Source organism: Paracoccus sp. PARArs4, from assembly GCF_947311865.1.
Lineage (GTDB): Bacteria > Pseudomonadota > Alphaproteobacteria > Rhodobacterales > Rhodobacteraceae > Paracoccus > Paracoccus zeaxanthinifaciens.
In genome coordinates this window covers 1-54,903 of record NZ_CAMZMW010000018.1, presented here as the reverse complement: position 1 = coordinate 54,903, position 54,903 = coordinate 1, and the positions used below count along the sequence as shown (strand labels likewise).

Sequence of the window (54,903 nt, the reverse complement as noted above, 5' to 3'; positions counted from 1 at the left end):
GGCGTGCGATGCAGACACCGGTAATTGTTCCTACCAAGCCAAAGGCGATGGCGAAGCCACCCGCATATTGAACCCTGTCCAGCCGGGTACCCCCAAGTGCGCGGGCACGCCGAAATCCACGGACCCCGCCAATCAAGGCCGCAATGATCGTCAGCATCGGATTTGTTGCAGCTCCTGTTGGTTCATGTCTTCTCTCGTCATCGATATGCGCGTTTTGCGACCTAAAGCAGCTAGAGGTTCAAGGCAAAATGCTTCCTGATCACGGTCTTGTTAGGGCACTAACCAACCTGACGTAATACTCGCTGAACCTGGGACTTTTGCGCGCCAAAGCCAATTTCAGACGTCCCTGGCCGGTCCCTGACCGGCATCGTCCATCGTAGGGTGGTTCGTGACACACAGCGAATGATCGCCCAAGACCTCGATGACCCGGCAATCGGATATCCGGTCACCTGCGCATTGGACCACCATGCGCTCAAGTTCGGTCTTCAGGGCTGTCAGGCGGGCCAAGCGGCTTTCGACTTCGGCAAGCTGCGCCTTGGCGATGGCGTCGGCTGCGGCGCAGGGCTGATCAGGATCATCCGACAGACTGAGAAGGTCGCGGATGGCCTCAAGGGAAAAGCCAAGCTCGCGGGCGTGTCGGATGAACGCTAGCCGCTCATGGGCCTTGTGGGTATAGAGCCGCTGATTTCCGGCGCTGCGCTCGGCTTCGGGCAGCAGGCCGATTTGCTCATAGTAGCGGATCGTCGGCACCTTGACCCCTGTCGACGTTCCCAGCTTTCCGATCGTCAGCATAATATTCTCCTTGAACCTATAGCTGCTAGAGGAAGTAAACCTCCGAATCGATGATGGCAACGGCCCTGCTTTCTGCAGAGGAGAGAATGATGACGATCACGAATGAACCCGGCATGACCCTGTGCGACTGGACGGTGTCCGGAATGGATTGCGCCTCCTGCGCGACCAAGGTGCGCGGCGCGGTGTCCCGCTTGCCTGGCGTCAGGGATGTGGAGATCGGCATCATGTCCGAACGCCTGCGCCTGACCGTTGATGAACGCCTGACCGACACGGACAAGATCGAGAAAACCGTGCGTGCCCTTGGATACGGCATTCAGACCCGTGCGCCAGGAAAGAAGGATTTCGTGATCCCGGGGAATGCGCCGGAGAGCCATCATGGCCACAGTCACGCCGATCACCCCGCTGTGGCCAAGACCGACCACTCCGGCCACGGCAGTCCCGGTCACGTCCATGACGACCCTGCCGACCGCGGCAAGGCATGGTACCAGACTGGCAAGGGCAGGCTGGTCATCCTGACCGGGCTCTTGTTGGCGGCGGCTTGGGCGATGGAGCTGATCGCCCCGCAGATCGGGAGCTGGGCCTTCGTGGCGGCCTGCCTTATCGGTGTCGCCCCCGTCGCGCGTCGGGCTTTTGTCGCTGCCCGGTTGGGTCAGATCTTCACGATCGAGGGATTGATGACCATCGCTGCATTGGGCGCGCTGTTCATCAATGCCGCCGAAGAGGCTGCCTTGGTGGTCTTTCTCTTTGCCGTAGGCGAGGTCCTGGAGGGTGTTGCGGCAGGCAAAGCAAGAGACGGCATCCGGGCCTTGGCGAACCTGGTCCCGAAAACGGCGCTCTTGGAGGTGGACGGCGTGACCCGGGAGGTTGCCGCGTCTAGCCTGACGATCGGTCAGACGGTACTGGTCCGTCCCGGCGACCGGATCCCCGCAGACGGAGAGATTTCAGACGGCACGTCCGGGATCGATGAAAGCCCGGTGACCGGAGAGAGCATTCCCCGGACCCGCGGCCCGGGTGACGGTGTTTTTGCCGGCTCGATCAACACGGAAGCTGCCTTGCGGGTGACCGTGACGAAGGCAGCCGAGGACAACACCATTTCCCGGATCATCCGCCTGGTTGAGGAAGCGGAAGAGGCCCGTGCGCCCACGGAGCGTTTCATCGACCGGTTCAGCCGGTGGTACATGCCTGCCATCGTTGCGGTCGCGGCTCTTGTCATTGTGATCCCGCCGCTGATGTTTGGTCAGTCATGGGATACCTGGATTTATCGTGGACTGGCACTTCTGCTGATCGGCTGCCCTTGTGCGCTGGTCATCTCTGTTCCGGCCTCGATCGCATCGAGCCTGTCAACCGGCGCGCGCCGGGGAATGCTGATGAAGGGCGGCGCGGTAATCGAGGCCGCGGCCAAGGTTTCCCATGTCGCCTTTGACAAGACCGGGACCCTGACCCACGGACGTCCGCAGGTCACCGACCTGGTGACGTTCGGAACCACGACTGAGGCGCAGTTGCTGGAGGTCGCCGCAGGCGTCGAGAGCGGATCGAGCCATCCCCTCGCCGTGGCGATTCTGGACAGGGCCAAGACGGCGGGAGTCACTCCCCTGCCCGCCCGCGATGCGCGCGCCCTGACCGGACGAGGGGTCGAGGCGACCGTGGGAGATGCCCTGGCATGGGTGAGTTCACCCCGGCATGCTTCGGAGAACGATGGCCTGGATGATCTTGGCCTGCGTCAGGCGACCATCTTCGAGGATGAGGGCAAGACCGCCGTCGCCGTCTATCGCAAAGGCGTCCCGCTCGGTCTCATCGCCATGCGTGACGAGCTGCGGCCCGATGCGGCGGAGGCTGTGCGCCAGCTGGCCGAAATGGGCATCTCCTCGGTCATGCTGACCGGCGACAACCCCCGCACTGCTGCCGCCATCGCCGAAGGGCTTAACGTCCGGTTCGAGGCCGAGATGATGCCCGAAGACAAGCTGGCCGCCATTCGCGACATGAACGCTCAAGGTGGCGTCATGATGATCGGGGATGGCATCAATGACGCCCCTGCCCTGAAACAGGCCAGCATCGGTGTCGCGATGGGTTCCGGCACGGATGTCGCATTGGAGACGGCCGATGCGGCCATCCTGCGCGACAGGGTGACCGACATTCCGGCCCAGATCCGGCTAGCGCGGGCCACGATGGCCAATATCCGTCAGAACGTCAGTATCGCCCTTGGGCTGAAAGCTATTTTTCTGGTCACCACCGTTTTTGGCATGACCGGTCTGTGGATCGCGATCCTGGCTGACACGGGCGCGACGGTTCTGGTGACTCTGAACGCCCTGCGCCTTCTGCGCTACAATCCCGAACAGAAGCGCTGAGGCGATGTTGACTGGAATGGGCAGTGCAGCGCTGGCTCTTCTTGGCGCCTATCTGGCCCTGTTCTTTTTGGGGTCTGCGATCAATGCCCGGGAGGCGCATCGTCCGGTCTGGTTGTTCCGTCACGCCACGGGCGGCGACCGTCTTGCAGCGCTAGGCTTCCGCGCTGCGTTCGCTCTGGCCCTCCTTGGGTCGTTGGCATGGCGTCTCATGCCGAGCATGGGCGATCTTGACCCCCTGCGGTCCTTCCAAAATCCTGTGTGGATCGGTCTGGCGGGACTGCTCATGGCCAGCCTGGGTGCGATGCTGGCATTCGCGGCCCAGATGTCGATGGCTGCGTCATGGCGGATCGGTGTGGCCGAGGGCGCGACCGGCGCACTTGTCACGGGCGGATTGTTTGGTTTCAGCCGCAACCCGGTTTTTGTGGGTCAGCTCATGTTGCTGCTCGGAACCGCTCTGGCAGTGCCCTCCATCCCGACAATTTTTGGGATCCTGCTATTCGCAGGCTCGGCGCTTGTTCAGGTCCGCTCAGAAGAACGTGAATTGCGGCGGACGCTTGGCCCTGCATACGACACCTATTGCCAGTCCGTTCCACGCTGGATCGGCATCCGGGAAAGGTCACTGCAATGAAGACGCTCCTGATCCTGGCGATGATCGCCGCTACTGCTGTTGCCGATCAGATCACCAAGCTCGCGGTCCTGCGCAGCTTGTCTCCCGGGGAGGTTCATGCCGTCTCTCCCGGCTTCAATCTGACGCTTGGTTTCAACGAAGGGGCGAGTTTCGGCATGATGTCGGACCTTATGGCAGGTCGTCCCTTGTTGATGGTTGCCCTGACAGGCGCTCTGGCGATCATCTTTGCGGGAATGGCCTTCCGGGCGGACACGAAGCGCGAATGCACAGGCCTCGCGCTGATCGTGGGTGGCGCTGTGGGCAATATCATCGACCGCCTGCGGCAAGGTGCCGTGACCGATTTTCTGGATGTCTACTGGCGTGATTGGCACTGGCCGACCTTTAACGGGGCCGACATCGCGATCAGCCTCGGCGCCTTGCTTGTGCTGACAGCCATGCTCCGTCCCTCCCGCTCGAAGGAACTCTCTTTTGACCGCACCTGACCCCCGGGGCCTGTCCCGGAACGATATCGCAATATCAACCGCTTTTCTGGTCGCACTCGTGGCTACGCTTGGCGCGCTGTTCATCGGCGAGATACTGGGCCAGATGCCCTGCACCCTGTGCTGGTATCAGAGGATCGCCATGTTTCCGTTAGTGCCTGTCCTAGCAATCTCGCTGTGGCGCGGTGACGGTTTGGCACGTCTCTACGGATTGCCGCTGGCGCTGGCCGGACTGGTCCTTTCCGGCTGGCATTCGGGACTTTACGCGGGACTGATCCCGCAGAGCATCGCGCCTTGCACCAAGGATGGCCCGTCCTGCACCGACCAGGCGCAGACGATCCTGAGCCTGCCCATCCCCTATCTTGCATTTGCCGCATTTGCAGCCGTTCTGGCCTGCCTCATCTTGTCGAAAGGAAAACGCCCATGAACCGCCGCACCGTACTCATCGGAACATCTGCCATCGGGATTGCCGCCTTTGCCGGCGGCGCGCTCGTGCTGACGCGCAATCGTCAGGCCGAAGCGGACGCTCTGGCCGCTGCTGCCCCGGCTGTGGAAACAGACATGCTGGTCCGCGGTCACGCGCCCAGCTTTGGACCAGAAGACGCCCCGGTCACGCTGGTCGAGTTCTTTGATCCATCTTGTGAGGCTTGCCGCGCCTTTCATCCGGTCGTTCAGGACATCCGCGAGCGGTTTCCCGATCAGGTCCGCATCGTGATGCGCTATGCGGTGTTTCACGACGGGTCCGACGAGGCGGTCCGCATCCTGGAGACTGCGCGCATGCAGGACAAGTTCGAGCCTGTCCTCGATGCGCTGTTGGAACGGCAGCCGGAATGGGCTGTCCATGGCGCACCGCGAATGGACCTTGCATGGCAAATTGCGGCTGCGGCCGGTCTGGATATGGAAAAGGCGCAGACAGCCCGTCTGTCCCCCGATATCGTCGGCATCCTCAATCAGGATGCAGCCGATATCGGGGCGATCGGCATACGCCAGACACCGACCTTCTTTCTCAATGGTCGTCAGATGACGGATATCAGCATGGACAGCCTGCTCGCGGATGTGCGCAGTGCCGTGGAGGCATCCTGACCGGGCGGCCTAAGCCCGATCGGCGTAGGCCGCGAACAAGGCCAGTGTGCGCTCACTGACGTGATGCTCGATCCCTTCGGCATCTCGTTCCGCCGTTTCGGCATCCAAGCCGAGGCGGATCAGGAACCGCAGCACAATGGCATGGCGGCGGCGGCATTCCAGTGCCAGTCGTCGTCCCTCTTCTGTCAGAAAGACGGACCTGTATCGCTCGCGGGTGATCAGCCCCTCACGGGCCAAGCGATCCAGGGCCTTGGTGACCGTCGGCGCGCGCACCCCCAATCGTGCCGCGATATCTACCGGCCGGGCTTCACCCTGTTCATGGATCAGCTCTGCGATCAGTTCGACGTAGTCTTCGGCCAACTCGTTGCGCCGGGCAGCACGGACGCCATGAAAGGCCTCTGCCCGATTGTCCGGGTGCACAGTATCGCTGGCGGTTGCGGTGGCATGATTGTCTGCGGTCATCTCGCAAGTGTCGCACTTATCGATTGACGGGTAAAGCCAACGGGTAGATTGTTAGCCGCAGCTAACTTTTCCTCTCGAAGAAGGTCGCGCTGAATGTCTCGTTCTGCCTGGCGCCATGAGCGCGACACCCCGTCCCTATCCGAGGTCTTCCGTACGATCGCCGTGGGCGGCGGCACGACCCGCTTCCGGCGCTTTTTGTCGTTTATCGGTCCCGGCTATCTGGTCGCCGTCGGATATATGGACCCCGGCAACTGGGCGACCTCGTTGGCGGGCGGCGCCGCATTTGGCTACACGCTGCTGTTCGTAGCCCTCCTGTCGAACATCATGGCGATCCTGCTGCAATCGCTTTGCGCCCGCCTTGCGGTCGCCTCGGGGCGCGATCTGGCGCAAGCGTGCCGCGATGCCTATCCCCGGTGGGTGTCGATCCCACTGTGGATCTTTGCCGAACTGGCCATCATCGCCACCGATCTGGCCGAGGTCATCGGCACCGCCATCGGCCTAAATCTCCTCTTCGGCATCCCCCTCGAAATCGGGATATTCATCACCGCTGCTGACGTGTTCCTGATCCTGTGGCTTCAGAACAAGGGCTTCCGGTGGGTCGAGGCCTTCATCATCGCTTTGCTGGGAACGATCACTGTCTGCTTCGGGGTGCTGATCGCGCAGGCCGACCCCGAATGGGGTGCGGTGATCGCGGGCTTTGCACCAAGCCGGGAGATCATCGGCAATCCCGACATGCTGTATCTGGCGCTTGGCATCATCGGGGCCACCGTGATGCCGCATAACCTCTATCTGCATTCCGGGATCGTGCAGACGCGTGCCTACGGGCTGGACCTGCCCTCCAAACGGGAGGCCCTGCGATTGGCAACCTGGGATTCGACCATTGCGCTGATGTTCGCGCTGCTGATCAATTGCGCGATCCTCATCCTGGCCGCCGCTGCCTTTTATACGGTTGGGGAAAACAACGTGACCGAGATCGACAAGGCGCACCTGCTTCTGGAGCCGCTTCTGGGATCGTCCATCGCTCCGGTCCTGTTTGGAATTGCACTGCTGTGTTCGGGTCTCAACTCGACCGTGACCGCCACAATGGCCGGTCAGATCGTCATGGAGGGTTTTGTCCGGCTGAAGCTGCAACCCTGGCTACGGCGCCTGATCACCCGGGGGTTCGCAATCCTGCCCGCGACCGTGGTGATCCTGATCTACGGCACAGAGGGTACAGGACAATTGCTGATCCTTAGTCAGGTCGTGCTGTCCTTCCAGCTGCCCTTTGCGATCGTGCCCCTGGTGATGTTTACCGCTAGCCGCGCCAAGATGGGGCCGATGGTATCCCCGCGCTGGCTGACCGGCCTGTGCGCCCTGATCGCCGTCACCATCATCGTGCTGAACGTGAACCTGTTGGCGACAATTCTGGGCTGACTTTGGTGTCACCAATGCGTGACGGCAGGCTTTCTCGCTTGAAGCTCATGTGGCTAGAGGCTTTAGGCCTCGGGAAACGATCACGGATGCGGGCAACATGCGGCTGACCACGCTTCAAAAATTTCTCTGGGCGGCTGTTGCCGTGGCGCTGGTGGCTGTTGGCGCGGCCTTTCTGCTCGTCGACCGCAGCCCCGAACCGATCGCTCAGGCGGCGTTTCGTCCGACCTTCAGCCTACCCGACGCGGGAGGACGCCTGCGCACCCCGGCCGATTTCGAGGGCAAGCATCTTCTGGTATTTTTCGGGTTCACGAACTGCCCTGATATCTGCCCGACCACCTTGGCCGAGGTGGCTCAGGTCATGGACGATCTGGGTGATCAGGCAGGCGAGGTGCAGCCGCTGTTCATTTCGATCGACCCCGAGCGCGACCGGGAGATGGGTCTTGCCGAGTATACCGAGGCGTTTCATCCCTCAATCCTGGGCCTTGCCGGAGATGCGGCACAAACCCGCGCTGCGGCGGACAGTTTTCGCATCTATTACGAGCGTGAAGCCAATTTGGAGGCTCTTGATGGGTATGCCATGTCCCACAGCCCTGGCCTTTACCTGATCAGCCCCGAGGGGGACTGGCTTGGCCAGTTCACCTACGGCACGCCCGCATCCGAAATCGTCGCCGACCTTCAAGCCAGATTGTGACCCACATGAAATGCATCTTCGCCACCCTCGCCCTGATCGCCGCCGCGGGCCCTGCCCTGGCCTGCGAAACCGTAACGGTCGGTCCCCTGGAGGTCTCTCGGGCATGGTCCCGTGCCTCCATTGGCACAGCGCGGCCCGGCGTGGTCTATCTGACCATCCGAAATTCCGGCACGGCAGATGATGCACTGATGTCCATCACCACACCTGCGGCAGATATGCCCATGCTGCACCAGACAGTCATGACCGACGGTGTCGCGTCGATGCCCCATGCGATGGAGGTTCCGGTCCCCGCAGGGGGCCAGGTCGCGCTGGAACCGGGGGGTTATCACGCCATGCTGATGGATTTGACCCAAGTTCTGGAAGAGGGCGAGACCTTTCCCGTGACCCTGACGTTTCGCGATGCCGGCGAGGTGACCATTCCCGTCACCGTCCAGAATATCGGCGCAAGCGAGCCGACCTGCCTCTCGCCTGACGAATGAGGTCTGCGACCCTGCTGCGCGGCAGCGCCATGGCTGCAGCTGCAGTCCTGTTCATGCTCGCACTCGGCTGGTGGCAGACCCAAGACAGGGATCAGCAGGCCGCAAGCGTCCTCCCACTGCCAATTGACCGCATGTCCTTTTCCCTGACGGATCAGTCAGGCGACACGGTTCGGCCCCAGGATTGGCTCGGCCGTCCGACGATGGTGTTCTTCGGCTTTACCTGGTGCCCCGACATCTGCCCAACCACGTTGAGCGATATCTCGATCTGGCTGGAAGAGATCGGTCCCGAGGCCGACCGGATGAACACGGTGCTGATTTCGGTCGATCCCGAACGCGATACGCCTGAAGTTCTTGGCGATTACCTGTCGAACTTCGATCCGCGGATTGATGGCCTGACCGGTCCCCTGCCCCAGATTGAGCAGGCCGTCGCCGGGTTTCGAGCGTCATTCAGGAAAGTGCCCCGGGATGGTGGTGATTACACGATGGATCACACGGCGGGTGTGTTCCTGTTCGATGCTGATGGACGCTTTGTCAGCATCATCGATTATCATGAGGACTCCCGCTATGCGGTGCCGAAGATCCGCCGCGCGTTGGAATAGCAGGATCTCGCATTGGATAGATCGGATATGGGTCCCTGTCCCGATAAATTCTGAATGTTTTTAGATTTGCGCTTGGTCAGAATACGGACAGCAATGACATCGACAACAGCCTTGGAGATGAAACATGCCACATGGGGAGGGTCACACGCATCTCGATGCCTCCAGCGGCGATCGCCGCGTATCGCTGGCGATCTGGGCCAATGCCCTCCTGACAGTTGCTCAGATCATCGGCGGCCTTCTGTCGGGCAGCCTGGCACTGATTGCCGATGCGCTTCACAACTTCTCGGACATGGCGTCGCTGGTCATCGCCTTCGCCGCTCGCAAGATCGCCCGCCGTCCGGCAGATCCTGCCATGACCTTCGGGTATGGCAGGATCGAAATCGTCGCCGCCTTGATCAACTACACGACGCTGATCCTGATCGGGGTCTACCTGCTCTACGAAGGCGGCATGCGGTTGATCGACCCGCCGCAGGTTGCTGGTTGGACCGTCGTGATCCTCGGTGGCGTGGCGCTGGTCATCGATACGCTGACGGCCTTTTTGACCTGGTCGATGCAAAAAGGCAGCGTCAACATTCGCGCACTGTTTCTGCATAACCTGTCCGACGCTCTTGCATCAGTTGCAGTCATAGTCGGTGGCACATTGATCCTGCTCTACGACCTGCGGTGGGTCGATCCGGCCATCACGATCGGGATTGCTCTTTATATTCTTTATCTGGCGGCGACCGAAATTGGCGATCCGATCCGGACGCTGATGCTGGGCAGCCCCCCGGACATGGATGGAGATGCCGTTGTCCGCACACTTCGCGAAACAGAGGGCGTCCAGGATGTCCACCATGTCCATCTCTGGCAGATGCAGGAACACGATGCTGCGCTCGACTGCCACGTGATCCTGACCGACCAGGGATGGCGCAGCATCGAGGCTGTGAAGGCAGCGATCAAACACCGCCTGAGTGAGCAGTTTGCCATCTCGCATTCGACCCTCGAGTTCGAAAGGCCAGATCACGCGCATCAGGGCGCTCAGCTGTTTGGACATGAGAAAGGTGACTTGTCGTCGTGACCATGACGATCTGATGCTGAAGGATGCCAAAGGCCCTCGCTGAATGAACGGGCTATAGTCTCTTCGCGTCGGTGCTGTTCTACAGCTGTGAAACAGTTTGCCCAAGAGATGTGACTATAGCTAGAACCGTAATTGCCGATCCCGAAGACAGCCTGCGAGTGTCAAGCAAAAACGCCATTTTGACCTTTTGCCCGACCAAAAGGTCATACTGCTTTCTCAGGCGGGCAAACGCATTCACAAGCGGCAGTTCCAAAGCTGTAACGCGGATCACTGAATGCCCGCCTCTCCTGCACCTATCTCACAGTGTTCAAAAACGATCCTTTTTGAACATGGGGCAGGGAGGTCATTGATCCATCGAGCAAAGTTTGTTGCGAAGATGCCTTTGCCCGACGTTTGACGATGCGATCGAACTGCATCTGCGCCGCAGCTTCACTGCCAAAGATCTCACGGCCCTCATCCAGCAAATGCGCCGCAGCCTGCTCCCACGCCTCGCACTCTAGATCCGATTCGTCGTAGCCGTTCTGCCAATCGCGATTGCGAGCCGATTTTACACGGGCGGCTTTGCCTTCCTCTTCGCGTTGGCGCTGCAGGAAGGCCGCCACTTCGCCCTGACTGGCAGTTCTGATCTGAATGGGCCGGGTCAGAGATATGGGCGAAAGTTGGTGACGCCTGCTCAGGCGGCGACTTGAAGTTGGCGGAGGCCGTCGCGGAACTCAACCCCTTGGATGATTTCCGGCAGGCGGTTCTGGCCATCGAGTTTGCGCCATTTCCGCTGCGCTGACATCATCAGCTTGAAGGCCATGGCCAGCCCGGTCTTGCGGCTGAGACATCCCTTGGTGCGCTTCGTGCGGTGGCGGACGGTGGCAAAGGTGCTTTCGATCGGATTCGAGGTTCGGATGTGTTTCCAGTGTTCGGCCGGGAAGTCATAGAAGGTCAACAACTCCGCGCGATCCTTGACCAGCTTGGCAACGGCCTTGTCGTATTTTACCCCGTAGGTATCGACGAAAAAGTCGAAGGCGGCGCTGGCCTCGGCCTTGGTTTCCGCCTGCCAGATGTCGTGCAGATGGCCCTTGGCTTTCTCCTGCAGTGATTTCGGCAGCGCGTTTAGAACGTTCATTGTCTTGTGAACCCAACAGCGTTGTTCCCGCGTGGTCGCGAAGACCTCTCGCAACGCGGTCCAGAACCCGAGGGCGCCGTCGCCGATGGCCAGTTTCGGATCCTGCTTCAGGCCCCGGCGCCTGAGATCCAGCAAGAGCTCCCGCCAGCTTTCCGTGCTTTCGCGGAAGCCGTCGGTCATCGCCAAGAGTTCCTTGCGGCCATATTCATCGGCCCCGACGATCACCAGGACGCATTGCTTTTCCTCAGCCATGCGCGGTTTGAAATAGACCCCGTCGGCCCAGATGTAGAGGAAGCGCCGGTTGCCCAGGTCGCGTTTCTGCCAGGCCTCGTAGTCGTTCCACCAATCCGCCTTCAGCCGCGAGATCGTTTTGGCCGACAGCCCGTTGGCGTTCGGGCCCAGAAGAGCCGCCAGCGCCTCGCTGAAATCACCGGTGCTGACGCCCTTGAGGTAAAGCCAAGGCAGCAGCTCCTCGACTGATTTCGCCTTGCGCAGATATCGCGGCAGGATGCTGGGCGTGAAGCTGATCTTCTCCTCGCCCGGCTTGCGATCCCGCACCCGTGGAACCCTCACCGGCACGGGGCCGATCCCGGTCATCACCTCGCGCTCAGGGAGGTGCCCATGGCGCACCAAACGAGATGTCCCATTCTCAAGCTTCTCGTCCGCAAACGCGGCCATCAACGCCGCCAGTTCCGCGTGGATAGCCTGCTCGATCACCTTCCGCGCGCCGTCACGGATGATCTCGGTGAACGGGTCGGCGCTGAATCCGGATGGATCGGGCAGCTGCTTGATGGTAGTCAATGACATGTGGCGTATCCTTTTCTCTGCTGAGAACTGACGGCGTCTTGAACACCGCCTTGATATGCCACCCTTCAGGCCATCACCAACTTTCGCCCGTTACTCGCCGGGTCATGACTCGTTCTCCTTTCAGCTGGAGTTTACCAGGTTCGCATTGAACGATGGAAACATTACGTGAACAAATCTCGCTTTTCTGCTAGAAACCGTGGCATGAAGTCCTCTGCTCTTATTGTCCTCAGCTTCCTGGCGCTGTCGATCGTCACCATCGACCCGGCGGAGCGATTTCCCGACTACGTTCCGTGGCTGGTCCCTATCCTGGCCCCGGAGAAGATCGCAGGTCCGGTCACACATGTGCGCGACGGCGACACGATCGAAGTCGGAGGACATGCCATTCGCTTTGGATCGCTCGATTGCGCCGAGCTGGGCACGCCGGCCGGACAGCGCGCAAAGATCGAGATGCAACGCCTGGTCGAAGGGGCCCATCTTGTCTGTCGGACCGATGGGCGGCGCAGTCATGACCGATGGATCGGCAGTTGCAACCTGCCGGATGGCAGGGATCTTGCCGACATCATGATTACGCGGAACATATGCCGCCGCTATTGGTAAGGTGCCGAAACCGGCTGCGAGACAATCAGGATCGAGCGCCGGTCCGGCATCGACTGGAAAGTCACTTCGGGTCAGCATCCGGTGCAACTTCTTCCGTCAGTCCCATCTCGTCGGCCCGTTTCCAGAACGCTTCGTGCTGTGCGGAAACCTCTCGCGCACGGTCAAAGGCATCCTGCCGCGCGGCGTCGAGGCAAGCGATGTATGGCCCGACTTCCGAAAAATACCGCTCGAAATCTTCTGCCACCAGGTCGCCATATTCCCCGAAAGCTGCGTCGTCGGCCGGCACGAAGGGTTCTTCCGGCGGGATGCAGAGCGGTGCCTGCGCAAATGCCGGGTGAATGAATATTAGCAAGATCGCAGCGGCCGCCAATTCGGGTTTCATGATCCGTGCCCTGCCCTTTGTCGTTCGCTGAGCCCGATCAGGCTGCGGATCAGGTGTAACTCGCCCCGGCGATAGCGGTCGGTCATGGCCCGCAAATAACCGCCGGGCTTGAAAATAATGTTCCCCGGCTCTGATTTACGAGCATCGAGGATCAGGATCGACAGCATGGCGCTATCCTCGCCCATCACCTCGCGGGCCGTGTTCCAGGCGTCGGGGCTGATCCCGAGTTCAGGCACCCGCCGCTCGGCAGCCCAGACAAAATCATAGAAACGCAGGTATTCAGGCTCCGCGCGTCCACACAGGTAGAGCTGCATTTCCGGTGACGCGAGATTGAAGAGCCTCTGTGGTCCAAGCCGGGCGATAAATTCGCTCTTGAACGCTTCTCTGCCGGCCCCATTATTTTTTTCATTGCAGTTCGGACCGCCGTTAGGCGGGACGATATGGATTTTATCTTGCGCGGGCTTGCCCGCGCTCTGCATATCGACGGGCTCGTTACAGGATACTGATGATTCTTTGGTTGTATCTTGTATATAAGGTCGCTCATTTTCGAGCGGCCCACCGCTTGTTTTTTCCCTTTTTTCCAGAAGATCGAGCCCGGCTCTGCACAGCTGGTCCGCCTCATCTACATGCGCCGCAAGTGTTGCAAGGTCCATCCGGTGAAGCCGGTCCGCCGAGGGCCACGCTGCCACCTCCTGCCGGATTGCGGCAGCTTCGGAACAGTACGGGCTGATTTCGGACAGGCGCTCCAGCGTGTGCTTTAGATAGCGCTTGGCCGTGCTGCGTTGGCCTCGCAGAAAGATGGCCCGCTGTCGCTCTGCGGTCAGCTGGTCGTCCAGGGCCATCAATTCGTCGGCGCGCGCAATCGCTGCGCCGAAATAAAGACCGGTTCCTGCCGCCCGCGACCGACTGCCATTGGCCCCGGTGCGTCGCTCGATCAGACCGGTGCGTTCCAGCTCAGCGGTGATTGCGCGGGTCCGCGGTTGGGACAGGCCAAGCATCTTCGCGACCTCGCCGGCTTCCGCGTAGATGAAAGGTGTCCTGTCCTGACTGGTCCAGTCGCTCGGTCGTGTCATTGCTGCCAGGCGCACAAAGGCATGCGCCGCTGCCGGCCCCACGCCAAGGCGCGGCGCCACGCGTTCGACCATGATCGCGAAGTTGTCGCGCTGCATATTGCCCGGCAGCGCCGGGTGTCTGTCTTCGGAGTCGCGGTAGGCCCGCGTAGCGGCGGGATGCGCCGCCTTCTGGAATGCCATCTCTGTCCTCATGTTTTTTGAGGCACAGGTTCCGCAGGCAATAGCTCTGTGTTCGCACAGATGCGTTTTTGCTCTTGATTTTCAGGGCTGGGAAAGTAACTATGCTCGTAAGCGTTAGAGCAATGCAGGTCGCCAAACCTGTGTTACATTCCAAAGCCCCCTCGTGCGGTTCCCGTGCGGGGGGTTTTCTTTTGGGGAAACTATCTGATTCTGCTCATGCTCCTCTTTGGGGCTTTAACTGCGAAGCCTACGACAAGTGGGGTCGCGCGGCAATTATTGTATGAGAACATCGTGATTGCTCAAGGATCAGTAGTCGATCCATTCGTAGTTCGCCGTCCCTGCGTGATCGTGGTACTGCATCAGCACAGCGCGGAAGTTGCCACGATCGCCTGCAAGAGTGTTTCCTGTGTGAGCAATAGCTTGGCTTTCCACCCACCCTGGCACTAATGAAACCGACACGCTTTGGTTTTGGAAACTACCAGCATCATCGTAGAACTGACGCATCGCAGACGCAGAGACCTCGCGCCCATCGCTCGTGTTGTATGATGATTTCGACACAAGCCAGACTTCAATCCCAGCACGATAGGCGCGGACTTCGGCCGGGAGATCGCTTGGGATGGAAGAAACGCCAGATGACCCGCCCATAGGGCAATTCCAGATCTGTAGCGGAGGCTCGACCGGCCACGGGGTGATACGTCTGATCACCTCTGCTCGCGCTGCTGAGCATTCAGCCGACGCAGGGAAGCCTCCAGGAAGGCACAGAAGGATCGCGCAGTCGATAGGGTAAGCCTCGGCGGCCGACGCCATAGCTATAGGAAGGTGGCCAGCAAGCAAACTGAAGATAGATCGTCGCAGCAAGCGTTTGGAAAACATAATACCTATCCGCAAAGCGTTTAGGTATTATGACTACTATGCCTTTGCATCTGAGGCAATGGCCGATTGTGCATATGCCTTAGGTCTCACTGCAGCAGAAGGATCGAAGCTAAAATTGGCAGGAACCGAGATCTGCGAGATTTCGCCCGTGTTCCAGCGGTATTGTGCTCGAACGCCGGTGCCCTCAGGACATGCCTGGGTCAGAATGGCTTCGCGTCTTGTCGTATGATCACTGTGCCTCATCGTGCTATCCCATCAAACTTAAGTGTCCAGAGCCAGTCGGAATCTAAAGGTATATCTGCGCTCTCGGTACGCGCTTTGTCTTCGCTGGCACGTAATGTCACGATATGATACGAAGCGGGGCGAAATCAGACGAAATTCGGATCCGTATAGCATTGATAAAAAACGGAAAATATTTTTCTCTTCCTGACGATAGTGATGAAGATTTCAAGTCGCTCTTCATGCGCGTTGCGGCAGCTGGCATCGGCCGCCCCGTCGATAACGATGGGTGCCCGCAAGGGCCGTGGACACCGGAGTTGCTGGCTGAGGCGATTTCACAGATTGGCCCTAACCGTAACGGGGTCGAGCTTCGGACAGTTCAGCTCTGGTTCAAGGACAATGAGAAGGGGATAAGCACAACTAATATCCGGTGGCTTGCTAGGGTTCTTGGTTGCAATGACCCGGAAGGAGCGAGCGCGTGGCAAGCCGCATTGATAAAGTCGCAAGCCCGCCTGACTACCCGTCGCCAGGCCCGTCAACTGCAGGATCCAGAGAGCAAAGCGGAACGCGACGAACCGTCAGAGGACAACAGCTCTATAATGATCCACCAGGGTGATCCCCCCCGAGAGGGGCTCAGCCTCGCTCGCATCTCGGAGGCAATCTTCAGTCACGGATCCCCTCTCAACTTGCCGGCCTCGGTTTTTGCCGGTGCTATCGCACTGCAATTCATCTCCTACTTCCTGTCGCTCCACAGCATCACTTACGTTCGCAGTGATGGTATCATCAAGCAGGTTGGGTTCCTTTGGGCACCAAACTGGACCTTCGTTTTCCTGATTTTAATGCCCATCTTTTTCGCTTTTGTGGCCGATCAGGTGACAACTTGGAAGAACGAGAACCGCGCCGAACTGCAATCCCAAGGTGACGTCCCCGATGGCTGGATGCGTCGGGTCGAGGCATCATCATATACCTATTGGGTCGCTTTCATCCTCAGTCTCGGTTTCGCGGGAGTCTTTCAGTGGGTAAGTGTTCGTCTGCGTCCGGTCCTGGACGGTGCCGGCGCGATTGCTATAGATTGGGGATCTTTGGCTTTCGTTCAGCCGGACAAATATGGGTTCGTCAATCAAGCCTTGTTCACTGGCGCTGCGTATCTTTACATGAGCTTGTGTTTCTACCTGTTTATCGCGGGCCTCATCCTGCTGTGCAATTTGGTCGATGACTTCACACATATTTGCAGGACTCTAGAAAAGCAGCCCAAAGCAGTACCTTTGAAAAAAGTACAGGCTGCGGGTTCGAGTATCATTCGAGGGATAGTCCGTGCATCGCTCTCCGGGCTTCTAGTCGCAATGTGCATGAAGCTGCAGAGTCTGTATGTCGTCACGGCCGCCCCGAACATCTGGCAATGGCTCACCTCGGATGCCCGGTCGGTTATGACCAGCCTCGGAGCCCAAGTGGACTGGGGCGACTACAGTATGCCAACCCATTTCACGAGCCTCTTGGTGGCTCTATTGGCGGTTGCGGTCTATCTCTACGCTGTCATCCGCATTGGCTTAAGCGCGCCTTTTCATGTGCCTTTGGCGAGACCCACGACCGCGATACTGTTTCTTGCCCTCGCCTACCTGCTAGTAGGCGTCGCGGCTGGCTTCTCGATCTTGTTGGCATTCGCGATCGTGGTCGCCGTTTATGGTTTTTTCGATCCTAACTTCAGCGGTCATTACAAGCGACGAGAGGATCGTTTGCATGTATTTTAAGTTGCTGGACCGGTGGGACGAGCGCTGCGGGCAACGCAGTGATGTTGGAAAAAAAAGGTTGGAGCTGAACCTCCGCCGAGACCTAGCGTTTCCAGAGACCGAGAGTGTGACCACTTTAGCCGAGTTTGGCGCAATAGCCGCTAGGGCCGTCGAGGATTCGTCCTCTTTCTATCGCTTGGATGATGGGGCCGCAGCGACGAGCTGGGAAGGCGGCTGGATCAGCTTCTCATCGAGAGTTTTCACCGAGACCTCCGAAAACAACACGGTTTGGGCCAAAGTTACGGAAGCCAGGTCATCCGATCATGCACTGGTCGTCTTCCATCACTGGAATGCCACCTCCCGCAACCCCCAACTTGCCCGATTTTTTGCGTGGCATGGCCTCACGGTTGTTGAGATTGCCATGCCATACCACCTTGAACGTAACCGCCCAGGCTCTACGCACGCCGATTACATGCTAAGCGCAAATCTTGGCCGCACAATCCGGTCCATGCGCCAAGCCGTGTTAGACGGACGGCAGCTAATCACCATTTTGCAGCGGCGCGGATACAAAAAATTTTCTGTCCTTGGCATCAGCTTGGGGTCTTGGGTAGCTGGCCTTATCGCGGCCCACGATCCCAAGGTCACGAAAGCCGCCTTGTTTCTCACTGCTGGCAGCCTAGCCGATATGGTATGGACTGGCAGTGCCACGCGCCACATTCGCGCGAGCCTCGAAGGCGAAATTGATCTATGCGAACTTCGCCGCGCTTGGGCGCCCATCAGCCTTGAAAGTTACGTGGATAAACTGGCCCGCCCCAGTCTTGAGCTTCAGTTACTCTTAGCAAAGCGAGACAGGGTTGTACTGCCCGCCTTGTCAGAGAGTCTGGTCTCCGAACTGGACCTCTCTGGCGCGCGGCAGAGGGTTACTCGGCTGAACTGTGGGCACTACTCTCTCACCCTACCGCCTTACATGATCAAGGCAGGGTTAGACACCGCGCGATTTCTGATCCGTTAAGCGGAAGATACCAAGACAGCACCCACCAGGAGAATGCCCTCCCCTGAAACGGCACAGTTGAGGTTGCCGCCGCTTGAAAACGACTGAGCATTAAACGTAACAACGACAAAGCATCTGTAGGCGATATTTATCATTTCACCTACTTGCAAAGCGAATACTTATTTTGATAGTCTGTCGCAGACGCGGCAGACAACGTTGTGGAGCGCGTCGCATGACCAACCAAATACAGGTTAGCAACGAGGTGCTTACCCTTGAGATGTGCAGAGAGAGGTTGCTGGAAGGCTGGGAGCTGCACGTTGTCTGTGCTGAAGATCCCGTTCCCGCGCAGAATACGGTCCGAGGATCATGGTATCTGGTCGCAGTCGAGCCAGAAACCGGTCGCTTCGGCGTCGTGGTCACTCAGCGAGACTTGTACAGGGAGCGACGTCGGGCTGAGCAGTCCGGCACAGCTCTCGATCCATCAGATTACGCATACAAGGAAATCAAGACTACTACCGGCCTCTTCAATGCCCAAACAGATTTGGGCATTACTGCAACCGTCATTCCTGGCTCGAAGGGCGTCACCATGGTTGCTCAACTGCCCCCAAAAGACGAATAGCCATGATCCTGAATTTTTGGGGGGCCATTCCGGCACCCTAGGGCCTCTATCCCGCCGCAGCCTCATTGCATTTATGTTGGCGACACCCTTTGCGGCGGGCGCTGATGTTCTCTCCGATAGTCGCGGCTTCGTTCTAAACGCTGGCGCGGCTCGCGATGTCTTCTCGCGCCCCGAAGACGATCCTACTTACTCCCGAACGCCAAAAGACGAACCAGCGCTGATCCGGTCAATGCTGGTTGCCACGGATGCGCCAGCGTCGATCCGAGACATGGTGACAGCTGCCGCCGCCCGGTATGCGTCCCACCCTGCGATCCGTGCAGCTGGCTTCTCGCCCCGGCACTGGGACGCCTACTTCCACTCGATGATCCAGGTCGAAAGCGGGTTCAAGGTCACAGCCTATTCCTCGGCCGGCGCGATGGGGCTTGCGCAACTCATGCCTGGAACCGCCCGCTTTCTCGGCGTCGATCCGCGCGATCCGGTCCAGAACCTCGATGGCGGGGCGCGCTATCTGCTGATGCAACTCGGCGCTTTCGGCACGCCCGAACTCGCACTGGCGGCCTACAACGCCGGCCCCGGTGCGGTCCGCAAGTATCGCGGAATTCCGCCCTACCGGGAAACCCGGAACCATGTCCGCAAGGTCATGGCGATCTATCGCAACCGTTTGACATAAAGGAATTACCCCATGCTGAACTTCAGGCAAAAGCTCGTCGCCGCCGTGATCTGGTGCACGGCGGGAATGCAGGCCCATGCCCAGGAGGTCGATCTTTCCGGGTTCGAGGATACCGGCGAAAGCATCATCGAGCAGCTCAGGGACAACAACCTCGCCCTGACCGCCGTTGTCCTCATCCTGCTGATCATCGGCTTCCTGGCGATCTTCACCAAGTTCATCGACTGGAAATGGATCGGCGTGACGGTCGTCGGGCTGTTCTTCATCTTCGGCGGTGACAACCTGGCCGAGTCGATCATCGCGATCTTCCGTGGCTCCGGCACCTGATGCGGGAAAACGTGTATATCCAGGGGCTCAACCGGCAGGCCAGATTCTTTGGTCTGCCTCTGCCCTTGGCCGGGCTGGCCTTCATTCCGCCGTTCCTCACGTTCATCTTCCTCGACAGCCTTTGGTATCTCTGGGCGATCCCCCTTCTCTGGGCGGCTCTCTGGGCCGCCTCGGTCATCAATCCACATTTCGGGCGCTTCATCGCGGTCGTGACCTCGCGCACGCCTGAGCGGCTTCTGCGCGCCAGTTCTGGATCACGGTATGAATGATATTATCCCCAGTCCGATCCGGGCACTGTTCGGTGGCGCCCGCGACCTCGAAGACATGCTTCCCTATCTCTTCGAGGAAAATAACCATGCCATCGCCACGCGCAGCGGGGCACTGGTCTCGGTCGTGAAAATTGCGGGCGTCAATCCGTTCACGGCAAGCGAAAGCGAACTGGCCCATATCAACGACCGTCTGGCCGAGTTGGTGGACAAGTCCGGAAACAATTTCAGTTTCCACTTCCACAAGATCAGGTCGGCCTATCACGACTTCGACTATCAGCCGAAAGCCTTCGCCGAACCCGGCTTCGGTGAGGAACTGGACCGTGCCTGGCGCGCGAACATCACGTCGGCGGGCCTCTGCGTCCCGGTGTTGTTCCTCTCGGTGATCGAGCGCAAATCTATGGCGGAACGGATGCCTATCTTCGGCGGCTTTCTCAGTCGTGGGCGTCACGATACCCTGCCCGAGCGCCTGTCCGATCTTGCAGAACTCGCCCAAAGCGTGGCCGAGACCCTGGGCGACGGCTCAGAGCTTCTGGCGATAGACGACGGCACGCTGACCGGGTTTCTGCGCGCCATTTCCACGGGCATCTATGCGCCGCTGGCCCGGTCCGAGACCGGCACCATCGTGGACGATATCCGCACGCCCATCGAGATCTACGACCGGGCCGTGGAAATCGGCGACGACTTCGAAACGCGATACGCCTCGGTGATCAGCGTGGCGAACCTCTCGCCCCAGACCCATGGCGGCATTCTCGACACGCTCTATACAGATCCCGATATCCTGATCTCCTGCACCTACCAGCCGCTTCTGCCCGACCTGATCTCGGCCAAGGCGACAACCCGGCTTGAGCAGACGCTTGAGGAAAGCGCCGGCGGCAAGATCGCCGCGCAGCTTCAGGAAGCAGCCGAGGATCTGCAAATGGGCCAGATGGGCTTTGGCGACAGCCAGACCATCGTCACTGTCTATGCCGCAACCCCCGATGCTCTCAAACGCAAGGTGACCGCGGTCACGGCCATCCTGCGCTCGAAGAAGCTCAAGATCGTCGTCGAAAAGCAGGGGCTGGCCGCTGCATGGTTCGCGCGGTTTCCGGGCAATCACGAGTTCCAGAAACGCCCGCTGACCATCTCCAACCGGAATTTTTCGGACTTCGCCGCGCTGCACATGGTCCGGCTCGGCAAGCCCGCCTCCGAATGCTATTGGGGGACGCCGATCACGACCTTCAAGAGTTGCGCCAATTCACCGTATGACTTCTCCTTCCATGGTCGCTTCGCCCATGCGGAGTCCGAGCCGCCGTTCGCCAGCACCCTGATCGTCGGCCCGCCCGATGCGGGCAAATCAACGATCATGGCCTTTCTGGCCGCACAGGCACGGCGTACCGGATGCAGGATCATCGCCTTCGACAAGGACCAGTCGCTGGAAATGCCCCTGCGCGCACTTGGCGGCACCTATACCGCCGTGCGCGCAGGCCGGAATACCGGGCTTAACCCGCTCGCCTCGGAAACTGACGAGGAAGGTCAGGCATGGCTGCGCAGCTGGCTGACGGCGCTTCTGGAACGCAAGGGGCACCAGCTTTCGGTCAGTGATTCCGAGAAACTGGCGCGCACAGTCGAAAGCAACGCGACGGCCCTTCCGTCCTTCCAGGACTTCACCAACTTTACGACGCGGTTCCGCTCCTTCGAGGGCGATATCGGCGGACGTGTCGGCGAATGGTCCCCCAACGGTCAGTATGGCTGGGTCTTTGGCCAGGACAGCGCCCCGATCGTGGATTTCAGCGCCTCCGATATCGTTGGCGTCGATATGACCGCGCTTCTCAACATGGAGATCGAGCGGACCGCATTGCTCGCCTATCTCTTCCGGCAGATCGAAAAGACCGTCAGCGCCCGCACCCCGACCCTTCTGGTTCTGGAAGAGGCCGGCGTGTTCCTCGACGATCTCTACTTCCAGCGCGAACTGAAGACCTGGTTGGCGACGCTGCGGAAGAAAAACGTCGTCGTGGTCATGCTGGTGCAATTCGTCTCGCAGATCAGGGATTGCGCTGCCGGGGCCTCGATCCTCGAAGGTTTGCAGAACCAGCTGATCCTCCCGCACCACCAGGCAGGTCGCGACAGTTATGACGGGTTGGCGCTGTCTGACGCCGAACTGTCCTTCCTGCTCGGCTCGCAGGCCGGCGGCCGCCGGGCGCTGTGGCGCGACGGACAAAGCTCGAACATTCTCGACACCGATCTTTCGGCCCTCGGGCCCTATCTCAGCGTCCTCGGTGGCGGTCGTTCTGCGGAACGGCGCTTCGGCAGCAACTGGCGCGACAAACCCGATTTCTGGAAAGGAAACACGGCATGATCCGCATCGTGATGAGCCTCCTTCTTGCGCTGGCAGTGGCAGGCTGTGCCGCTCAAAGCGGCGAGTTGTCCGAACGCCGCTCGAATTGCTTCGGCAAGCTGAAGCCCGGCGCGCTCAGCTCGGCGCTGGTGGAAGTGCCAAAGGCATGATCCGGACCCGGCGCCTAGTACTCGGCCTCATGCTCGGGGCCTCCGTGGCGAGTCTCACGCTCGCCCAAGGGGTTCCTGCCAACCGCTTGCTTCTGTTCTTAGATCCAAATAGCACGAACAGCGTGGGTTCCATAGCCTTTTTTCCACGCGCCGAATGCCCGGCTGAGGCCAAGCCGTCGACTGAAACGCGCTGCCAGACGGCCGCTAGTGCGCCCTGGCAGCCGCAAAAACAGATCTGGCTGGTTCGGTCCGCGCGAGGCCCTTAACATCCGCTACAGGCCAAAATAGAGCCTTTTTGCAGTTATTGCGTTTAGCGTTCAACGTATCGCGTTTTGCGTTACGGGGCATCGGCTTGGCGTTCTGGCTTTCGTGTTTATGCTTTAAGCTTGTGGTTTCCCCGTTGTTCGTTTCAGTTTTTGGGTATCCGTTTGCCCGTTTCGGTTACGGCGTTCAGCGTTTTCGCTATCGCGTCCTGCGTTCCACGGTTTGCGCTCCACGGTTTGCGTTCGATGTTTCGCTTTTTGGTTTAATAGGATGGCGTTTTCCTTTATGTGTTCGGCGTATACGGTTTCGCGCTTTGTGTAATGCGTTCGGCGGTTCGCGTTACTAAGCCGTGGATGCAGTGATCGGCGGCATGACTTGAGAGCAAAGCGCACCGAAAAATGAGCAGGGGCGATGAAATGGAAGAGAAGAAAGAAGACGGCCCGAACGGCATCCGCGTCGTCATGGTGATGAACAGAAAAGGGGGCTGCGGGAAATCGACTCTTGTGAAAGGTCTTGCCAGCGCCGCCGCCGAACGCGGGGAAAGCGTCACGATCTTCGATACAGACAGTAGCGAAAGCGCCTACCAGTGGATGCTCAATGCCAAGGAGCTGGGAAATTGGGCAGGGGACGTGACGGTCATCAAATCTCTGGACAGCGCCGAAATCGGTGAAACCATCGACCGACTATTTGACATGCCCGATCAGGAGCACCTGGTCCTGGTCGACACTTTTGGTGGAGCCTCAGAGGCCATCGACGACCTTGCAATGATCTCGCATTTCATCGTGATCCCATCGAAGTTGTCGCGGTCCGACGTCACCGAAACCACGCAAACCCTGAAATGGCACGCGAACCTTAAAAGGCGGGCCGCGGACCCGGCCGCTGTCCCGCCGAGCCGCGTCATGCTGAGCGCAGTTCCCGTACGCCGGAATGAAGCCGAAGAGACGGCTTACATGCATATCATGACGACGATGCCGACACTCACCGAACCGGTGATGCAGCGAGCGGCCTATGTCCGCATGGACCTTGAAGGAATGCTTGGTGCCATTCGGGATAACTTGGTCAACAAGGCGAACGCTAAGCACATGGATGTGGCAATTGCCGAGATGGAAAGCGTTCTGGGTGCCATAGACGAGATCATCAAGAAGGGGCAGGCCGATGGCTGAACGAAAGCGTTTCACTCCGGTCGTCAAGCCGGATGAGGACTATACCAAGCGCATAGAGCGCAAACCGGCTGCGCAGAAATTCATGTTTCGCGAAGATCCGGAAGAGATCGAGGCTCCCCTGGAAGCCGAGCCAGCCAAAGATGACAAGCCGCACACAAAGGCTCCGCCCTCCTCCACGCTCGAACAATCAGACGAGCAAAAGAGCGAAGGCGCTGCCAGAGAACCGGCCGCGCCGAAATCCGCGAGATCCGTGGAAACACCAACGACGACAGCGAAGCTGCGTTTGCATATCGCTGTTCCCGCAGAGCTTGCCGCTCGGGCGAATAGGGCAGCTGAAAAGGCGCGCTGTCCTGCAAGAAAGGTTGCGCTGGCCGCACTCAATGAAATCAAGCCGTCATTGCTGGAACGCCTGAACAGCATCCGTTACGGCCAGATTGAGCCTGAACGGCAGGAAAATGTTGGATTCAGCATCAGCACAACTTGGCAGATCCCGGCGAAAACAGAGACGCACCTGAAGTCAGAACTGGATCCCGTTGGGATTGGGCAGGTTAACCGGCTGGTCAGCCACTGGATTCGCGGACAGTTCCTGGATCACTTCGAGAAATATCTGAAGAAGCTCGGGCACTAGGGAACAACCAAACCCTTGGTCCGAAGAGCTAAGGGGCTTTGCCCCTCGCGCCGGCAAGGACAATAGACAGAACCGTGTCCTCGGCTTCGCCTGCGGGCCGCACCACTTCCGTCGATTGTCCTTGCCTCTGCTACCCCCACTCTCGGCGAGGCCAGACCCCGAAAACCGAAGTTTTCGGGGCAGGCTCCATTTGGGGCACCCCGACGGAGACTGGAGGCGCAGATGACCGATCAGGGCGGGGATGATTGCCAGGCGGAAGGGCAGGGGGGCCGGTTATCTCGGCTGGAACGGTTTCAGAACCTGCTGGACGCGATTGAAGCATGTGACTAGCAGGATGCGGAGATGGTCATGTCCACCGTCCTGGAGGAAGCCCGCGCGGATGCACCACTGGTGCCATTTGGCGATATCGAAGACGATGCGGAGTTCTGGGCTGCGATGGCGACATATGAGGAACTGCGCGCGTATTTCCTGGCCTGTGGAAAGCGCCTCGCGCGCCGGCAGCTCGGCCGCCGTGGAAAGATCCGGTTGGCGCAGCTGCTGCTTGCTGACCTGCCCGATGAAGACCGCAGGGCCGTGGTTGCCTCGACCCGGTCTGGCGGCGCCGGCCGCAGGTTATCCAGCCCGAACGCCGCAAGGCGGAAGGGCCTTGCAGATGAACGAGCGGGACGCGCCCCCAATGAGCGAAGGGACGCGAGGAAATCTGTGGGTAACATGCCGGGCGGCACAGCCATCGAAGCCCGTGACGTGGCGCAAGCCGCGTCTCCGCTTCCGGCGCTGCGCCAGCGGCGTCGGCGCGGCCAGGAGGGGCGGCGCAGCCGTCAATCCTGGCCGCGAAAATCACCCCCGGCCAGAACCCTGCTGGCCGGGGATCGTCCTCAGTTGATTTCCTCGATGAAGCGTTCGCCCCGATAGGGGTCGATCTCGTAAATCAGGACCGCGATGCCGAACCGTTCCGCTCGTTGCCGTGCTCTGTGGCGGGCGTCTTCCAGCGTATCGCAGGGGATCGGCAGATCGTCGGGATGGTCTCGCAACTCATAGATCATGGCGTCGCCCTCTAAAGCTCGATGCCGGGTTTCAGATTGCCGTCGCGGTCGAGCCAGCCGCGCGCCTGCGCGCAGTCCATGCAGATACAGGTTCCGACCGGAGCGGCGGGCAGGACGACCGGCGCAAGCATCACCACCGGGTTGACACTGCCGCATTTGCGGCAGGTCAGGACGGGCAGGGGGGTCGGGCCGCTCATGCGGCGGCCCTTTCCTCGATCATCCCGGCGGGTGCGGTTTTTATGAGCCAGTCGGTGGCCTTCTGGGCCTCGGTCGCGGCCTTGAAAATCATCCGCTTGTCGTCTTTCAGCGCGCGCAACCACGACTCACAATAGGCGGCGGATTGTCCGAAATCAGGCGTCAGGCCGAGTTGCGCGCAAACCATGACCTGCCCCAATTCGGCGCATAACTCCTCGAAGGCATAAGCTGCCCGGTCGCTGAACCGGCTGAAGCGGTCCAGCCGGTGCCCTGCGCCGCTGGCATGGCAATATTCATGGGCGAGGGTGGTATAATATCCGCCCGCATCGTGAAATGTCGAAACCGGCGGCATATGCACGAAATCACCGGCGATATCGTAATAGGCGCGCGGATCGTCGCTGGTGCGGCGTTCGATCCCGGTCGCGTCAAAGAACGCCTCAAGCGCCGGATCTGCCTCGGTGCCGAGATCGCGGGGTTCCTCGATGGGTGCCCCATGATAGGCTTCGGGCAATCCGTCGATCTGATCGGCGTTGAACACCCGGTAGGACTTGGCATAGCCGATGGTCTTTTCCTCGCCGGTCTCGGGGTCTTCACGGTCCACGGTGCCATATTTGACGACGATGGCGGATTTCTCACTCTTGCGGACCTGTCCGCCAGCCTCCTGCGCCTGCCGATAGGTGAACCAGTAGGGGCTGCGGAAACCCTTTTCGGCCGCCTCTGACCACAGCATCAGAATGTTGATGCCCCTGTAAAACTCGCCGGTGCTGCGCCGGGGGAAGGGGATTCCGCCAGCATCGCCGGTCCAGGGCTTGCGCCATGCGGGCGTGCCAGCCTCGATGCTGGCAATGATCTGATCGGTGACACGCTGATAGATATCGAACTTCGCTGCCATGTCGGCCTCCTTTGCGACGGGCGGGGCGGGCTTGGTGCCTGCTTTCCGCCGATGGGCGAGACCTCTCTGCTTGTCGTCGAAAGGCCCCATGCCTTTCGGACGGCAAAGCGGGGAGGGCGCAGCCCTGCCCGCGGCCGGGGGGATGACTGTCACGGGGTCGGGAAGGCGGGGTGGTGCGGCCCGCAGGCGCAGCCGAGGACACGGCCCGCCTGGACGACGACGCGCGGCACGCGCGGCGCTGGCCCCTTGACCGGCAGCCCCCCGGATGCGTGGCGGACAAAAGGAAACGGAAGGATCGTCGGGGCGGGGGTGAGCGCGGGCGCAGGCCGCGTCGATCCCCCGGCACGTCCTCAGCCCGTCATGGCCCGCGCCCTCGCGCGGGCCGCAGATTTGCTGCTGAACCACTGATGAGGGGGTCGGCTATGCGGGACGAACTGGACCTTCAGGGGCGTGTCAAATGCCGATAAACCAGCATTAGGTGCAGAAGATGCGCTGCGAGAAAAGCGACCGCCACTAACGCTGCGATATGACCTTCAGCCCGCCCCGCGACCATAAAAATGAACCCCGTGACCGAAATTGCCAAAAGTGGAGTGAAGGCTAAAGCGGCAACTCGGGGCGCGAACCACATAGGTTTGCCGGCCAAGTCCCATTGCATCGGTAAGTTCGCCGCTTTCGGGAATCTTTGATTTGCGACTACAGATGACAGAACAACAGCCAACATAACAGAGGTGCAGAATGCAACGATCATGCCTTTGGAACCCTTGGTAGCACAGGAACAATGACGCTTCTCTTGGGATCGGGCAACGGTAAGTCAGGGCTCTTCGCGTCGTTCTGCCGATCGGATTTTCCCCGAAACGATCCCAAGAAATTGTGGATAAGTTTGCTGGCAAAGAAAGGGGCCGCCCGAGGGCGGCCCAGTTGAACCTTCGTCGCAGAAGGATTTGAACAATAGAGAAACGAATGCCAAAAAATATTCAGCAGGATCGAGCGTAAACGGCTGATCTGCCTGCGTCAATCGTCATTGCCAGACGGCGCGAGCGGTCGCCGGCACTGAGCCGCGCAGCAGCTCCTGGCGCATCACCTGCGCGGCCTTTTCGGCTTCCGCCGCCTGCCGTTCGGCCTCGCGCTGCTTGGCGAAAGGGTGGCCGTTCAGCGCATGGAACACAGGCGCGGCAGGGGTGAATGCCTGATCGAAGCTTTCCAGCGAGAGACTGTTGCCGTGAATGACGCGACCGGCGACACCGCGCGCGGCGATCTGGACATAAGCCATGTGAAACGTCGCGCGGGACAGCTCGACGGCCTCGACCCAGATATGGCGGGCCGGGTCGAAACCCTGTTCCTCGATCACATCGGCGACGGCCAGCACCATGCCGCCCGCGCCAGCGGCGGGTTCCGAGATGGTGATGAACCCCTGCGCCTCGATCTGGGCCGCCACGTCGCCAAGGGTCATCATCGCCATCATGCGGCTGACCTCGTAGGGGGTAAAAAACTGGCCCATGCGGGCATCGAGCGCGCCGATCTCCGCCGCAACCTGGCCGAAGAAATCGACGCCACCGGCGGCGATGGTGTGCAAGGCCAGGGCCATCATGTCCGGCATCCGGCGCACATCGTCCTTGTTCGGGAACAACCCGACACAGGACATGTAGTCGGCCTCCAGCCGGTCGCGCTGGTCGGGGAAGGGCGAGGCACGCTTTGCCAGGGCGCAATACGCCATTTCGCAGAAGATGCGGAAGATCTCGGTTCGGGTCTTCGAGCGGTCGAAACTGTCGAGCGCGCGCAGGAAGGCGGTCACGGCGGGATAGGCCATGTGATATTCCTTGAGATACGGGGGAACGCGCGCCGCGCCCGCCAGGGCGCGGCGCAGGACGGTCAGATGCGGGACCAGTCCCGCGCCATGACAAGGCTGATCCGGCAGTCCTTCCCGGTCTCGATGCAGGTAAAGAAGGTGGTCGCGCGGTTCGCGCCGGGGAAGCGCTCCTTCTTCACGCGGAAGGTGCAGCCCTCGGTGCCATCGCTGAACCGCAGCGGCTCGGCAAAGCGGATCACGTCACCGGGCTTCAGGCGGCGGCCTGTTCGGGCCGCGTGATCGCGGCACCGCTGCCGCCAGTCGGTCGCATGATCATTGACCGTCTCCGACAGCAACGACAGCAGCTTTTCCGGGGCATGGGCGGCGGCATCCGTGGGGCCGGCGGTCTCCGCCATCGACTTGTAGCCCCACTCACCGCCCTTGGTCGATGTCAGGAAGATCGCGGCAAAGACATAACCGCCGGTTGCGTCGGTCACGTAGTCGCCATAAGGGCAAAGCCCGTCCTCGCGTCGGCCAGAGGTCTTGGGTTCCGACCTGACGGCTGCATACCAGACCGATCCCTTGTGGCTGATCAGCACGGGATAGCTGCGGCGCTCTTCATCCTCGCCGCCACAAAGCCGGGCGATTTCGTCGCGGATGCAGGCCGGGGTGTGGTTATAGATAAGCCAGCCCATATCAGCCCCTCCGCTTTTCGATAGCGGCGCGGATCTGTTCGCGCAGATAGGTCAGGGGATGATTATCGGCGTCGTCGTCGCGCGCAGCATCGGCGCTCTGCTCGGGGATCTCGTCGTGGATGCGCTCGGCCAGCAGGTCCACCAGATCGGGCAGGCGGGTATTGGCATAGGCATGGGACAGATCGCGATACTCGACCAGTTCGCCGGTCAGATCCACGATCCGGGCGAGGGATTCGCCGATATCGTCCGACTCCGCATCATGGACGATCTGCCATTCCTGCGCCTCGCGATGAAACCCATAGACCGACCAGAACGCATGTTCGCCGGGATTGCAGACCTCGATGCTGCCGCCCATGTCGCGGACGGGCGAGACACAGAAGCCGGAAAAGTCGAAGACGGTGGTGCCGGACGGCAACCCGTTCCAGTCCTGCGCCAGCGCGGCTTCATCAATGCGCTGGCCCGCCCCCAGATACTGAACGGCGCTGACCCATTTGGCCTTCACCTGCGCCTTCTCGCGCAACTCATCGAGGGTGAATGTGCCGAGATATTCCCCGGTCACATCGAATGCGGCCCAGAGATTGAGCCAGCGGCCTTCGTTCCGGGTCAGCTTGTCAAAATTGCGTAGCATCTCGCATCGTCCTTCTTTTGCGACGGGCGGGGCGCGGGCTTGGTGCCTGCTTTCCGCCGATGGGCGAGACCTCTCTGCTTGTCGTCGAAAGGCCCCATGGCTTTCGGACGGCAAAGCGGGGAGGGCGCAGCCCTGCCCGCGGCCGGGGGGATGACTGTCACGGGGTCGGGAAGGCGGGGTGGTGCGGCCCGCAGGCGCAGCCGAGGACACGGCCCGCCTGGACGACGACGCGCGGCACGCGCGGCGCTGGCCCCTTGACCGGCAGCCCCCCGGATGCGTGGCGGACAAAAGGAAACGGAAGGATCGTCGGGGCGGGGGTGAGCGCGGGCGCAGGCCGCGTCGATCCCCCAGCACGTCCTCAGCCCATCATGGCCCGCGCCCTAGTGCGGGCCGCGAATGATCTGTCTGGCCGCAGGCCGTCGCGGCAGCGACTGGATGGAACGGCAAGGGGGCGGCTTTCGCCGCCCCCTTGCCGTTACTCCTGGTCGTCCGACCGTTTTGGGAAGGCGACCATATCGACGCCGGGGAACATGCTGTGGCGGACCTGGATCGAGGTGATCTCGCCGGCGGGGCTGCGGTTGATGAAGAGGACACCGCAGTCCTCCCAGAAGTTCTTGCCGTCCTTCTCGCCGGTTTTGACGCGGAGCTTCATGTTTTCGGTGGCCATTGGATTTTCCTTTCCTGCCTGGCGTTTCGATGAAACCTCTGCGGACAGGGCAGACCGAGCGGCTGTCAAAGGCGAATTTGGGGCGCGAGGAATGGCCGCAGGCCAAGGGAAATTCGTCGTTGAAGGCCGAAGGCCGTCAGCCGCGCTGCCCTGTCATGTTTCATCTGGAAGAAACGCCCCTTGCAGGACAGGACCAACCGGCCACGGAGCCAGGCAATCGACCGAACCGGCAGCGAGAAGGGTGGCTAGGGCTGGGGCTGAGCATGTCATGTCCGGATCAACCGCAACCCCGCTGGCCTCACCCGAAACCGCCCTCGCCGCCAGCTGTTCCGGCAGAATGCTCGCGTGCGGGACGATGAATGACCGGGCTTGGCGAGGGGCCGAAAGCCTGCCCGATGATCCGGTTGTGCGCGAGGGCTGAAGGCCAACCCGCGCAAGTGACCGTCACCCGGATGGGCCGAGACCGGCGGGGCAGGGCGGTCAGGACCGGCGATCGAGGATCTGGCTCGGGACGAGACAGACCGCAGGCGCCGCAGCCGACCGCATCGCCCTGGCGGGCTTGGGTCGCGCGACAGCGCGACTGGGGCACGGTCGCCGGCCTGCCGGCGATGCGCCGTTGTCGCTCAACAGGGAATGAATATGGTGATGGAGGATCTGAAGCTGGCGGTAGAAGATGTATTTACAAAATGAGATTCCATCGTCGCGAATTGAGCAGGCGACAATGCTTGAGGGCCTGCTTACTGCGCGGGCTACAGGTGGTTCGGCAGACGACGGTGTTTATCAGCATCTCCGCCGCGAGTTCATGGCTGATCCTTTTCTCTGCGACCTGCTTCCACCGTTTGTAAGAACCTACCGAAATCTGTCCGCTTTCTGGCCCTATATTCAACGGGCGTCAGAAACCTATGCCGGACGGCGCGAGATCATCAACAAGGCTTTCACACCCTTGATGGATAGGCTTGAGGGCAGCAACACGGCACCCGGCGACAAGGTGGCGTCTGATGCCCTGGAGACATTCGACGTGGCGGGCGTTCATTCCGTATGGGGCAAGGCTATTGCCCGCCGCAGTACCGATCCGGATGGGGCAATCACGGTGGCACGAACGCTCCTTGAAACCGTGATCAAGCGTATCCTCGACGAATGTGGCGAAACCTATTCGGACAAGGACGACCTGCCAAAGCTATATGCCACTGTTGCGAAGCTGCTGAATCTTGCGCCGAACCAGCACACCGAAGAACCAATCAAGGCCATCTTGGGCGGTGCAATGAACCTTGTGAACGGCATCGGCACGTTGCGCAATCGCCTGTCTGACTCGCACGGGCGTGGGGGCAAATTGCCGATCAGGCCTTCACCTCGCCACGCCAGCCTTGCGGTCAACACGGCAGGGGCGATTGCCACGTTTCTTGTCGAAACCTACCAAGAGAAGTGGGAGGAGCCATAAAGCAATTGGCGCTTGAAACTAGCAGTTTCCCGTCCACTTCCAGTGGAAAACCTTCATCAGAGCGCTGCGCGGTCGGAGGATTCGGACATGCGAGGTCAGGGACGCCCGGCACGGGCGCTTGCAAGCCGCGCCCTTTCGGCGCGGCGCCGTCCTTGACCCGTGTGAAATAATCCAGAGACCGTGCGGGGTGGTGCGGCCTGGCCCCGGCCGATGTTCGGCCGGGTTAACAGCCGGGCACAATCGAAGCCGGTGCGTCCTGGTGCAACGAGCGGGTGGAGACGCCGCGCCGGGGGCGCGGCTCCGCGCGAAGCGCCGGCCCTGGCGATCCTTTCCCGGCGGATGCCGGGGGAGGGGGGCAGGGCAATTCAGCCCGACAGCAGCAGAGAGTGGATATCACATATCGGCTGGCAATCAGGGGTGGACGATAGCGGCAGGCGGAAAAAAGAGCGCCCCACGAAAATCGCGAGGCCAGTTGACCTTCGTCGCAGAAGGAAAAGGGTCAGTGCGAGAGGCGAAGAAAGAAACTTACAACAACCCTATGGCGAAGTAACGTAAAGTCAGCCACACTGAAAATCCTCCCTGTTGGACTGGCGGCAGGTCCGGCCTGCCGCCATTTCTTCAGAAGTTGCATGACCGCGCGGGTTCACGCGGCGCGGGGTGAAGGGCAGGGCATCGAGGGCGATGCGCCCGATTTCAAGACTATGCAGGAAATCCAGCAGATAGACCGGATCGGCAGGATAGGGTGCGCCGTTCCACGCGGCCCGGACCCGGCGGCGCTGCCTTGGTGGCATGGCGTCGATCAGGCGGCGGGCACGCCGCCACTGATCGGCGCGGCGCTGGCGGCTGCGGGCCTTCTGCGCCGCCCTGGCATTCACGCGGGCCTGCATCACATCATCGGGGCTTTTCTGACGGGCCGCGATCTCGGCGGCGAAGAGCGGCAGGGCCTCCCGGTCAGCTTTTTGTCTGCGGGCCAGCGCGGCCCGCTTGCGGGCGGTGTCGGTGAACGGGTGACGGGCCGATCTGATGAAGCGCATGGATCAGGTTCCCGTGGCGGATCGTGCGGCGACGGCCTCGATCCCGTCCCTGATGCGGCGCAGATCGGCGGCTTCCGCCTGATCGCCCTGCGCCACGGCGCGGGCAAGGTCGGTGTCCAACTGGTCGAGATTGTCTCTGGTGGTGGCGTATTCGCAGCCGATGGCATGGCCGACACGGTAGCCCCCGCCACAGGTGCAGGAAAGCCCGTGCCATGATCTTTCCCGTGCATAGTCCATCCGTGCTGTCCTTACTGAAACCGTGTTGCCGGGACCGGGGCGCGCGATCTTCGCGCGCGCGCCCCGCTGTTATCAGGCCATGCCCTCGGGCAGCCATGCCGCGATGCGGGCCTCCTGCGCCTCGGTGATCCCGAGCGCCTTGCGCGTGTCGGCATCACTGAACAGGGTTTCCAGCTTTGCCGCCTTCTCGCCCTTTTTCAGCTTGGCGAAGCTGGTGGCGGTGGGGTGATCGGCGGCGAGGTCCAGCAGATCGCACCACAGGTCGTTGAGGTAAGGGCTTCCAACGCGGGAAAAGAAGTTCGCGGCGGTGGGCGTCCAGACCTCGCGGATCGCGGGCTTGGTCTCCTTGTCGATCAGCGCGGCCAGTTCATCGGACCCGCCCCGGTAATGCGCGGCCAGCATCCGCACCAGTTCGCCCCGAACATGCTCGGCTCCCTTGGAACGGAAGGCGCGGAAGGATTTGGCAAGGTCCTTGCCATACATGTCGCGCGGCGGATTGGCGGTCAGGCGGTCGTCCAGCGCATAGCCCTCGGCCTCGGTCGTCGGCCAGTTCGGCACGTCCTCTGTCGCAAGCCCGAACGGCTTGCGCCAGGCAAGGCCGTGGCTCAACTGATAGGCCAGCAGGTCGATCAGCAGTTCGGGATCGCGCAGCGCCGCATTCTGCCGTGCGCCCTGCGCCACCCGGCCCAGATCGTCGCGCAGCGCGTTGCTGATGGGCGATTTCGGGGCGGCATCGACGGCGCTGCCGTCGCGGCTGCGGGCGGCATGTCCGGTCAGCACCTCTGCCGCAATCGCGGCCTCGCGATCCTCGGCCCGGATATAAGCCGCCTGCACGGTCAGTTCGCCGCGACTGTCCACGAACAAGAACAATCCGGCATGGTCGCGCTGCGCATCGGCGAAGTCGCCCCGCGCCAGTGTGTCCAGCGCATCCAGTTCCGCCTGTCCTTCCTCGTCCAGAGCCTCGGCCTCGGCCAGTTCCGACAATTCGTCGTAACGCTCGGCCTGTTCCTCGGACAGTTCGCCCTCGATCCGGTAAATGCGGTCCAGTTTCGAGGTCACATCATAGCTGATCCACGACTCCGGGGTGGTCTCGACCCACTTCCAGTCCTGCCCGATGGCCTCGGCGTCCATCGCCAGCTTTTCCGCGAACAATTGATCCAGCAATGCGCCATCGCCCAGAAACACCTCGTTTGCGAACAGGTCGCGGGTGATGGTGCCGCCTGCGCCTTCATAGGCGGCAAGCCCGACATAGACGGCGCGGCGGTCGGTGTGTCGGATCGCTTCGGGTTGCAGAAGCTGTTTCAGGCGGTGGGCCGACACGTCCTGACCGCGCACCCGGACCAAAGCGTCGAGCGCAAGCGCCTCGTCCTGGGCCACGGTGAAGCATTTCGCGGCCTCAAGGGTGATTTCGCCCGCTTTCAGCGCATCGAGGATCGAGGCGGGCAAAGCCGCGAGCGCAAGGCGGCGGTAAACATGCGCCTCGGTCACGGCGAACACGCGGGCAATGGCAGGCACATCGCTGCCCGTCTCGGCCATCCGGCCATAGGCGCGGATTTCATCGGCGGGATGCAAATCCTCGCGGGCCGCGTTCTCGACGCTGGCCCATGCCCGTGCGGTGGCCGCGTCGGGGGCCAGACGGACGGGGATTTCTGCCAGTTCCGGGCGGCGATCCAGCAGGTCGGCGTGTTTCTCGAAAGCGCGGATCAGGGCGCGCAGGCGGCGACCGCCCGCGACGATCCCGACATGTCCGGCCTCGTCGGCAAGGCCCGCAAGGTTCTGCAACAGGCCCACGGCCACGATGCTGTCGGCCAGTTGGTCGATGCGGTCGGCATCGACGTCCTGACGGGGGTTCATGTCCGAGAGATAGAGCGCATCCAGCGGGAAATACTGGATCGGGGCGGTGGTGATGGCACCTTGTTTCATAGGTCTTTTCCTTGTTTGCGACGTTGTGTTCGTGTTATCGGTGCCTCACCCGTGATCGGGTGAGGCGAGGGGGTCACATGGCCCCGTGCTGGGTCAGGAAGGCGTGGCCGATCTTGGCGGAGTGACCGCCCTTCCTGATGAGCGCCCACGCTTCCGCGATCCGCGCCTCAAGCCATTGATTGATTGTTCTCACCTCCTTTCCGGTTGCTGTTGCGCTTGGCCGGCCCACCCGGAGCATGAAGTGGGCCGGGTTCGGGGGTTCAGTAATCGGAGGGAAACATGATGGTCAGGACGCGCCGGGTCGCGGCGGGGTTCGCGGGGTCAGGCGAGCCGTAGACCAGTTCCTCGTCGTAAAGGTCGATCTTCCAGAACAGCTTGACGGTCAGCACGGTGACGGTGCCGAAACCATGATCCCCGTAAGGGTCATTGTCCGGGGTGAACTCGCTATCCCCGGCCACTGCCATGAGTGCGGCGGTCACGAAATCCCGGCCCATGCCGTTGACGGCAGAGGTCACGACAACCTGTCCGCGCAGATCGCTTGCGGTCCCGGTGATTATACCCGCCCGAAAACGGTCGTTCTGTTCCGCGATCTTCACGGCCTCGGCGGTCGGGAAACCGTAATCGGGCGCGGCAGCATGACAGTGCGGGCAATGGCTCGGCCCGGTCAGGGCGGTGATGATATTCCCGCAGGCGGTGCAGCAAAAATCGACGGCAATGGTATCTTCGGCCAACATGGGCATCGTCCTTCTCTTGCGACGGGCGGCGCGGGCTTGGTGCCTGCTTTCCGCCGATGGGCGAGACCTTTCTGCTTGTCGTCGAAAGGCTCCATGCCTTTCGGACGGCAAAGCGGGGAGGGCGCAGCCCTGCCCGCGGCCCTGGGGCTGACTGTCAAGGCTCGGGAAGGCGGGATGGTGCGGCCCGCAGGCCAAGCCGAGGACACGGTCCGCCTGGACGACGACGCGCATCGCGCGGCGCTAGGCCATTGACCGTCAGACGCAGGGATGCGTGGCGGACAAAAGGAAATGAAAGGATCGTCGGGGCGGGGGTGAGCGCGGGCGCAGCACGCGTCGATCCCCCGCCACGTCCTCAGTCCATCATGGCCCGCGCCTGCGCGCGGGTCTCCGGGTTCCTTCTACAGCGGACCACCGAACCCGGCTCGTTTCGCGTTATGCGTTCCGCGTTAATCGTAATGCGTAATTCGCTATCCGCCGCTCGCTGTCCGCCATCCGTCGATTGCCGAACGGCATCGTAGGTGCCCGATCGCCACCCGGCGCATCGCTCGATCCTTGTTGTCTCGCTCTGCGCCTTGCGCCTGCATCAGCGGTCCCGCCCGACAGGGCCGAGATCGTCGGGGCAGGGCGCGCAGGACCGGGGTTCGGGGGGGGGCGGCTCGGGACGAGACGTTCAACCGGACGCCGCAGCCGCGCGCTTCGACCCGATCAGCTCGGGTGGAGGCCGAAGGCCGGAACCGGGGGCGCGGCCCGAAGGGGACGCTCAAAGGCATTTGACAGCTCACCGCCAATGCAGTCGTTCATGTAGCGAGCAGCGAAGGTCGGCTCCGAGCCCAGTTTTTCGGATGCTGCGCTGAGCATGAAGGGCGGCTTTGACGGAACGCGCTGCGGATGCAGCATCGTGTTCTTTATGGGCTTAGACTTCGCCGCCGGGGTGTTCTGAAAGCCAGAACGGACGCTGCTGCAACGGCAGAACCGTTTCGCCCGGCCTTCTCAATGGCGGTTAACAGGGTATAGCGCTACGAACGTTCCTTCCCGTCTCGATGCCAGTAGTACCCCTCGCTCCCATAACCTTTGAACCTCTTTTGTTCGGTGGTAGGTTGGGACGGGTTTTTGAAAGCAAGGCGGTAGTCGGATGAAATTAGTTAAGGCGCGTGTTCAGAACTACCGCAGTGTCCGGGATACAGGTGAGTTCGAGGTGGAGGATGGCAAGACGATCCTCGTCGGGCCGAACGAGGCCGGTAAGTCCGCCGTTCTCCAAGCTCTACAAAAGATCTCGCGGCCCGACGAGGTGAAGCCGTTCGATCAGCTTCGTGATTATCCGCGCGCGCTGCTCAACGACATCACAACGGGTAAGGTAAAGCCGACGAATGTTCCTGTCGCGACGGGTTGGTTCGCGCTCGACAAGGACGATTTGGCTGAGTTGCCAGCGTCGCTTCAGTCGAGCGAGATCACCTTTCGGTTCACTCGCTACCTTGACGATACGTTCGTAAACCAATTGGAAGGCGCGCCGGACGAGCCATCCTACGGTGAGCTGGAAGCCGATCTCGCCCGTCTCGTGCGTCATCTCGACGCTCAAGTTAGTGAGGAAGAGGTGAAACCAAGCGTGTCGCTATCCCAGGTCACGGACGGCTGGCAGAAGCACGCCATCGTTGCGGGAGACAAGGCGCAAGCCATGTCAAAGTGGCTCCGAGACATGCTTGCCGTTGTGAACGAAGATGACGAGCGCGAGAATGCCCGGTTAGCGAAGATACGGGACCGCGTGTCTATTTCCATCGACCGGGACGCCGCTGTCGCCATCCTGCGCAAGCGACTTCCGGTGTTCGTGCTGTTCAGCAACTACTTCCGGGTCCGCCCACTGATCCACCTCGGACATCTCGCGCAGCGGATCGCGAGCCAGGCGTTCGATGACGATCAATACGACTACGGGAATGTTTGCCTTTTAAAGTTGCTTGGCCTCGACGCGGCCAAGCTGTCCGAGATGGGCAAGACCGGCGTCGATGCGCGTGGGCAGCAGAGCGCGCAACTAGATTCGATCCGGGACGAGCTCGACGCGCGTCAGTATCAACTCAATGCGGCCAGCATCCGGCTGACGAAGGAGATCCGCTCGGCGTGGAAGCCGAAGGTCGACCGTGGCGAGGCCGACACCCTCCGCATCACCTCGGACGGCCAGTATCTCAAGGTCGTTGTAGTGGACGACCTAGGCGTCGAGGTCGAACTCGATCAGCGGTCGGAGGGATTTCAGTGGCTGGTGTCTTTCTTCGTGGTCTTCTTCGCTGAGGCTGAGGATAAGCATGAGAACGCCGTCCTGCTCCTCGATGAGCCCGGCCTGCATCTTCACGGACTTAAACAGCGAGACTTCCGCGACACCCTCTCTCGCCTCGCAGAAGGCAACCAGACGCTCTACACGACGCATTCACCGTTCCTCGTCGGACCTGACGAACTCGATCGCGTGCGCGTGGTGGAAATGACAGATCGGGAGGTCGGGACGAAAGTCCACACCAGCGTCACGTCGAACGATCCGGCTGCCTTGCTGCCGCTACAGGAAGCTCTCGGCTACGATCTTGCGCAAAGCCTCTTCTCCCAGCAGCGCAACTTCATCGTCGAGGGATTGACTGATTACTGGTATGTCGGTGCCATCTCGGAACTGTTCGAGGAGGCGGGGCAGGATGGCCTTCGGAAGAACATTGCCGTAATCCCGGCCGGAACGGCGGGCAAGGTCGTCTATTTCGCCACGATCCTCCACGCGCACAGCCTGAAGGTGGCCGCGCTTCTCGATTCCGACAGCGCGGGAGATTCTGCCGCCCAGCAAGAAACACTCGTTCATAGTATCGGGCACAAGGGTATTTTGCGCACGGCCGACGTGCTGGATGGGACAGTGACCAATCCAGAGATCGAGGATTTGCTGCGGACGACCTTGACCTCCGTTGCGAAGGACGAACTCGGCCATGAGCTACCGGCGGTAGCGGGCCACGCATCACGGTCGATGGCGTCGATCCTCAAGGCTGAGAAGCTGTCCAAGTATCAACTCGCCAAAGCATTCGTGCGGTGGTGCCGGAACCACAGCCTCGATGACTTGCTGGAGGAAGAGAGAGCAGCATGGGCAACGCTATTCGCGAAGGTGAATGGGGCGCTGAAGTAGCGCGCGCCGCCGCCTTTCTGGCCTAACGGTGTAACCAGACGTTCGTGCGGGCCGCAGCGAAAGCCCGGTTCGTCCCGCGATGCTGCCGTTCGGGCTATCCGCAGCCAAGGTCGGGAACGAGCCCAAAATACCGGATTCTGCGGAGCGGCAGCTTGAACAGGACCTTGATCGATAGGCAGAACTGAATGGCCGCATCGGAAAACACCGCTGGCCGCTCGTCACGCGGCGCGCGCCACGTCATGTTCTTGTCGACCCAGATCAGCAACGATCCCCGTTTGCGCAACGATGTGTTGTAGCTGGACCAGTTCGTCGTGCGATAGCGGGCGGGTGATGGCTTGCTCATACATCGCGTCTAACCGCATGGCCTCACGATGTGAATCATCAGACGTCAGAGTTCTGAAACAACGCCCATGTACATGGAGAATGAAGGCATCAACTCAAAAAAATGGCAGGAGGGGATCGGCGTCGCGCTTACGGGCAGCACACCCGGCGAGAAACATGGCAACGGCGGCGGCGGTTAGCGTGTGCTTTTTCATTGAAAGTGGCTTTCCTTCAATGCCGCGCTGCAACGTTCGTTAATCGGATAATATGCCGACTGCGTGAATCTTGGACCGCATGGTGGTACCCAATCCACTGGCGGCGCGCGACCTGTGCGCGCCGCCGCATTACTGCTCTCCAAACGACGAGGCGATCAATCCTCCCATTTTGGAAGGGTTTTCAGCTCCTCCTCGGTCATCGAGGTGGTGAAGTCGCCGTTGTCGAAGGTAAGATCGTCAAGCGAGACAACAATGTCGTCGTCGCCCATATCCAGAAAACCTCCAGCTTCGACGACAGCTGCGACGGGCTCGCCGGAATCGTTGACCAAGATCTCCTCGATTTCACCGATTTTGTTGCCATCTGCACCCATGATGTCGGCATCGTCGATGCTGTGCAGGGAGGCCACGTCCATCGTCTGGGCCGATGCCGCGCCGGCCATAAGAATGAACGAAAGGGCGGGCAGGGTGATGTAGCGCATGATGCCTCCAATGTGTTGCAGTTCTCCCCAACAATGCTTGCCGATCCTTGAGGTTCCATTTGAAAGCTGGAAGGCGCTGCTGGATGGGACCCTCTGCTGGCAGGGTGCAGATAGTTCTGCCTTCAGCGGTAAGGAAAATTACGTGAAATCAGTGGGGCCTGTTCCGAATGTGGAGGCAGGCTTGCCTTTCCTGTCACAGAGGTCTGCCTCTGATGGGCAGCAGCCCAGTCTGTAGCCCGTGTCTCGCTCCGGTCCGACATGTCGTATTCTCCTTCCTGGCCCGCCAGTGGCGAAGCCATCGCTGCTTTTCACTTTGGATGACCTCATGTCATCCGAAGGGCAAAGCAGGGTGGGCGCAGTCTGACCTGCGGCCGGACGGTGATCTGACACACGGGGCCGGAGCGGTGAAATTGGGAGGGACCCGCGCCTTGGCTTGGGAGGAACCGAATTTTCTCCAGGGAGGCTGACGCGCAGCGGCACCGGAGCCCGTGTTCGGATCGCTGGCCGGATGGCAGGCGGAAAAACGGAATGAAACATCGTCAGCTGTGCCAGAGCGTAGCGGAGGCGCGGCTGTCCTCTGGATCAGCGATCGCTGAGTGCGCTACGGATATCGGCGCGCCCACGTCTTGTTGCCACGGGAGGGCTGGCAGATGAACATCAAGAAGACCCGAAGGATTTATGATGAGTTGGGTCTTCAGCTTCGGAACAAGAACCCGAAACGGCGGGTGAAGGCCAAGCTGCGCGATGATCGCCATGAGGCTGTCGGGCCGAATGATGTCTGGGCCATGGATTCTGTTCATGACCAACTCGCCCTGGGCAACAAACTGCGGATCCTGACGATCGTGGATACGCATTCCCGTTTCTGTCCAGCGGCCGACCCGCGCTTCACCTATCGCGGCGAGGATGTGGTTCGGACACTGGAACGGGTCTGTGCCGAGGTCGGCTATCCCAGAACGATCCGGGTCGATAATGGCAGCGAGTTCATCTCGCGCGACCTCGACCTGTGGGGTTAAGCCAACGATGTCCCCCTGGACTTCTCGCGCCCTGAAAAGCCGACGGACAACGACTTCATCGAAGCGTTTAACAGCAAGCTTCGGTCCGAATGCCTGAACGCCCACTGGTTCATGAGCCTTGCGGACGCGTAGGAAGAAACGGAGAACGGGCGCAGACACCACAACGAGGACCGACCCCACAGCGCGATCGGATATAACGTCCCGATCGCCCTGCATTATCCAGGCGGCGCAACCAGCCCGTCGCTATGAGCAAGCCGGAAAACTCCAGCGGCCGGCGGTCCAGGCTTGGGGAGCAGCGCACGGCGTTCGCTATCGTCACTCGGACCAGTGGCATTCCATGGCTCACTTCGCAGGTTCAGTTCCAGCTCGCAGTAAGTAGATCCGGTGGGCCCGCTTGTGGTTCCAGTCATACCCTTTGACGTTCCGCAGATGCAGGAAACACAGGCCTATGACCCATGTCTTGTGGACGTTGGTCAGCCCCACCAGCAGATCGGCGATCATCTCGTTGTCTTCGTCGCGCGTCGGGCTGTAGCGGAAACAGGTCTCGCTGACGGCAAATGCCCGGCAGGCTAGCGCGATGCTGACCCTCTTCGTCGCCACCGCGTTCACGACGAGCTCGTGGCGCTGAGCCGCCCATCATGATATTGCAAGGCGGATCACGAGGGCGACCACGGCGAGGGCACTGACGCTGGCAACCCACAATCCGATGAACCAGAGCCAGCGCGCGTATCGGGATCGGCTGGCCATCAATGGTACCCCTCCTCGGGATCGACCTTCCCCCGGAAGACCCAGTAGGCATAGGCAGTGTAGGCAAGGATGATGGGGATCAGGACTCCCGCGCCGACGATCATGAAAAGCTGGCTCTTGTAAGGGGCGGCGGCCTCCCACAGCGTGATCTCGGTCGGCACGATATAGGGGAACATGCAGATGCCGAGGCCGACGAAGCAAAGACCGAACATCGCGAGCGCGAGCAGGAAGGGCCAATAGTCGTGGCGATGCACGCGCAGGGCCCGGAACAGGAGGAGCGCGAGGCCGAGGACCGCGGCGCCCACCAGAAGGGCCAGCAGGATGCGGGTGCCGGCGAACCAGCGCACGAAATATCCCTCTTGCAGGAAAGGAGTCCAAAGGCTGACAACGCCGATGAATGCCACCGTTACGATGCCCAGGATCAAGGCGCGGCTGCGCATGCGGTCCTGAAGCTCGCCTTCAGTCTTCATGATGAGCCAAGTCGCCCCGAGAAGCATGTAGCCGACCATGACGGCCACGCCCACCGTCACCGAGAAGGGCGTCAGCCAGTCCCACCAGCCGCCGGCATAGGCACGAGCGGCCTTGTCGATCGTGATGCCCTGCAGCAGCCCGCCAAGCGCAATGCCCTGGCTGAGCGCGGCCACCGCCGAGCCGCCGATGAAGGCGATGTCCCAGACACCGCGCCAACGCTCGGTGCGCCAGCGAAACTCGAATGCGACCCCCCTGAAGATGAGGGCCAGCAGCATTGCTATGATCGGCACATAAAGAGCTGGAAGGATAAGGGCGTAAGCCAAGGGGAAAGCCGCGAAAAGGCCGCCGCCTCCAAGGACGAGCCAGGTCTCGTTTCCGTCCCAGACAGGGGCGACAGAGTTCATCATCACGTCGCGGTGGCGCCGCTCGGGCTCCACGGCAAAAAGCATTCCGAGCCCCAGATCGAACCCATCGAGAACCACGTAGATGAACACGGCGAGGGCGATCAGGAAGCCCCAGGCGAAGGTGAGGTCGAATGCGACCCCTTCTGCGATCGGCATTGTTCTCACTCTCCCGGATGGGCGGCGTCCGGGCGCCGCATGGTTTCCTCGATGGCCGGCGTGATGCCGGCCGTGCGGATGGGTCCCTTGGTGACGTCCTTCAGGCGCGGTTCGTCGAAGACCGGCGGGCGGCTCATCAGTCGCAGGATGTAGAATGTGCCTGCGCCGAACACGGCGAAATAGACTACGATGAAGGCGACGAGCGAGGTGCCGACGGCGGCCGCGTCTAGCGGCGCCGCGCTCTCGGACGTGCGCAGCATCCCGTAGACCGTATAAGGCTGGCGCCCGACCTCGGTGGTGATCCATCCGGCAAGCACGGCGATCAACCCCGAGGGCGCCATGGCCAGGGCGGCGCGGTGCAGCCACGGCATCTCGAAGAGCCGTCCCTTCCACCGGGCATAGAGCGACCAGGCCCCGAGCCCCAACATGGCGAAGCCCAGGGCGACCATGACACGGAAGGACCAAAAGACGATGCCCACGGGTGGCTGCTCGTCGTCGGGGATCGTGTCGAGCCCAGCCAGCGGGGCATTGAGATCGTGCTTGAGGATCAACGAGGACAGCTTCGGAATGCCGACCGCGTAGTCGAGAGTCTGCGTTTCGTCATTGGGTATCCCGAACAGATAGAGCGGCGCGCCCTCCGGGTGACTCTCGTAATGGCCCTCCATGGCCATGACCTTGGCGGGCTGGTGTTCCAGCGTGTTGATCCCGTGGAGATCCCCGAGGAAGATTTGGATCGGCGCCACGATGGCTGCCATCCACATCGCCATGGAGAACATGGTTCTGGTCGCTTCCGACGGCGTCTCGCCCCGCCGACGGCGGCGCAGCAGGTGGAAGGCCGCGACCCCGCCCACGATGAACGCGGTCGTCAAATAGGCAGCCGTCACCGTATGCATGAGACGATAGGGGAACGAGGGGTTGAAGATGATTTCCCAGAAGTTCTCCGGCAGGAACTGGCCCGTATCCGGGTCAATGGAGAAGCCCGCGGGCGTCTGCATCCAGCTGTTCACGCTGAGGATCCAAAAGGCCGAGAAGAACGTGCCGAGCGCGACCATCGCGGTGGCGACCATGTGCAGCGTGGGCCCCACCTTCTCGCGGCCGAAAAGCATGATCCCGAGGAAGCCCGCTTCCAGGAAGAAGGCCGAGAGTACCTCGTAGGCCATCGGCGCGCCGATGACCGGTCCGGCCTTGTCGGAGAACACCGACCAGTTGGTGCCGAACTGGTAGGACATCACGATCCCCGACACGACGCCCATGGCAAAGGCCAGCGCGAATATCTTCACCCAGTAGCGGAAGAGATCGAGATACTTGTGGTCCTTCGTCCAGAGCCACAGCCCATTGAGCACCGCAAGGTAGCTCGCCAGTCCGATGGTGAAAGCCGGGAAAAGGAAGTGGAAGCTGACCGTGAAGGCGAACTGGATGCGGGCCAAGAGCACTGCGTCGAAGGAGGCAAGCATGAGGAGGTCTCCGGGGTTGCGGTATAACGGGCGGTGACGCCGCCCGTCGGGTGCGGCTTGGAAGGACAAGGTCGCGCGTTCGGTGTCAGCAGGCGCGTGGCCATCGCGACCGGGTCAGCGGGGCTGATCTCGTCGAGCAATATAGTGAAGTCTGCGCCCTTGTTCAGCAAGTGGATCGCGCAGACGTCGTCCGGGGTTCCGCTCTCGACGATTTGCCGCATCGGTCCGTCGGGGCTCATGCCTCGCGGTTCCTGCGGGGCGGTCGCCGATGCAGAGGCGTCGTTCAGGGCCGGATCGCAGGCGGGACCGCGAAGCAGGATATAGGCGGAGGCACCTTGAGGAACCGCCTGAATGGTCGGGACCATACCCATCAGCCGGGTTTGTAAGTCCCCTGAAGCAAGAACCGTCACTAATCGCGGCGTGTCCTGCACCTGCGCGGTTCCGGCAAGTCCTGGAACGGCCAGCGCCGCCAATGCAATGCGTCCCGTTGCCCATCTTCACGATCTAATACAGATCAGTCCTGCACGCGCGTCGTGCGCAGGTACGGGCGAAGCGTCGTCCAACCCTGCGGGAACAGACCCTTCGCCGCGATATCGTCGATCGAGGACGGGATGATGACCTCGTCGCCGGGTCGCCAGTCGGCAGGCGTGGCAATCTGGTGCCTGTCCGCGGCCTGAAGGGCATCGATCGTGCGCAGGATCTCGTCGAAGTTGCGTCCCACGCTCATCGGATAGGTCATCGTCAGGCGTAGCTTCTTCTTGCCGTCGATGATGAAGACAGAACGTACGGCAGCCGTTTCGGACTGGGCGGGATGGATCATGTCATAGAGGCCCGCGATCTTCAGGTCCGGGTCGGCGACAATCGGGAACCGCAGCGTCGTGTGCTGGGTATCGTTCACGTCGTCGATCCACTTCAGATGCTCGTCGACGGAATCGGTGCTGAGCCCGATGGGCTTGACGCCACGCTTCTCGAATTCGGCACTAAGCTGCGAAGTCCGGCCCATCTCGGTGGTGCAGACCGGGGTGAAATCGGCCGGATGGCTGAAGAAGAAAGCCCAGTCATCGCCGATCCAGTCGTGAAACGAAATCGGACCAAGCGTCGTGTCGGCGGTGAAATCCGGGACGATATCTCCAAGAAGCAGCGGCATGATGGTTCCTTTCCGTGGTTTGCCCCCGGCTATCGTGCCGCGCCATGCGCTTCAGTGACATTGTCACCCAGCTTGCAAAAAAGTTATACGGCAAGTAGAACTTCCACCGGGAGACATGGATGAAGCTCACGGCATACTCGAACTATGCGCTCAGGACGCTTCAGCTTGCGGCGCTCAGGTCGCCCGACCTTGTCCGCGTGGATGACGTGGTCAGGGTGCATGGGTTGGCCCGCCCACATATCGTGAAGATCGTGCACGAACTGGGACAGGCTGGACTTGTGGAAACAAGGCGGGGCAGAGGCGGCGGATTCAGGCTGGCACGTCCTGCCGAGGAGATCGTCGTGGGGGATGTCATCCGGTTGACCGAAGGGCCGCTTGATGTGGTCGAATGCTTCAACCCCGAGAAAAACACCTGTCCGTTGATCGGCATCTGCAAGCTGTCGCGGGCATTGAAAGAGGCGACAATGGCGTTCATGGCGGTGCTCGACGACCTGACGCTGGCGGATGTCGCGTCGAACAAAAGCGAACTGTTGTCCCGCATCACACCGATCGAAGAGGGCATCGTCTGGCCATCGCGGAGGGTACGATGAGGATCGGAGACTGGACGGAACGGTTTCAGGGGACCCGAGCACTGCCGCGCGCCGTGCGGGATCGGCTGCTCAAGGTGGCGCAGATTCGCAATTACCCGAAGGGCCAGGAAGTATTCGGTCCGCGCAACATTCCCGACAGCCTGTTATTCCTGCTGGAGGGGACGATCCGCGTTTCGCAGACGTCCGAGAACGGACGCGACATCGTGCTGTACCGCGTCGATGCGGGCGAAAGCTGTGTTCTGACGACAGCCTGCATGCTGGCGGAAGAGGCTTACAACGCCGAGGGTCTGGCCGAGACCGCGATCAGCGTCGTCGTCCTTCCAAGGCCCGCCTTCGACGCCCTCGTCGCTGACGAGGCGGCCTTTCGCAATTTCGTGTTCGCAGCCTATTCGCGGCGGCTGATCGACCTTCTGCGCGTCGTGGACGATGTCGCATTCGGCCGGATCGACGTTCGGCTGGCCGAGCGTCTTCTGACCTTGGTGGGCGGCGACAGGGAAATCGCGGCGACCCATGCGCAGATCGCAAGCGAACTGGGAACGGCGCGCGAAGTCGTCTCGCGCGTGCTGCACGATTTCCAGAAGCGCGGCTTCATCGCCCAATCGCGGGGTCGGATAGAGATCACCGACAAACCGGCCCTGCGGGCACTTGCCGACAGCGACTAGCAAAACGACCGAGGAAAATCGGCGCTCGGTGACAATATCACTGAAGCGATGCCTCCAAACTTATATGTCATGGTAAGCTTTGAAGTTCGGAGGACGCCATGACGACCAATGTCGGAACCCTCGACCGTATCCTGCGCGCCGCGCTTGGGCTGGTCCTGCTCTATCTCGCCTTTCTCAGCGGCCTGCCGTTCTTTGGCGAAGCATCGTTCAAGTATGGTGCGGCCGTCATCGGCATCGTCATGCTTGCGACGTCGCTGATGAAGATGTGCCCGCTCTATTCGGTGCTCGGCCTCAAGACATGCCGCGAGTGCTGAGATGGAAACTGTGTTCACTCCGGTCGCATCCTTCGGCGGCGGCCTGCTGATCGGCCTCGGCGCGGTTCTTCTGATGCTCGGGCTTGGCCGGATCTTCGGCGCGACGGGCATCCTGTCGGGCGCTATCTTTGCGGAAAGCCGCGAGGAGCTGAGTTGGCGGCTTGCCCTGATCGCCGGAATGATCCTCGCACCCGTGCTGATCTTTGCCGTGACAGGTGCGATGCCTGCGCTGACGGTTCCGGTCAGCCCGGCGATGATCGCCGTTGGTGGCGTCATCGTGGGGCTGGGTGCCAGCCTTGGATCCGGCTGCACATCGGGGCATGGGGTCTGCGGGCTGTCGCGCATGTCGATCCGGTCGCTGGTCGCCGTGCCGACTTTCATGGCGACGGCCGCCATCACCGTCTTTTTTGTCCGTCACGTGTTCGGAGGCTGATCCATGAAGCTTGTCCTTGCACTTTTCGCGGGTGTCGTCTTTGGCGCCGGCATCGCCCTTTCGGGCATGATGGACCCGGCGAAGGTTCTCAACTTCTTCGATCTGGCGGGCAGCTGGGACCCGAGCTTGGCCTTCGTCATGGGCGGGGCGCTGATCGTGGCGTCGATCGGGTACCGCCTGGTCTGGCGGCGCAAGGCTCCGCTTTTCGGCGGACGCTTCCAGGTGCCCACCGGAACCGACATCGACATGAAGCTTGTCGGTGGGTCGGCCTTGTTCGGGATCGGCTGGGGCATCGCCGGCTTCTGTCCCGGCGCGGCCATTCCGGCCCTGGGAACGGGACGTTGGGAAGTCGCCCTGTTCCTGGCCTCCGTGATCCTCGGCTTCTGGCTGCGCCGTATGCTGGCACCACTCGGACGACCGCGCGTCACATCCTGATCCACCGCACCATTCCAGGAGAGAACACCATGACATACCCCGTGGACATGACCATCAAACCCGAGGTCCAAGCCTTCTTCGACGACGCCACGAACACGATCAGCTACATCGTGAAGGACCCGACGTCCGACGCCTGCGCCATCGTCGATAGCGTCATGGACATCGACTATGCCGCCGGTCGCATCACCTACGACCATGCGGACGAACTGATCCGGCAGGTGCAGTCGCAAGGGCTGAAGCTGGAATGGATCATCGAGACCCACGTCCACGCCGATCACCTGTCGGCAGCCCCCTACATCCAGCAGAAGCTGGGTGGCCGAATCGGCATCGGATCGAAGATCATGGTCGTGCAGGAGACCTTCGGAAAGGTGTTCAACGAGGGCACCGAGTTTCAGCGCGATGGCAGTCAGTTCGACCGGCTGTTCGAGGATGGCGACCGCTACATGATCGGCAATCTGCCGGCATTCGCCATCTACACGCCCGGCCACACCCCGGCCTGCATGGTGCATGTGATGGGCAACGCGGCTTTCGTGGGCGACACGCTGTTCATGCCCGACGGCGGCTCGGCGCGGGCCGATTTTCCGGGCGGCGATGCGGCGACGCTTTACGACTCGATCCAGAAGGTCCTGTCGCTGCCGGACGAGATGCGGCTGTTCATGTGCCACGACTATGGGCCCAACGGGCGCGACATCCAGTGGGAGACCACCGTCGGAGACGAGAAGGCCCACAACATCCATGTCGGCGGTGGCAAGACGAAGGAGGAGTTCGTCAAGTTCCGCACCGAACGCGACGCGACCCTGGCAATGCCCAAACTCATCATTCCGTCGCTGCAGGTGAACATGCGCGCGGGCGAGGTGCCCACCGACAAGGACGGCAACCCGGTGCTCAAGGTGCCCCTCAACGGCCTGTGATCCGGACTGAAATGGGAGGAATGCGACGATGGAACTGAACAGGATTTCGCCGAAAGTGACGGTGTCCCCGCAGATCGCAGCCACGGACATGGCCGCGATCAAGGCGGCAGGCTATCGCACGATCATCTGCAATCGCCCCGATGGGGAAGGCGCGGATCAACCGAGCTTCGAAGAGATCGAGGCGGCCGCCAGGGCCGAGGGGATCGAGGCACGCTATGTCCCGGTCGAATCGGGAATGGTCTCGGACCAGGACGTCGCCGCTTTCAGTCAGGCGCTGGCCGAGGTGCAACGCCCGGTGCTGGCCTATTGCCGGACCGGCACGCGCTCGGCGACCCTGTGGTCGCTTCACGAGGCGCAGAAGCGGCCCGTCTCCGAAATCCTCGCCATGACCAAGGCGGCAGGCTATGACATGAGCGGTGTCGCGCGCCGCGTTGCCAACGGCGGCAAGACCCCGACCGACAGCGGCGATGCGCACTATCAGGTGGTCATCGTCGGCGCGGGTGCCGGTGGCATCGCGGTCGCAGCCAGCCTGAAGTCGCGTAAGCCTGATCTCGAGATCGCGATCATCGACCCCGCCGAGATCCACTATTACCAGCCCGGCTGGACGATGGTCGGCGGTGGCATCTTCGAGGCACGGGAAACCGCCCGGACAATGGGCAGCCTGATCCCGAAAGGGGTCAAGTGGATCAAGGCCGCCGTCGCGGCCTTCGAGCCGCAGAACGACGCGGTCATCCTCGATGGGTGTCGCGTCGTGAAATATGACCGCCTTGTCGTCTGTCCCGGTCTGAAGCTCGACTGGGGCAAGGTCGAAGGCCTGGTTGATACGCTCGGCCGGAACGGGGTGACCTCGAATTATCGCTATGACCTAGCACCTTATACTTGGCAACTGGTGCAGGAAATGCGCGGCGGCACCGCGCTGTTTACCCAGCCGCCGATGCCGATCAAATGTGCGGGCGCGCCGCAGAAGGCGATGTATCTCTCGGCCGATCACTGGCATCGGTCCGGTCGTCTCAAGGACATCGACATCCACTTCTGCAACGCGGGCGGCGTGCTGTTCGGCGTGAAGGACTACGTCCCGGCACTAATGGAATACGTGAAGAAATACGACGCCACGCTCGACTTCTTCCACAATCTCGTGGCGGTCGACGGGCCGGCGAAGACGGCCACCTTCGAGGTCAAGGAACCCGAACAGGAACCGCGGCGCGTCGAGATGGCATTCGACATGATGCATGTCTGCCCGCCGCAGACAGCGCCGGACTTCATTCGCGTCTCGCCGCTGGCCGATCCGGCGGGCTGGGTCGACGTCGACCAGGCGACGCTGCGCCACAAGGGCTTCGACAACATCTGGGCCCTTGGCGACGTGATGAACGCACCCAATGCCAAGACCGCGGCGGCGGCGCGGAAACAGGCGCCCACAGTGGCAGAGAATATCGTCGCCGACATCGCTGGATGCTCGGCCGTGGCGCAATACGACGGCTATGGCTCGTGTCCCCTGACGGTCGAGCGCGGCAAGATCGTGCTTGCCGAGTTCGGCTATGGAGGGGCGTTGAAACCTAGCTTCCCGGCCTTCCTGATCGACGGAACGAAGCCGAGCCGCGCCGCGTGGTTCCTGAAGGAAAAGATGCTACCGCCGATCTACTGGCAGGCGATGCTTCGGGGCCGCGAATGGATGGCAAAGCCCGAAAAATTTGAAGCCGCCGCCGAATGACCGATCGGCGCGCAGGCAACTGCTTTCGCCGACCGCGCGTCCGCGAGCGGGGCGTACAGGCGCGCCCCGCCCATGATTTCAAGGGAACGCCATGAAGCCAAGATTTGCCCGTTATCTGCCGATCCTCACATGGGGACGGCAGTATGATCGATCCGCGCTGACGAACGACCTTGTCGCGGCGGTGATCGTGACGATCATGCTGATCCCGCAGTCGCTCGCCTACGCGATGTTGGCGGGCCTGCCGCCCGAGGCAGGGATCTACGCCTCGATCGCGCCGATCCTGCTTTATGCGATCTTCGGCACGTCCCGCGCGCTGGCGGTGGGCCCCGTGGCGGTGATCTCGCTTCTGACAGCATCGGCCGTGGGTCAGGTCGCCGAGCAGGGGACGGCGGGCTATGCCGTCGCCGCGCTGACGCTCGCGGGGCTGTCCGGGGGGTTCCTGTTGCTGCTAGGCGTCTTCCGCCTGGGGTTTCTGGCCAATTTCCTGAGCCATCCGGTGATCGCAGGGTTCATCACCGCCTCGGGCATCCTGATCGCGACGAGCCAGCTCAAGCATATCCTTGGGGTCGAAGCGGGCGGCCATACGCTGATCGAGATGATCGGTGCGCTTGCCTCCAATCTGGGGCAGGTCAATCCGATAACGGTGGTCATAGGCGTGACGGCAACGGCATTTCTGTTCTGGGTGCGCAAGGGACTGAAGCCGCTTCTGCGCAGGATGGGGGCAGGGCCGCTGCTGGCGGACATCGTCACCAAGGCCGGACCTGTCGCGGCGGTCGTTGCGACGACGCTTGCGGTATGGGCCTTCGATCTTGACAGCCGCGGCGTCTCCATCGTTGGCGAGGTGCCGCAGGCCCTGCCGCCGCTGACCCTTCCGGGTTTCGCGCCGGACCTGATCCGCCAATTGGCGATCCCGGCAATCCTGATCTCCATCATCGGCTTTGTGGAATCCATTTCCGTGGCGCAGACGCTTGCCGCGAAGAAGCGTCAGCGCATCGACCCGAACCAGGAGCTCATCGGCCTTGGCGCTGCCAATCTCGGCGCGGCCTTCACCGGCGGCTATCCTGTCACCGGCGGTTTCGCGCGCTCGGTCGTGAATTTCGACGCGGGCGCCGAGACACCCGCGGCAGGCGCCTTCACGGCCATCGGCCTTGCCATTGCCGCGCTCGCGCTGACGCCGCTGGTCTATTACCTGCCGAACGCGACGCTGGCCGCGACCATTGTCGTCGCCGTTCTCAGCCTTGTCGATTTCTCGATCCTGAAGAAAACGTGGTCCTACTCGCGCGCCGACTTCACCGCGGTCGCGGCCACGATCCTTCTGACCCTGACACTGGGCGTCGAGATCGGCATCGCTTTCGGCGTGGGTCTGTCCATCGCGCTGCATCTCTACAAGACGTCGAAGCCGCATGTCGCCGAGGTCGGACTTGTTCCCGGCACCAACCATTTCCGCAACATCAACCGGCACGACGTAAAGACCGATCCCGCGATACTGGCGCTGCGCGTGGACGAGAGCCTCTATTTCGTGAACGCCCGCTTCCTCGAGGATCTAATCCAGGACCGCGTGGTCGACGGGGCCACGCTGCGTCACGTCATCCTCATGTGCTCGGCGGTGAACGAGATCGACTACTCGGCGTTGGAGAGCCTGGAGGCGATCAACCACAGACTCATGGATCTGGGCGTCGGGCTGCATCTTTCGGAAGTGAAGGGGCCGGTCATGGACCGTCTCGAATGCTCGCATTTCCTCGATCAGCTCAACGGACGCGTGTTCCTGTCCCAGTATGATGCCTGGAAGTCCCTCGCCGAAATGGCCGATCCGGCCAGAGCCGCAGAATGACCGAAGATGGAAAGGACAGCATGACAATCCCGTATTCGATAAGTTCATCCCGTGGACCCGGAAGCCCGGATGTCGTCGGATTTTACGACAAGGCTTCGGGAAGCTGCCAATATATCTGCATTGACCCTGCGACGAAGAAATGCGCGCTGATCGACGTTGTTCTCGACTTCGACCCGGCGCGCGCCGGCACCTCGACCAAATCTGCCGACTGGGCGCTTGACTGGATTGGTCGCGAGGGTCTGACGCTTGAATGGATCCTCGACACCCACCCCCATGCCGACCACCTGATGGCCGCGGCGTATCTCAAATGGAAGACCGGCGCGCCGAATGCCATAGGCGAGAAGGTTCGGGAGATCGCGGGGCTTTGGCGCGACTTCTACAACACGCCAGACGCATTCGACCCCGAGGCCGATTTCGACCGGCTTCTTGCCGAGGGCGACACGTTTCGCATCGGCGATCTTGATGTGCGCGTGATGCTCTCGCCAGGACATACACTGGGATCGATCACTTACGTGGTCGGCGATGCCGTCTTCGCGCATGACACGTTCATGCAGCCCGACAGCGGCACGGCGCGCGCAGACTTCCCCGGCGGATCGGCGGCCATGCTCTACGACTCGCTGATGGCGATCCTGGCGCTGCCCGACGAGTTTCGGATCTTCATCGGACACGACTACGGTGCGGAAGGCCGCGACGAGCCGGCGTGGGAAAGCACGGTGGCAGAGCAGAAAGCCTCGAACAAGCATCTGGGCGGCGGCGTCGAAAAGGACGCCTATGTGAAGGTGCGCGAGGAACGCGATGCGACGCTCAACCTGCCCGACAGGATGCTCCACGCGCTTCAGGTCAACCTGCGAGGCGGTCGCTTGCCGGAACCGGAAGCCGATGGAAACAGCTACTTCAAGATACCGGCAAACAGGTTCTGATAATGGCACAACTCGAAAACTGGACTCCCGAACAGGTAAAGGCGGCGCTCGACGCGCAGGAAATCGTGTTGATCGATGTGCGCACCCCGCCCGAATACATGATGGAACATATCGACGGGGCGCTGTTGATGCCCATGGCGTTCTTCCGTCCCGAGGCACTGCCCACACAGGACGGCAAGCGTATCGTCCTGCACTGCGGCTCGGGCGTGCGGTCCGGCAAGATGGCCGAGATTGCCCTGAAAGCTGGACTGTCGCCGCTTGCGCATATGGAGGGCGGCTTCGGCGCATGGAAGCAGGCCGGTCTGCCCTACACCGGCACCGACATGGCCTCGGGCGCGCCAAAGGCCATGAAAGCGGATTCATGAACTGGGATGAACGTTTTGCCGGAGAGGAATACCTCTTCGGCACCGCACCTGCGCGCTTTCTTGAGAAACAGGTGCACCGGCTTCCTCCGGGCTCCGAAGTCCTCGTCGTGGCGGATGGCGAAGGCCGCAATTCAGTCTGGCTGGCCGAGTTGGGACATACAGTGAATGCGTGGGACAGTTCGGCGGTCGCGATCAAGAAGGCACGCAGAGTTGCGCGCACTCGCGATGTCGATGTGACGTTTTCGATCCAGAACGCCGCCGAGTATCCGTGGCCGAAGGCGCGCTTCGACGCGGTGATAGGCATTTTCATCCAGTTCGCACCCCCAAAGCTGCGCGACGAAATACTTGCCGGGATGATGCGGGCGGCCCGGCCTGGCGGTCTTGTCATGCTTCACGGCTATACCGTCGAGCAGTTGAAATACGGCACGGGGGGCCCTTCCGTCGCGGAGAACCTTTACACCGAGGCGTTTCTGCGAAACCGCTTCGCCGGAACCGACATCGTGTATATCGAGAGCTATGAGGAGAACCTTTCTGAAGGTACCGCGCATGTCGGACGTTCTGCGCTGATCGACTTGGTGGCGCGGGTGAGGGTGCAAGGGGAAGAAACTCAACCATACGAACCAAGGAGAGCAGTTGCACTACCAACAAGTGCCGTCTAGGGCGCCCCGGAGGTGAAGAGAGTTGGATGTCAGGCCCATCCCCTCCGCCAATTTCAAACGTTCGCGCGCAGAAGAACGCCAGCGAATGCCGATGTCATGTTGACACATGACGCAGCCAGAGCCGGATCGATGTGCTGTCGATGAAGGCCAGGAAGCTCTCGGCAGTCTTGTCGTAGCGGATGGCGACACGCAGGGCGTTCTTCAAGTTGTTGAAGCACCGTTCAGCATTAACGGGGGCTTTGTCGATATCCACGATTTAGCGGGCACGATCGGAATTTGGATCCAGTGCGAAGTGTGCGCGCCCCTGCATCAGCTGATAGGATCCCGTATCGCCGAATGTCTGCTCGTCGTAGGCGGCTGTGCGTTTAAGTAAACGGCCAACTCCGCACGCCGGAATACCCTCGTGCATCGGCAGTCCATGGGAAGCGAAGTTAGCCGGTGGCCGCTCCAAGCGACTGGCTCGGTGCGATGAAGCTCGCCGACATGAGCCGCCAGTTCAGCAAGCGTAATGTGTGCCGCCTTGAACCGATTGATTGAGACTCGGCAAACGTAGCGTCGCATTCGATCAGTTGCGGGATCTTTCGCATCTTTGCCATCCAGTAGTCCCATCCTCAGCAAAGCGTTTACTGTACGGCGGTTTACACCCATCAAATCGGCTGCCTGCGCCGATGTTACGGTAGTGCCCAGGTCTCCAGCCAAGACGGCTCGCAACTCTTGCAGCGATATCTTGAAGCTCCGAAAGCCTGCCGTGTTGGCCGGCATCCCTGAGAACGGCGGTGAGAAAGTCGACCACGGTAGCGTCGGGATGAGCCCGCTGCGGGCGGCGTAAAAGTCGTCCACCT

57 protein-coding genes and 5 pseudogenes are annotated in these 54,903 nt (G+C 61.4%); 36 read left to right on the top strand and 26 right to left on the bottom strand.

Going from position 1 to position 54,903, the window contains the following annotated elements; translation table 11 throughout:
• Positions 1-336: 336 nt before the first annotated feature.
• Positions 337-792: a helix-turn-helix domain-containing protein gene (locus QMZ16_RS13920; RefSeq protein WP_072298289.1), complete on the bottom strand. Its 456-nt coding sequence runs from the start codon at positions 790-792 to the stop codon at positions 337-339.
• Positions 793-878: 86 nt separating this feature from the next.
• On the opposite strand from QMZ16_RS13920, the gene QMZ16_RS13915 reads away from it, so the two are divergent.
• From QMZ16_RS13915 to QMZ16_RS13895, 5 genes are read left to right on the top strand one after another with little or no spacing between them, the layout of a single operon-like run.
• The gene (locus QMZ16_RS13915; RefSeq protein WP_282603666.1) at positions 879-3,137 is read left to right on the top strand and encodes a heavy metal translocating P-type ATPase; all 2,259 of its coding nucleotides are present in this window, start codon (positions 879-881) and stop codon (positions 3,135-3,137) included.
• Between the two features lie 16 nt (positions 3,138-3,153).
• The gene (locus QMZ16_RS13910; RefSeq protein WP_170864187.1) at positions 3,154-3,765 is read left to right on the top strand and encodes an isoprenylcysteine carboxylmethyltransferase family protein; all 612 of its coding nucleotides are present in this window, start codon (positions 3,154-3,156) and stop codon (positions 3,763-3,765) included.
• Complete coding sequence (lspA, locus tag QMZ16_RS13905) at positions 3,762-4,247, top strand: signal peptidase II (protein ID WP_072298288.1); 486 nt, start codon at positions 3,762-3,764, stop codon at positions 4,245-4,247. The genes QMZ16_RS13910 and lspA overlap by 4 nt, the downstream gene beginning before the upstream one ends.
• 10 nt (positions 4,248-4,257) lie before the next feature.
• Positions 4,258-4,671 carry a disulfide bond formation protein B gene (locus QMZ16_RS13900; RefSeq protein ID WP_072298312.1) on the top strand — a complete coding sequence of 138 codons (414 nt, stop codon included), beginning with the start codon at positions 4,258-4,260 and terminating at the stop codon, positions 4,669-4,671.
• On the top strand, positions 4,668-5,327 hold the full coding sequence (locus tag QMZ16_RS13895) for a thioredoxin domain-containing protein (RefSeq protein WP_072298287.1): 660 nt from the start codon (positions 4,668-4,670) through the stop codon (positions 5,325-5,327). The genes QMZ16_RS13900 and QMZ16_RS13895 overlap by 4 nt, the downstream gene beginning before the upstream one ends.
• Positions 5,328-5,336: 9 nt before the next feature.
• Here the strand turns inward: QMZ16_RS13895 and mntR are convergent, their stop codons facing one another.
• Positions 5,337-5,789: a manganese-binding transcriptional regulator MntR gene (gene mntR / locus QMZ16_RS13890; RefSeq protein WP_042252241.1), complete on the bottom strand. Its 453-nt coding sequence runs from the start codon at positions 5,787-5,789 to the stop codon at positions 5,337-5,339.
• A 93-nt stretch (positions 5,790-5,882) separates the two neighbouring features.
• Between mntR and QMZ16_RS13885 the strand changes: the two genes are divergently transcribed.
• From QMZ16_RS13885 to QMZ16_RS13865, 5 genes are all read left to right on the top strand, one after another.
• Positions 5,883-7,202, top strand: a complete 1,320-nt coding sequence (locus QMZ16_RS13885; RefSeq protein ID WP_072298286.1) for an Nramp family divalent metal transporter — start codon at positions 5,883-5,885, stop codon at positions 7,200-7,202.
• A 97-nt stretch (positions 7,203-7,299) separates the two neighbouring features.
• Positions 7,300-7,893 carry an SCO family protein gene (locus tag QMZ16_RS13880; RefSeq protein WP_072298285.1) on the top strand — a complete coding sequence of 198 codons (594 nt, stop codon included), beginning with the start codon at positions 7,300-7,302 and terminating at the stop codon, positions 7,891-7,893.
• A 5-nt stretch (positions 7,894-7,898) separates the two neighbouring features.
• Complete coding sequence (locus tag QMZ16_RS13875) at positions 7,899-8,372, top strand: copper chaperone PCu(A)C (RefSeq protein ID WP_072298284.1); 474 nt, start codon at positions 7,899-7,901, stop codon at positions 8,370-8,372.
• Between the two features lie 53 nt (positions 8,373-8,425).
• Positions 8,426-8,971: an SCO family protein gene (locus tag QMZ16_RS13870; protein ID WP_240493967.1), complete on the top strand. Its 546-nt coding sequence runs from the start codon at positions 8,426-8,428 to the stop codon at positions 8,969-8,971.
• A gap of 124 nt (positions 8,972-9,095) precedes the next feature.
• Complete coding sequence (locus tag QMZ16_RS13865; protein WP_072298282.1) at positions 9,096-10,028, top strand: cation diffusion facilitator family transporter; 933 nt, start codon at positions 9,096-9,098, stop codon at positions 10,026-10,028.
• A gap of 293 nt (positions 10,029-10,321) precedes the next feature.
• Here QMZ16_RS13865 and QMZ16_RS13860 read toward each other — a convergent pair whose 3' ends face one another.
• Both QMZ16_RS13860 and QMZ16_RS13855 read right to left on the bottom strand, forming a co-directional pair.
• Positions 10,322-10,630 carry a hypothetical protein gene (locus tag QMZ16_RS13860; protein ID WP_282603664.1) on the bottom strand — a complete coding sequence of 103 codons (309 nt, stop codon included), beginning with the start codon at positions 10,628-10,630 and terminating at the stop codon, positions 10,322-10,324.
• Between the two features lie 71 nt (positions 10,631-10,701).
• Positions 10,702-11,952, bottom strand: a complete 1,251-nt coding sequence (locus QMZ16_RS13855; RefSeq protein WP_235674152.1) for an IS256 family transposase — start codon at positions 11,950-11,952, stop codon at positions 10,702-10,704.
• A 165-nt stretch (positions 11,953-12,117) separates the two neighbouring features.
• Here QMZ16_RS13855 and QMZ16_RS13850 point away from each other — a divergent pair, with 165 nt between their 5' ends.
• Positions 12,118-12,549 (top strand): hypothetical protein, encoded by a 432-nt coding sequence (locus QMZ16_RS13850; RefSeq protein ID WP_282603663.1) that lies wholly within the window; start codon positions 12,118-12,120, stop codon positions 12,547-12,549.
• 61 nt (positions 12,550-12,610) lie between these two features.
• On the opposite strand, the gene QMZ16_RS13845 is transcribed toward QMZ16_RS13850, so the two are convergent.
• The 3 genes from QMZ16_RS13845 to QMZ16_RS13835 all read right to left on the bottom strand — a co-directional run bounded on the left by QMZ16_RS13845 (position 12,611) and on the right by QMZ16_RS13835 (position 14,688).
• Positions 12,611-12,931 carry a hypothetical protein gene (locus QMZ16_RS13845; protein ID WP_235674154.1) on the bottom strand — a complete coding sequence of 107 codons (321 nt, stop codon included), beginning with the start codon at positions 12,929-12,931 and terminating at the stop codon, positions 12,611-12,613.
• Positions 12,928-14,184, bottom strand: a complete 1,257-nt coding sequence (gene repC, locus QMZ16_RS13840) for a replication initiation protein RepC (RefSeq protein WP_235674155.1) — start codon at positions 14,182-14,184, stop codon at positions 12,928-12,930. Before repC ends, QMZ16_RS13845 begins: the two co-directional genes overlap by 4 nt.
• A gap of 306 nt (positions 14,185-14,490) precedes the next feature.
• Positions 14,491-14,688 (bottom strand): hypothetical protein, encoded by a 198-nt coding sequence (locus tag QMZ16_RS13835; RefSeq protein ID WP_282603671.1) that lies wholly within the window; start codon positions 14,686-14,688, stop codon positions 14,491-14,493.
• Between the two features lie 716 nt (positions 14,689-15,404).
• Between QMZ16_RS13835 and QMZ16_RS13830 the strand changes: the two genes are divergently transcribed.
• The 11 genes and pseudogenes from QMZ16_RS13830 to QMZ16_RS13780 all read left to right on the top strand — a co-directional run bounded on the left by QMZ16_RS13830 (position 15,405) and on the right by QMZ16_RS13780 (position 25,327).
• Positions 15,405-17,024 carry a hypothetical protein gene (locus QMZ16_RS13830; protein WP_282603662.1) on the top strand — a complete coding sequence of 540 codons (1,620 nt, stop codon included), beginning with the start codon at positions 15,405-15,407 and terminating at the stop codon, positions 17,022-17,024.
• Entirely contained in the window at positions 17,014-18,015 is a 1,002-nt protein-coding gene (locus tag QMZ16_RS13825) for a dienelactone hydrolase-related enzyme (protein WP_235674156.1), read from the top strand. Before QMZ16_RS13830 ends, QMZ16_RS13825 begins: the two co-directional genes overlap by 11 nt.
• 211 nt (positions 18,016-18,226) lie before the next feature.
• Positions 18,227-18,613 (top strand): hypothetical protein, encoded by a 387-nt coding sequence (locus tag QMZ16_RS13820; protein ID WP_235674157.1) that lies wholly within the window; start codon positions 18,227-18,229, stop codon positions 18,611-18,613.
• 283 nt (positions 18,614-18,896) lie between these two features.
• A pseudogene (locus QMZ16_RS13815) lies at positions 18,897-19,283 on the top strand (lytic transglycosylase domain-containing protein); the annotation flags it as partial.
• 12 nt (positions 19,284-19,295) lie between these two features.
• The gene (locus QMZ16_RS13810) at positions 19,296-19,607 is read left to right on the top strand and encodes a TrbC/VirB2 family protein (protein ID WP_209059470.1); all 312 of its coding nucleotides are present in this window, start codon (positions 19,296-19,298) and stop codon (positions 19,605-19,607) included.
• Between the two features lie 11 nt (positions 19,608-19,618).
• A complete protein-coding gene (locus tag QMZ16_RS13805) occupies positions 19,619-19,876 on the top strand; it encodes a VirB3 family type IV secretion system protein (RefSeq protein WP_282603661.1) in 258 nt (85 codons plus the stop codon).
• Positions 19,869-22,211, top strand: coding sequence for a hypothetical protein (locus QMZ16_RS13800; RefSeq protein WP_235674160.1), 2,343 nt, complete (start codon positions 19,869-19,871; stop codon positions 22,209-22,211). The genes QMZ16_RS13805 and QMZ16_RS13800 overlap by 8 nt, the downstream gene beginning before the upstream one ends.
• Positions 22,208-22,360 carry a hypothetical protein gene (locus QMZ16_RS13795; RefSeq protein WP_209059476.1) on the top strand — a complete coding sequence of 51 codons (153 nt, stop codon included), beginning with the start codon at positions 22,208-22,210 and terminating at the stop codon, positions 22,358-22,360. Before QMZ16_RS13800 ends, QMZ16_RS13795 begins: the two co-directional genes overlap by 4 nt.
• 680 nt (positions 22,361-23,040) lie before the next feature.
• Positions 23,041-23,787, top strand: a complete 747-nt coding sequence (locus tag QMZ16_RS13790; protein WP_282603660.1) for an AAA family ATPase — start codon at positions 23,041-23,043, stop codon at positions 23,785-23,787.
• Positions 23,780-24,415, top strand: a complete 636-nt coding sequence (locus QMZ16_RS13785) for a hypothetical protein (RefSeq protein ID WP_235674162.1) — start codon at positions 23,780-23,782, stop codon at positions 24,413-24,415. Before QMZ16_RS13790 ends, QMZ16_RS13785 begins: the two co-directional genes overlap by 8 nt.
• A 342-nt stretch (positions 24,416-24,757) precedes the next feature.
• On the top strand, positions 24,758-25,327 hold the full coding sequence (locus QMZ16_RS13780; RefSeq protein WP_235674163.1) for a hypothetical protein: 570 nt from the start codon (positions 24,758-24,760) through the stop codon (positions 25,325-25,327).
• On the opposite strand, the gene QMZ16_RS13775 is transcribed toward QMZ16_RS13780, so the two are convergent.
• The 8 genes from QMZ16_RS13775 to QMZ16_RS13740 form a co-directional block, all read right to left on the bottom strand.
• Positions 25,291-25,458, bottom strand: coding sequence for a hypothetical protein (locus QMZ16_RS13775; protein WP_235674164.1), 168 nt, complete (start codon positions 25,456-25,458; stop codon positions 25,291-25,293). The two genes, QMZ16_RS13780 and QMZ16_RS13775, sit on opposite strands and share 37 nt — an antisense overlap.
• Before the next feature lie 11 nt (positions 25,459-25,469).
• Complete coding sequence (locus QMZ16_RS13770; protein WP_235674165.1) at positions 25,470-25,655, bottom strand: hypothetical protein; 186 nt, start codon at positions 25,653-25,655, stop codon at positions 25,470-25,472.
• Positions 25,652-26,545 (bottom strand): zincin-like metallopeptidase domain-containing protein, encoded by an 894-nt coding sequence (locus QMZ16_RS13765; RefSeq protein WP_235674174.1) that lies wholly within the window; start codon positions 26,543-26,545, stop codon positions 25,652-25,654. The genes QMZ16_RS13770 and QMZ16_RS13765 overlap by 4 nt, the downstream gene beginning before the upstream one ends.
• Positions 26,546-26,987: 442 nt before the next feature.
• The gene (locus tag QMZ16_RS13760; RefSeq protein WP_235674166.1) at positions 26,988-27,293 is read right to left on the bottom strand and encodes a hypothetical protein; all 306 of its coding nucleotides are present in this window, start codon (positions 27,291-27,293) and stop codon (positions 26,988-26,990) included.
• A 270-nt stretch (positions 27,294-27,563) separates the two neighbouring features.
• Entirely contained in the window at positions 27,564-28,352 is a 789-nt protein-coding gene (locus tag QMZ16_RS13755; protein WP_235674167.1) for an N-6 DNA methylase, read from the bottom strand.
• A 62-nt stretch (positions 28,353-28,414) separates the two neighbouring features.
• On the bottom strand, positions 28,415-29,026 hold the full coding sequence (locus tag QMZ16_RS13750; RefSeq protein ID WP_235674168.1) for a hypothetical protein: 612 nt from the start codon (positions 29,024-29,026) through the stop codon (positions 28,415-28,417).
• Position 29,027: 1 nt separating this feature from the next.
• Complete coding sequence (locus tag QMZ16_RS13745; protein ID WP_235674169.1) at positions 29,028-29,654, bottom strand: hypothetical protein; 627 nt, start codon at positions 29,652-29,654, stop codon at positions 29,028-29,030.
• 475 nt (positions 29,655-30,129) lie between these two features.
• Positions 30,130-30,321 carry a hypothetical protein gene (locus QMZ16_RS13740; protein WP_235674170.1) on the bottom strand — a complete coding sequence of 64 codons (192 nt, stop codon included), beginning with the start codon at positions 30,319-30,321 and terminating at the stop codon, positions 30,130-30,132.
• Between the two features lie 721 nt (positions 30,322-31,042).
• On the opposite strand from QMZ16_RS13740, the gene QMZ16_RS13735 reads away from it, so the two are divergent.
• The gene (locus QMZ16_RS13735; RefSeq protein WP_282603659.1) at positions 31,043-31,759 is read left to right on the top strand and encodes an abortive infection family protein; all 717 of its coding nucleotides are present in this window, start codon (positions 31,043-31,045) and stop codon (positions 31,757-31,759) included.
• Between the two features lie 557 nt (positions 31,760-32,316).
• Here QMZ16_RS13735 and QMZ16_RS13730 read toward each other — a convergent pair.
• From QMZ16_RS13730 to QMZ16_RS13715, 4 genes are all read right to left on the bottom strand, one after another.
• Positions 32,317-32,793, bottom strand: a complete 477-nt coding sequence (locus QMZ16_RS13730) for a hypothetical protein (protein WP_235674172.1) — start codon at positions 32,791-32,793, stop codon at positions 32,317-32,319.
• A 3-nt stretch (positions 32,794-32,796) separates the two neighbouring features.
• On the bottom strand, positions 32,797-33,030 hold the full coding sequence (locus QMZ16_RS13725; protein WP_235674130.1) for a hypothetical protein: 234 nt from the start codon (positions 33,028-33,030) through the stop codon (positions 32,797-32,799).
• Positions 33,031-33,102: 72 nt separating this feature from the next.
• Positions 33,103-34,953: a ParB/RepB/Spo0J family partition protein gene (locus QMZ16_RS13720; protein WP_235674131.1), complete on the bottom strand. Its 1,851-nt coding sequence runs from the start codon at positions 34,951-34,953 to the stop codon at positions 33,103-33,105.
• A gap of 260 nt (positions 34,954-35,213) precedes the next feature.
• The gene (locus QMZ16_RS13715; RefSeq protein ID WP_235674133.1) at positions 35,214-35,687 is read right to left on the bottom strand and encodes a DUF3768 domain-containing protein; all 474 of its coding nucleotides are present in this window, start codon (positions 35,685-35,687) and stop codon (positions 35,214-35,216) included.
• Positions 35,688-36,819: 1,132 nt separating this feature from the next.
• Between QMZ16_RS13715 and QMZ16_RS13710 the strand changes: the two genes are divergently transcribed.
• Positions 36,820-38,826, top strand: a complete 2,007-nt coding sequence (locus QMZ16_RS13710; protein WP_235674135.1) for an AAA family ATPase — start codon at positions 36,820-36,822, stop codon at positions 38,824-38,826.
• A gap of 136 nt (positions 38,827-38,962) precedes the next feature.
• Here the strand turns inward: QMZ16_RS13710 and QMZ16_RS13705 are convergent.
• Positions 38,963-39,169: pseudogene (locus QMZ16_RS13705) on the bottom strand (transposase); the annotation flags it as partial.
• Positions 39,170-39,517: 348 nt separating this feature from the next.
• On the bottom strand, positions 39,518-39,841 hold the full coding sequence (locus QMZ16_RS13700; RefSeq protein WP_235674136.1) for a PRC-barrel domain-containing protein: 324 nt from the start codon (positions 39,839-39,841) through the stop codon (positions 39,518-39,520).
• 596 nt (positions 39,842-40,437) lie between these two features.
• Between QMZ16_RS13700 and QMZ16_RS13695 the strand changes: the two are divergent.
• A pseudogene (locus QMZ16_RS13695) lies at positions 40,438-41,103 on the top strand (IS3 family transposase); the annotation flags it as partial.
• An 89-nt stretch (positions 41,104-41,192) separates the two neighbouring features.
• Here the strand turns inward: QMZ16_RS13695 and QMZ16_RS13690 are convergent.
• From QMZ16_RS13690 to QMZ16_RS13675, 4 genes and pseudogenes are all read right to left on the bottom strand, one after another.
• Positions 41,193-41,484, bottom strand: a pseudogene (locus tag QMZ16_RS13690) (IS3 family transposase); the annotation flags it as partial.
• A 116-nt stretch (positions 41,485-41,600) separates the two neighbouring features.
• Positions 41,601-42,632, bottom strand: coding sequence for a cytochrome d ubiquinol oxidase subunit II (gene cydB, locus QMZ16_RS13685; protein ID WP_235674137.1), 1,032 nt, complete (start codon positions 42,630-42,632; stop codon positions 41,601-41,603).
• A 5-nt stretch (positions 42,633-42,637) separates the two neighbouring features.
• Positions 42,638-44,086 carry a cytochrome ubiquinol oxidase subunit I gene (locus QMZ16_RS13680; protein ID WP_235674138.1) on the bottom strand — a complete coding sequence of 483 codons (1,449 nt, stop codon included), beginning with the start codon at positions 44,084-44,086 and terminating at the stop codon, positions 42,638-42,640.
• Between the two features lie 514 nt (positions 44,087-44,600).
• Positions 44,601-45,233: a peroxiredoxin gene (locus tag QMZ16_RS13675; protein WP_235674139.1), complete on the bottom strand. Its 633-nt coding sequence runs from the start codon at positions 45,231-45,233 to the stop codon at positions 44,601-44,603.
• Positions 45,234-45,352: 119 nt separating this feature from the next.
• Between QMZ16_RS13675 and QMZ16_RS13670 the strand changes: the two genes are divergently transcribed.
• From QMZ16_RS13670 to QMZ16_RS13620, 11 genes are all read left to right on the top strand, one after another.
• A complete protein-coding gene (locus tag QMZ16_RS13670) occupies positions 45,353-45,823 on the top strand; it encodes an Rrf2 family transcriptional regulator (protein ID WP_235674140.1) in 471 nt (156 codons plus the stop codon).
• Positions 45,820-46,485, top strand: coding sequence for a Crp/Fnr family transcriptional regulator (locus QMZ16_RS13665; protein ID WP_235674141.1), 666 nt, complete (start codon positions 45,820-45,822; stop codon positions 46,483-46,485). The genes QMZ16_RS13670 and QMZ16_RS13665 overlap by 4 nt, the downstream gene beginning before the upstream one ends.
• 98 nt (positions 46,486-46,583) lie before the next feature.
• Positions 46,584-46,799 carry a DUF2892 domain-containing protein gene (locus tag QMZ16_RS13660; RefSeq protein ID WP_235674142.1) on the top strand — a complete coding sequence of 72 codons (216 nt, stop codon included), beginning with the start codon at positions 46,584-46,586 and terminating at the stop codon, positions 46,797-46,799.
• A gap of 1 nt (position 46,800) precedes the next feature.
• Positions 46,801-47,232 carry a YeeE/YedE thiosulfate transporter family protein gene (locus tag QMZ16_RS13655; RefSeq protein ID WP_235674143.1) on the top strand — a complete coding sequence of 144 codons (432 nt, stop codon included), beginning with the start codon at positions 46,801-46,803 and terminating at the stop codon, positions 47,230-47,232.
• Between the two features lie 3 nt (positions 47,233-47,235).
• Positions 47,236-47,667: a DUF6691 family protein gene (locus QMZ16_RS13650; RefSeq protein ID WP_235674144.1), complete on the top strand. Its 432-nt coding sequence runs from the start codon at positions 47,236-47,238 to the stop codon at positions 47,665-47,667.
• A 29-nt stretch (positions 47,668-47,696) separates the two neighbouring features.
• Positions 47,697-48,578: an MBL fold metallo-hydrolase gene (locus tag QMZ16_RS13645; RefSeq protein ID WP_235674145.1), complete on the top strand. Its 882-nt coding sequence runs from the start codon at positions 47,697-47,699 to the stop codon at positions 48,576-48,578.
• 28 nt (positions 48,579-48,606) lie between these two features.
• Positions 48,607-50,286: a bifunctional protein tyrosine phosphatase family protein/NAD(P)/FAD-dependent oxidoreductase gene (locus tag QMZ16_RS13640; protein WP_235674146.1), complete on the top strand. Its 1,680-nt coding sequence runs from the start codon at positions 48,607-48,609 to the stop codon at positions 50,284-50,286.
• A 91-nt stretch (positions 50,287-50,377) separates the two neighbouring features.
• Positions 50,378-52,117, top strand: coding sequence for a sulfate permease (gene sulP / locus QMZ16_RS13635; RefSeq protein WP_235674147.1), 1,740 nt, complete (start codon positions 50,378-50,380; stop codon positions 52,115-52,117).
• Entirely contained in the window at positions 52,114-53,037 is a 924-nt protein-coding gene (locus QMZ16_RS13630; RefSeq protein ID WP_235674148.1) for an MBL fold metallo-hydrolase, read from the top strand. The genes sulP and QMZ16_RS13630 overlap by 4 nt, the downstream gene beginning before the upstream one ends.
• 2 nt (positions 53,038-53,039) lie before the next feature.
• Positions 53,040-53,402 carry a rhodanese-like domain-containing protein gene (locus tag QMZ16_RS13625; RefSeq protein WP_235674149.1) on the top strand — a complete coding sequence of 121 codons (363 nt, stop codon included), beginning with the start codon at positions 53,040-53,042 and terminating at the stop codon, positions 53,400-53,402.
• Positions 53,399-54,061 (top strand): class I SAM-dependent methyltransferase, encoded by a 663-nt coding sequence (locus QMZ16_RS13620; protein ID WP_235674150.1) that lies wholly within the window; start codon positions 53,399-53,401, stop codon positions 54,059-54,061. The genes QMZ16_RS13625 and QMZ16_RS13620 overlap by 4 nt, the downstream gene beginning before the upstream one ends.
• A 94-nt stretch (positions 54,062-54,155) precedes the next feature.
• Here the strand turns inward: QMZ16_RS13620 and QMZ16_RS13615 are convergent.
• Positions 54,156-54,284 (bottom strand): annotated as a pseudogene (locus QMZ16_RS13615) (IS5/IS1182 family transposase); the annotation flags it as partial.
• Positions 54,285-54,903 lie beyond the last annotated feature (619 nt).

Coding starts and splice junctions, on each gene's coding strand:
- QMZ16_RS13920 (WP_072298289.1), bottom strand. CDS start 792: ATGCTGACGATCGGAAAGCTGGGAACGTCGACAGGGGTCAAGGTGCCG.
- QMZ16_RS13915 (WP_282603666.1), top strand. CDS start 879: ATGATGACGATCACGAATGAACCCGGCATGACCCTGTGCGACTGGACG.
- QMZ16_RS13910 (WP_170864187.1), top strand. CDS start 3,154: ATGGGCAGTGCAGCGCTGGCTCTTCTTGGCGCCTATCTGGCCCTGTTC.
- lspA (WP_072298288.1), top strand. CDS start 3,762: ATGAAGACGCTCCTGATCCTGGCGATGATCGCCGCTACTGCTGTTGCC.
- QMZ16_RS13895 (WP_072298287.1), top strand. CDS start 4,668: ATGAACCGCCGCACCGTACTCATCGGAACATCTGCCATCGGGATTGCC.
- mntR (WP_042252241.1), bottom strand. CDS start 5,789: ATGACCGCAGACAATCATGCCACCGCAACCGCCAGCGATACTGTGCAC.
- QMZ16_RS13885 (WP_072298286.1), top strand. CDS start 5,883: ATGTCTCGTTCTGCCTGGCGCCATGAGCGCGACACCCCGTCCCTATCC.
- QMZ16_RS13880 (WP_072298285.1), top strand. CDS start 7,300: ATGCGGCTGACCACGCTTCAAAAATTTCTCTGGGCGGCTGTTGCCGTG.
- QMZ16_RS13875 (WP_072298284.1), top strand. CDS start 7,899: ATGAAATGCATCTTCGCCACCCTCGCCCTGATCGCCGCCGCGGGCCCT.
- QMZ16_RS13870 (WP_240493967.1), top strand. CDS start 8,426: ATGCTCGCACTCGGCTGGTGGCAGACCCAAGACAGGGATCAGCAGGCC.
- QMZ16_RS13865 (WP_072298282.1), top strand. CDS start 9,096: ATGCCACATGGGGAGGGTCACACGCATCTCGATGCCTCCAGCGGCGAT.
- QMZ16_RS13855 (WP_235674152.1), bottom strand. CDS start 11,952: ATGTCATTGACTACCATCAAGCAGCTGCCCGATCCATCCGGATTCAGC.
- QMZ16_RS13845 (WP_235674154.1), bottom strand. CDS start 12,931: ATGAAACCCGAATTGGCGGCCGCTGCGATCTTGCTAATATTCATTCAC.
- repC (WP_235674155.1), bottom strand. CDS start 14,184: ATGGCATTCCAGAAGGCGGCGCATCCCGCCGCTACGCGGGCCTACCGC.
- QMZ16_RS13835 (WP_282603671.1), bottom strand. CDS start 14,688: ATGCGTCAGTTCTACGATGATGCTGGTAGTTTCCAAAACCAAAGCGTG.
- QMZ16_RS13830 (WP_282603662.1), top strand. CDS start 15,405: ATGATACGAAGCGGGGCGAAATCAGACGAAATTCGGATCCGTATAGCA.
- QMZ16_RS13825 (WP_235674156.1), top strand. CDS start 17,014: ATGTATTTTAAGTTGCTGGACCGGTGGGACGAGCGCTGCGGGCAACGC.
- QMZ16_RS13820 (WP_235674157.1), top strand. CDS start 18,227: ATGACCAACCAAATACAGGTTAGCAACGAGGTGCTTACCCTTGAGATG.
- QMZ16_RS13810 (WP_209059470.1), top strand. CDS start 19,296: ATGCTGAACTTCAGGCAAAAGCTCGTCGCCGCCGTGATCTGGTGCACG.
- QMZ16_RS13800 (WP_235674160.1), top strand. CDS start 19,869: ATGAATGATATTATCCCCAGTCCGATCCGGGCACTGTTCGGTGGCGCC.
- QMZ16_RS13795 (WP_209059476.1), top strand. CDS start 22,208: ATGATCCGCATCGTGATGAGCCTCCTTCTTGCGCTGGCAGTGGCAGGC.
- QMZ16_RS13790 (WP_282603660.1), top strand. CDS start 23,041: ATGGAAGAGAAGAAAGAAGACGGCCCGAACGGCATCCGCGTCGTCATG.
- QMZ16_RS13785 (WP_235674162.1), top strand. CDS start 23,780: ATGGCTGAACGAAAGCGTTTCACTCCGGTCGTCAAGCCGGATGAGGAC.
- QMZ16_RS13780 (WP_235674163.1), top strand. CDS start 24,758: ATGGTCATGTCCACCGTCCTGGAGGAAGCCCGCGCGGATGCACCACTG.
- QMZ16_RS13775 (WP_235674164.1), bottom strand. CDS start 25,458: ATGATCTATGAGTTGCGAGACCATCCCGACGATCTGCCGATCCCCTGC.
- QMZ16_RS13770 (WP_235674165.1), bottom strand. CDS start 25,655: ATGAGCGGCCCGACCCCCCTGCCCGTCCTGACCTGCCGCAAATGCGGC.
- QMZ16_RS13765 (WP_235674174.1), bottom strand. CDS start 26,545: ATGGCAGCGAAGTTCGATATCTATCAGCGTGTCACCGATCAGATCATT.
- QMZ16_RS13760 (WP_235674166.1), bottom strand. CDS start 27,293: ATGATCGTTGCATTCTGCACCTCTGTTATGTTGGCTGTTGTTCTGTCA.
- QMZ16_RS13755 (WP_235674167.1), bottom strand. CDS start 28,352: ATGGCCTATCCCGCCGTGACCGCCTTCCTGCGCGCGCTCGACAGTTTC.
- QMZ16_RS13750 (WP_235674168.1), bottom strand. CDS start 29,026: ATGGGCTGGCTTATCTATAACCACACCCCGGCCTGCATCCGCGACGAA.
- QMZ16_RS13745 (WP_235674169.1), bottom strand. CDS start 29,654: ATGCTACGCAATTTTGACAAGCTGACCCGGAACGAAGGCCGCTGGCTC.
- QMZ16_RS13740 (WP_235674170.1), bottom strand. CDS start 30,321: ATGGCCACCGAAAACATGAAGCTCCGCGTCAAAACCGGCGAGAAGGAC.
- QMZ16_RS13735 (WP_282603659.1), top strand. CDS start 31,043: ATGCTTGAGGGCCTGCTTACTGCGCGGGCTACAGGTGGTTCGGCAGAC.
- QMZ16_RS13730 (WP_235674172.1), bottom strand. CDS start 32,793: ATGCGCTTCATCAGATCGGCCCGTCACCCGTTCACCGACACCGCCCGC.
- QMZ16_RS13725 (WP_235674130.1), bottom strand. CDS start 33,030: ATGGACTATGCACGGGAAAGATCATGGCACGGGCTTTCCTGCACCTGT.
- QMZ16_RS13720 (WP_235674131.1), bottom strand. CDS start 34,953: ATGAAACAAGGTGCCATCACCACCGCCCCGATCCAGTATTTCCCGCTG.
- QMZ16_RS13715 (WP_235674133.1), bottom strand. CDS start 35,687: ATGTTGGCCGAAGATACCATTGCCGTCGATTTTTGCTGCACCGCCTGC.
- QMZ16_RS13710 (WP_235674135.1), top strand. CDS start 36,820: ATGAAATTAGTTAAGGCGCGTGTTCAGAACTACCGCAGTGTCCGGGAT.
- QMZ16_RS13700 (WP_235674136.1), bottom strand. CDS start 39,841: ATGCGCTACATCACCCTGCCCGCCCTTTCGTTCATTCTTATGGCCGGC.
- cydB (WP_235674137.1), bottom strand. CDS start 42,632: ATGCCGATCGCAGAAGGGGTCGCATTCGACCTCACCTTCGCCTGGGGC.
- QMZ16_RS13680 (WP_235674138.1), bottom strand. CDS start 44,086: ATGCTTGCCTCCTTCGACGCAGTGCTCTTGGCCCGCATCCAGTTCGCC.
- QMZ16_RS13675 (WP_235674139.1), bottom strand. CDS start 45,233: ATGCCGCTGCTTCTTGGAGATATCGTCCCGGATTTCACCGCCGACACG.
- QMZ16_RS13670 (WP_235674140.1), top strand. CDS start 45,353: ATGAAGCTCACGGCATACTCGAACTATGCGCTCAGGACGCTTCAGCTT.
- QMZ16_RS13665 (WP_235674141.1), top strand. CDS start 45,820: ATGAGGATCGGAGACTGGACGGAACGGTTTCAGGGGACCCGAGCACTG.
- QMZ16_RS13660 (WP_235674142.1), top strand. CDS start 46,584: ATGACGACCAATGTCGGAACCCTCGACCGTATCCTGCGCGCCGCGCTT.
- QMZ16_RS13655 (WP_235674143.1), top strand. CDS start 46,801: ATGGAAACTGTGTTCACTCCGGTCGCATCCTTCGGCGGCGGCCTGCTG.
- QMZ16_RS13650 (WP_235674144.1), top strand. CDS start 47,236: ATGAAGCTTGTCCTTGCACTTTTCGCGGGTGTCGTCTTTGGCGCCGGC.
- QMZ16_RS13645 (WP_235674145.1), top strand. CDS start 47,697: ATGACATACCCCGTGGACATGACCATCAAACCCGAGGTCCAAGCCTTC.
- QMZ16_RS13640 (WP_235674146.1), top strand. CDS start 48,607: ATGGAACTGAACAGGATTTCGCCGAAAGTGACGGTGTCCCCGCAGATC.
- sulP (WP_235674147.1), top strand. CDS start 50,378: ATGAAGCCAAGATTTGCCCGTTATCTGCCGATCCTCACATGGGGACGG.
- QMZ16_RS13630 (WP_235674148.1), top strand. CDS start 52,114: ATGACCGAAGATGGAAAGGACAGCATGACAATCCCGTATTCGATAAGT.
- QMZ16_RS13625 (WP_235674149.1), top strand. CDS start 53,040: ATGGCACAACTCGAAAACTGGACTCCCGAACAGGTAAAGGCGGCGCTC.
- QMZ16_RS13620 (WP_235674150.1), top strand. CDS start 53,399: ATGAACTGGGATGAACGTTTTGCCGGAGAGGAATACCTCTTCGGCACC.